At 67.3% G+C, this 46,713-nt stretch carries 46 protein-coding genes (1 of these 46 cut by a window edge); 28 read left to right on the forward strand and 18 right to left on the reverse strand.

All coding sequences use genetic code 11. The annotated features are described in order from the left end of the window. Positions 1-1,100, reverse strand: partial view of a bifunctional (p)ppGpp synthetase/guanosine-3',5'-bis(diphosphate) 3'-pyrophosphohydrolase gene (locus OXQ95_RS13690; protein ID WP_242097863.1) — the 5' portion only. It extends 1,030 nt beyond the left edge of the window; 1,100 of the gene's 2,130 nt are visible here — the first part of the coding sequence; it begins with the start codon at positions 1,098-1,100; its stop codon lies off the left edge, out of view. Between the two features lie 98 nt (positions 1,101-1,198). Here OXQ95_RS13690 and OXQ95_RS13695 point away from each other — a divergent pair, with 98 nt between their 5' ends. The 11 genes from OXQ95_RS13695 (at position 1,199) to OXQ95_RS13745 (ending at position 12,189) form a co-directional block, all read left to right on the forward strand. Continuing rightward, complete coding sequence (locus OXQ95_RS13695; protein WP_242097862.1) at positions 1,199-1,678, forward strand: helix-turn-helix domain-containing protein; 480 nt, start codon at positions 1,199-1,201, stop codon at positions 1,676-1,678. Between the two features lie 279 nt (positions 1,679-1,957). Next, complete coding sequence (locus OXQ95_RS13700; protein WP_242097861.1) at positions 1,958-2,809, forward strand: oxygenase MpaB family protein; 852 nt, start codon at positions 1,958-1,960, stop codon at positions 2,807-2,809. A gap of 64 nt (positions 2,810-2,873) precedes the next feature. Then, positions 2,874-4,400, forward strand: coding sequence for an acyl-CoA carboxylase subunit beta (locus tag OXQ95_RS13705; protein WP_267382000.1), 1,527 nt, complete (start codon positions 2,874-2,876; stop codon positions 4,398-4,400). 44 nt (positions 4,401-4,444) lie between these two features. Further along, entirely contained in the window at positions 4,445-4,747 is a 303-nt protein-coding gene (locus tag OXQ95_RS13710) for a hypothetical protein (protein ID WP_267382001.1), read from the forward strand. After that, complete coding sequence (locus OXQ95_RS13715; protein ID WP_242097858.1) at positions 4,747-4,971, forward strand: hypothetical protein; 225 nt, start codon at positions 4,747-4,749, stop codon at positions 4,969-4,971. Before OXQ95_RS13710 ends, OXQ95_RS13715 begins: the two co-directional genes overlap by 1 nt. Next, the gene (gene mce / locus OXQ95_RS13720; protein WP_267382002.1) at positions 4,968-5,387 is read left to right on the forward strand and encodes a methylmalonyl-CoA epimerase; all 420 of its coding nucleotides are present in this window, start codon (positions 4,968-4,970) and stop codon (positions 5,385-5,387) included. The genes OXQ95_RS13715 and mce overlap by 4 nt, the downstream gene beginning before the upstream one ends. 11 nt (positions 5,388-5,398) lie before the next feature. Beyond that, positions 5,399-6,181: an enoyl-CoA hydratase-related protein gene (locus OXQ95_RS13725; RefSeq protein WP_267382003.1), complete on the forward strand. Its 783-nt coding sequence runs from the start codon at positions 5,399-5,401 to the stop codon at positions 6,179-6,181. 108 nt (positions 6,182-6,289) lie between these two features. Beyond that, a complete protein-coding gene (gene scpA / locus OXQ95_RS13730; protein WP_267382004.1) occupies positions 6,290-8,578 on the forward strand; it encodes a methylmalonyl-CoA mutase in 2,289 nt (762 codons plus the stop codon). Between the two features lie 9 nt (positions 8,579-8,587). After that, positions 8,588-8,974: a lysozyme inhibitor LprI family protein gene (locus OXQ95_RS13735; RefSeq protein WP_267382005.1), complete on the forward strand. Its 387-nt coding sequence runs from the start codon at positions 8,588-8,590 to the stop codon at positions 8,972-8,974. Further along, positions 8,971-10,023, forward strand: a complete 1,053-nt coding sequence (gene bioB / locus OXQ95_RS13740; RefSeq protein ID WP_267382006.1) for a biotin synthase BioB — start codon at positions 8,971-8,973, stop codon at positions 10,021-10,023. Before OXQ95_RS13735 ends, bioB begins: the two co-directional genes overlap by 4 nt. Before the next feature lie 147 nt (positions 10,024-10,170). Further along, on the forward strand, positions 10,171-12,189 hold the full coding sequence (locus OXQ95_RS13745) for an acetyl/propionyl/methylcrotonyl-CoA carboxylase subunit alpha (RefSeq protein ID WP_267382007.1): 2,019 nt from the start codon (positions 10,171-10,173) through the stop codon (positions 12,187-12,189). Positions 12,190-12,320: 131 nt separating this feature from the next. Here OXQ95_RS13745 and OXQ95_RS13750 read toward each other — a convergent pair whose 3' ends face one another. From OXQ95_RS13750 to OXQ95_RS13770, 5 genes are read right to left on the reverse strand one after another with little or no spacing between them, the layout of a single operon-like run. Further along, positions 12,321-12,953 carry a nucleotidyltransferase family protein gene (locus OXQ95_RS13750; RefSeq protein WP_267382008.1) on the reverse strand — a complete coding sequence of 211 codons (633 nt, stop codon included), beginning with the start codon at positions 12,951-12,953 and terminating at the stop codon, positions 12,321-12,323. Then, positions 12,940-13,863: an XdhC family protein gene (locus OXQ95_RS13755; protein WP_242097851.1), complete on the reverse strand. Its 924-nt coding sequence runs from the start codon at positions 13,861-13,863 to the stop codon at positions 12,940-12,942. Before OXQ95_RS13755 ends, OXQ95_RS13750 begins: the two co-directional genes overlap by 14 nt. 57 nt (positions 13,864-13,920) lie before the next feature. Beyond that, the gene (locus tag OXQ95_RS13760) at positions 13,921-16,146 is read right to left on the reverse strand and encodes a xanthine dehydrogenase family protein molybdopterin-binding subunit (protein WP_267382009.1); all 2,226 of its coding nucleotides are present in this window, start codon (positions 16,144-16,146) and stop codon (positions 13,921-13,923) included. Next, positions 16,143-17,129 (reverse strand): xanthine dehydrogenase family protein subunit M, encoded by a 987-nt coding sequence (locus OXQ95_RS13765; protein ID WP_267382010.1) that lies wholly within the window; start codon positions 17,127-17,129, stop codon positions 16,143-16,145. The genes OXQ95_RS13760 and OXQ95_RS13765 overlap by 4 nt, the downstream gene beginning before the upstream one ends. Beyond that, complete coding sequence (locus OXQ95_RS13770) at positions 17,126-17,653, reverse strand: 2Fe-2S iron-sulfur cluster-binding protein (protein WP_267382011.1); 528 nt, start codon at positions 17,651-17,653, stop codon at positions 17,126-17,128. Before OXQ95_RS13770 ends, OXQ95_RS13765 begins: the two co-directional genes overlap by 4 nt. A 108-nt stretch (positions 17,654-17,761) precedes the next feature. Between OXQ95_RS13770 and OXQ95_RS13775 the strand changes: the two genes are divergently transcribed. Then, positions 17,762-18,046: a hypothetical protein gene (locus OXQ95_RS13775; RefSeq protein WP_242097847.1), complete on the forward strand. Its 285-nt coding sequence runs from the start codon at positions 17,762-17,764 to the stop codon at positions 18,044-18,046. Here the strand turns inward: OXQ95_RS13775 and OXQ95_RS13780 are convergent. Continuing rightward, positions 18,037-18,747 carry a TIGR02117 family protein gene (locus OXQ95_RS13780; RefSeq protein WP_346731934.1) on the reverse strand — a complete coding sequence of 237 codons (711 nt, stop codon included), beginning with the start codon at positions 18,745-18,747 and terminating at the stop codon, positions 18,037-18,039. The genes OXQ95_RS13775 and OXQ95_RS13780 overlap by 10 nt on opposite strands. A 42-nt stretch (positions 18,748-18,789) precedes the next feature. Here OXQ95_RS13780 and phhA point away from each other — a divergent pair, with 42 nt between their 5' ends. Continuing rightward, on the forward strand, positions 18,790-19,662 hold the full coding sequence (phhA, locus tag OXQ95_RS13785; protein WP_267382012.1) for a phenylalanine 4-monooxygenase: 873 nt from the start codon (positions 18,790-18,792) through the stop codon (positions 19,660-19,662). Positions 19,663-19,868: 206 nt separating this feature from the next. On the opposite strand, the gene OXQ95_RS13790 is transcribed toward phhA, so the two are convergent. From OXQ95_RS13790 to OXQ95_RS13810, 5 genes are read right to left on the reverse strand one after another with little or no spacing between them, the layout of a single operon-like run. Beyond that, positions 19,869-20,798 carry a 50S ribosomal protein L11 methyltransferase gene (locus OXQ95_RS13790; protein WP_267382013.1) on the reverse strand — a complete coding sequence of 310 codons (930 nt, stop codon included), beginning with the start codon at positions 20,796-20,798 and terminating at the stop codon, positions 19,869-19,871. Beyond that, positions 20,788-21,477, reverse strand: a complete 690-nt coding sequence (locus tag OXQ95_RS13795; RefSeq protein ID WP_267382014.1) for an SDR family oxidoreductase — start codon at positions 21,475-21,477, stop codon at positions 20,788-20,790. The genes OXQ95_RS13790 and OXQ95_RS13795 overlap by 11 nt, the downstream gene beginning before the upstream one ends. A gap of 28 nt (positions 21,478-21,505) precedes the next feature. Then, positions 21,506-22,873, reverse strand: a complete 1,368-nt coding sequence (locus tag OXQ95_RS13800; RefSeq protein ID WP_267382015.1) for a methyl-accepting chemotaxis protein — start codon at positions 22,871-22,873, stop codon at positions 21,506-21,508. Then, positions 22,873-24,231 carry a methyl-accepting chemotaxis protein gene (locus OXQ95_RS13805; protein ID WP_242097902.1) on the reverse strand — a complete coding sequence of 453 codons (1,359 nt, stop codon included), beginning with the start codon at positions 24,229-24,231 and terminating at the stop codon, positions 22,873-22,875. The genes OXQ95_RS13800 and OXQ95_RS13805 overlap by 1 nt, the downstream gene beginning before the upstream one ends. Positions 24,232-24,287: 56 nt before the next feature. After that, positions 24,288-24,482, reverse strand: coding sequence for a hypothetical protein (locus OXQ95_RS13810; RefSeq protein ID WP_267382016.1), 195 nt, complete (start codon positions 24,480-24,482; stop codon positions 24,288-24,290). Between OXQ95_RS13810 and sdhC the strand changes: the two genes are divergently transcribed. Genes sdhC through sdhA form a run of 3 tightly spaced genes read left to right on the forward strand, consistent with a single transcriptional unit; the run spans position 24,481 to position 27,007 of the window. Then, positions 24,481-24,825: a succinate dehydrogenase, cytochrome b556 subunit gene (gene sdhC, locus OXQ95_RS13815; protein ID WP_242097901.1), complete on the forward strand. Its 345-nt coding sequence runs from the start codon at positions 24,481-24,483 to the stop codon at positions 24,823-24,825. The genes OXQ95_RS13810 and sdhC overlap by 2 nt on opposite strands. After that, positions 24,825-25,208: a succinate dehydrogenase, hydrophobic membrane anchor protein gene (gene sdhD, locus OXQ95_RS13820; protein WP_267382017.1), complete on the forward strand. Its 384-nt coding sequence runs from the start codon at positions 24,825-24,827 to the stop codon at positions 25,206-25,208. Before sdhC ends, sdhD begins: the two co-directional genes overlap by 1 nt. Beyond that, positions 25,205-27,007: a succinate dehydrogenase flavoprotein subunit gene (sdhA, locus tag OXQ95_RS13825; protein ID WP_242097900.1), complete on the forward strand. Its 1,803-nt coding sequence runs from the start codon at positions 25,205-25,207 to the stop codon at positions 27,005-27,007. Before sdhD ends, sdhA begins: the two co-directional genes overlap by 4 nt. 155 nt (positions 27,008-27,162) lie before the next feature. On the opposite strand, the gene OXQ95_RS13830 is transcribed toward sdhA, so the two are convergent. From OXQ95_RS13830 to OXQ95_RS13840, 3 genes are read right to left on the reverse strand one after another with little or no spacing between them, the layout of a single operon-like run. After that, on the reverse strand, positions 27,163-27,483 hold the full coding sequence (locus tag OXQ95_RS13830; protein ID WP_267382018.1) for a type II toxin-antitoxin system PemK/MazF family toxin: 321 nt from the start codon (positions 27,481-27,483) through the stop codon (positions 27,163-27,165). After that, positions 27,477-27,731 (reverse strand): hypothetical protein, encoded by a 255-nt coding sequence (locus tag OXQ95_RS13835; protein WP_267382019.1) that lies wholly within the window; start codon positions 27,729-27,731, stop codon positions 27,477-27,479. Before OXQ95_RS13835 ends, OXQ95_RS13830 begins: the two co-directional genes overlap by 7 nt. A gap of 56 nt (positions 27,732-27,787) precedes the next feature. Continuing rightward, positions 27,788-28,792, reverse strand: a complete 1,005-nt coding sequence (locus OXQ95_RS13840) for an SDR family oxidoreductase (protein ID WP_267382020.1) — start codon at positions 28,790-28,792, stop codon at positions 27,788-27,790. A gap of 96 nt (positions 28,793-28,888) precedes the next feature. On the opposite strand from OXQ95_RS13840, the gene OXQ95_RS13845 reads away from it, so the two are divergent. The 11 genes from OXQ95_RS13845 to OXQ95_RS13895 all read left to right on the forward strand — a co-directional run bounded on the left by OXQ95_RS13845 (position 28,889) and on the right by OXQ95_RS13895 (position 40,819). Then, positions 28,889-29,455, forward strand: coding sequence for an ATP-dependent Clp protease proteolytic subunit (locus tag OXQ95_RS13845; RefSeq protein ID WP_267382021.1), 567 nt, complete (start codon positions 28,889-28,891; stop codon positions 29,453-29,455). 85 nt (positions 29,456-29,540) lie between these two features. Then, the gene (locus OXQ95_RS13850) at positions 29,541-30,329 is read left to right on the forward strand and encodes a succinate dehydrogenase iron-sulfur subunit (RefSeq protein ID WP_267382022.1); all 789 of its coding nucleotides are present in this window, start codon (positions 29,541-29,543) and stop codon (positions 30,327-30,329) included. A 21-nt stretch (positions 30,330-30,350) separates the two neighbouring features. Beyond that, positions 30,351-30,797, forward strand: coding sequence for a PaaI family thioesterase (locus OXQ95_RS13855; protein ID WP_267382023.1), 447 nt, complete (start codon positions 30,351-30,353; stop codon positions 30,795-30,797). A 46-nt stretch (positions 30,798-30,843) separates the two neighbouring features. After that, complete coding sequence (gene zapE, locus OXQ95_RS13860; protein WP_267382024.1) at positions 30,844-31,977, forward strand: cell division protein ZapE; 1,134 nt, start codon at positions 30,844-30,846, stop codon at positions 31,975-31,977. A 97-nt stretch (positions 31,978-32,074) separates the two neighbouring features. Next, positions 32,075-33,037: a malate dehydrogenase gene (gene mdh, locus OXQ95_RS13865; RefSeq protein WP_267382025.1), complete on the forward strand. Its 963-nt coding sequence runs from the start codon at positions 32,075-32,077 to the stop codon at positions 33,035-33,037. Between the two features lie 71 nt (positions 33,038-33,108). After that, positions 33,109-33,405 (forward strand): GIY-YIG nuclease family protein, encoded by a 297-nt coding sequence (locus tag OXQ95_RS13870; protein ID WP_267382026.1) that lies wholly within the window; start codon positions 33,109-33,111, stop codon positions 33,403-33,405. Positions 33,406-33,462: 57 nt separating this feature from the next. Further along, complete coding sequence (sucD, locus tag OXQ95_RS13875) at positions 33,463-34,347, forward strand: succinate--CoA ligase subunit alpha (RefSeq protein ID WP_242097832.1); 885 nt, start codon at positions 33,463-33,465, stop codon at positions 34,345-34,347. Between the two features lie 157 nt (positions 34,348-34,504). Further along, positions 34,505-37,435, forward strand: coding sequence for a 2-oxoglutarate dehydrogenase E1 component (locus OXQ95_RS13880; RefSeq protein ID WP_267382027.1), 2,931 nt, complete (start codon positions 34,505-34,507; stop codon positions 37,433-37,435). A gap of 129 nt (positions 37,436-37,564) precedes the next feature. Beyond that, positions 37,565-38,827, forward strand: coding sequence for a 2-oxoglutarate dehydrogenase complex dihydrolipoyllysine-residue succinyltransferase (gene odhB, locus OXQ95_RS13885; protein ID WP_267382028.1), 1,263 nt, complete (start codon positions 37,565-37,567; stop codon positions 38,825-38,827). 130 nt (positions 38,828-38,957) lie between these two features. After that, positions 38,958-40,358: a dihydrolipoyl dehydrogenase gene (lpdA, locus tag OXQ95_RS13890; RefSeq protein WP_267382029.1), complete on the forward strand. Its 1,401-nt coding sequence runs from the start codon at positions 38,958-38,960 to the stop codon at positions 40,356-40,358. Between the two features lie 128 nt (positions 40,359-40,486). Next, a complete protein-coding gene (locus tag OXQ95_RS13895) occupies positions 40,487-40,819 on the forward strand; it encodes a GCN5-related N-acetyltransferase (RefSeq protein ID WP_267382030.1) in 333 nt (110 codons plus the stop codon). Between the two features lie 66 nt (positions 40,820-40,885). Here the strand turns inward: OXQ95_RS13895 and OXQ95_RS13900 are convergent, their stop codons facing one another. Both OXQ95_RS13900 and OXQ95_RS13905 read right to left on the reverse strand, forming a co-directional pair. Further along, entirely contained in the window at positions 40,886-41,695 is an 810-nt protein-coding gene (locus OXQ95_RS13900) for an energy transducer TonB (RefSeq protein ID WP_267382031.1), read from the reverse strand. A gap of 119 nt (positions 41,696-41,814) precedes the next feature. Continuing rightward, entirely contained in the window at positions 41,815-42,144 is a 330-nt protein-coding gene (locus OXQ95_RS13905) for a hypothetical protein (protein WP_267382032.1), read from the reverse strand. 173 nt (positions 42,145-42,317) lie between these two features. Here OXQ95_RS13905 and uvrA point away from each other — a divergent pair, with 173 nt between their 5' ends. Then, on the forward strand, positions 42,318-45,197 hold the full coding sequence (uvrA, locus tag OXQ95_RS13910; protein ID WP_267382033.1) for an excinuclease ABC subunit UvrA: 2,880 nt from the start codon (positions 42,318-42,320) through the stop codon (positions 45,195-45,197). Between the two features lie 25 nt (positions 45,198-45,222). On the opposite strand, the gene OXQ95_RS18825 is transcribed toward uvrA, so the two are convergent. After that, a complete protein-coding gene (locus OXQ95_RS18825) occupies positions 45,223-46,491 on the reverse strand; it encodes an ATP-binding protein (RefSeq protein ID WP_267382037.1) in 1,269 nt (422 codons plus the stop codon). Positions 46,492-46,713 lie beyond the last annotated feature (222 nt).

Genomic DNA, 46,713 nt, shown 5'->3' on the forward strand with positions numbered 1-46,713 from the left:
TCGACCAGATCGGCGATCCAGCTATGCTGCGTCTCGGGCCGCACGCCCAGGCCGCCCGCGCCGCCCTGCTTGTACGCCCAGTGCGCGGCGAGCCCGAATTCGGCCTCGGCATGCATTTCGGGGGTGCGGATCTGGATCTCCACGCGCGCATTCTCGGCATGGATCACCGTGGTGTGGAGCGAGCGATAGCCGTTGCGCTTGGGCGTCGAGATATAATCCTTGAACCGCCCCGGCACCATCGGCCAGCGCCGGTGGATGACCCCCAGCGCGGCATAGCAATCCTCCACGCGCGGCACGATCGCGCGAAACGCCATCACGTCCGAGAGCTGCTCGAAGCTGATGTGGCGCTCCTGCATCTTGCGCCAGATCGAATAGGGATGTTTCTCGCGCCCCGATATCTCGGTTTCCAGGCCCGACCGGCCGAGCAGCAGCTTCAGCCCCGATCCGATCTTTGCGATCCGGTCGCCGCCGTCGCCCTGTTTGAGCTGGTCCAGCCGGCGGGTGATCGATTCATACGCGTCGGGTTCGAGCTGGGCGAAGGCGAGCGTCTGCATCTCCTTCATGAACTCGTACATCCCGATCCGCTCGGCGAGCGGGGCGTAGATGTCCATCGTCTCCTTCGCGATCCGCCGCCGCTTCTCGGGCTTCGCGATGTGGTGGAGCGTGCGCATGTTGTGCAGCCGATCGGCCAGCTTCACCAGCAGGACGCGGATATCGTCCGACATCGCGAGCAGGAACTTGCGCAGATTCTCGGCGGCGCGCTCGTTCTCGGTCTGCGCCTCGATCTTGCTGAGCTTGGTGACGCCGTCCACCAGCCGCGCCACGCTGGCGCCGAACAGCCGCGTGATCTCCTCGGGCGTGGCGACCGTATCCTCGATCGTGTCGTGCAGGATCGCCGTCGCGATCGTCTCGTCGTCGAGGTGCAGATCGGTCAGGATGCCCGCCACCTCGATCGGATGGCTGAAATAGGGATCGCCGCTTGCCCGCTTCTGGCTGCCATGCGCCTGCATCGAGAAGACATAGGCGCGGTTCAGCAGCGCCTCGTCGGCTTGCGGATCATAGTCGAGGACGCGATCGACGAGTTCATATTGGCGTAGCACGCGAACTAGATGGGGCCGGTGCCCGTCGCTTGGCAACACATTACCGCCGTGCCTCGCCACGGTTTTTCCGTTAGGGTGTCATGCGAGAGGATGCGGCCATGACGAAGTTGCGCGAACCGTTGCTCGCCTGCAGCCTGCCCGCCGCGCTGGAGGCGGTGGGCGAACGCTGGTCGTTCCTGATCCTGCGCGCGGCGTTCAACAAGCTCCAGCATTTCGAGGAGTTCCAGTCCGAACTGGGGATCGCGCGCAACATCCTGGCGAACCGGCTGGCGCGGCTGGTGGAGCATGGCATCCTGGCGCGGACGCCGTTTCCGGAGGATCGGCGCAAGATCGTCTATGGCCTGACCGACAAGGGCTTTGCGCTGCTGCCGACGATGATCGCGCTCCGGCAATGGGGCGAGCGGTGGGAGACGTGCGTGCCAGCCTATCCGATCCTGGTCGACGCGCGCGACCGGCGGCCGATCGAGCCGGTCGCAGTGCGCGCGCAGGACGGCCGCGTGCTGGGCCGCGGCGACCTGATCTGGGCGCTGCCGGACGACGTGGCGTGCGACCCCGATGCGGCGATCGCGGCGGAATAGGGCGGCCGAAGGGAGGGCACGCGGAGGCGCGGAGGCGGATCGAACGCGACAGCGTTCTGATGCTCACAGGCCGCGATGAAAGCCCGCCGGTGCGGCGGGGTCCAACTCCTCCGCGTCTCCGCGTGCCCTCCCTCCTTGGAGCCAGTTTGATCCAGTCCCCGAAGTCGGTTCGTGCCGAGCTTGCCGAAACACCCGTTCGCAATCGCGCCTTGCCGTGCGGCATAGGCCGTTCGCCACACGCCGCCGGACCCGCGCGGATCGCCGCACGTTGAGCGTCGCATGGCCTCTCCGTTTCCAAGCCCGCTCGTCCGCTCGCTCAAGTCGCGGATCGCGCGCGAGGTGGTGGGGTTGTTCAACGATCCGGCCAAGGGCGAGGCTCCGGTGACGCGGCGGCAGGACGGGCTGTTCGGCGCCGGATCGGTCGCATGGCGGGTGCATGGCGACGTGACGTCGATGCTGGTGGGCGGCGTGTCGGGGCTGCTGCTCCAGATGCTTCATCCCGCCGTGCTGGCGGGGGTGTGGGACCATTCCAATTTCCGCGCCGACATGCATGGCCGGTTGAAGCGCACCGCCAGGTTCATCGCGCTCACCACCTATGGCGGGCGCGACGAGGCGGAGGCGGCGATCGCGCGGGTGCGGCGAATCCACGTCCAGGTGACGGGCACGCTGCCCGACGGAACGCCCTATGCCGCGAACGATCCGGCCCTGCTCGCCTGGGTGCATGTGACCGAGGCGACGAGCTTTCTCGCCGGCTGGCGGCGCTATGGCGAGCCGCGCATGACGCGCGCCGATCAGGATCGCTATTTCGCCGAGATGGCCGATATGGCAACGGCCCTTGGCGCCGATCCCGCGCCGCGCAGCCGGGCGGCGGCGGCGGTGCTGATCCGCACGATGCGCGGCGACCTGCGCGTCGACGACCGCACGCGCGAGGTGGCCCGGCTCGTGCTCGACCAGAAGCCCGCCAGCCCCGCGATCGCGCCGATGCAGGCGCTGACGATGCAGGCGGGGATCGACCTTCTGCCCGAATGGGCGCGCACGATGCACGGTTTTTCCGGACCGGGGATCGCTGCGCCGCTGGTGCGCGCGGGCACGTTCGGCATCGCGCAGACGCTGCGCTGGGCGTTCGCCTGACGGATCGACCGGCCGCGCTTGCTTTTCCAGTGCGCCTCCGGAATGGAGCGCGCGAGGAGAGGCCATGTCGTCCACGATGCAGGAACTCGATCGCCGTCGCGAGGCCGCCCGGATGGGCGGCGGCGAAAAGCGGATCGCCGCGCAGCACGCCAAGGGCAAGCTGACCGCGCGCGAACGGCTCGACGTGCTGCTCGACGAGGACAGTTTCGAGGAGCTCGACATGTTCGTCGAGCACAATGCCGTGGATTTCGGCATGGCGGAGCAGAAGATCCCCGGCGACGGCGTGGTCACCGGATCGGGCACGATCAACGGCCGGCTGGTGTTCGTGTTCAGCCAGGATTTCACCGTCTTCGGCGGCTCGCTGTCGGAACGCCACGCGCAGAAGATCTGCAAGGTGATGGACATGGCGCTGAAGGTCGGCGCGCCCGTCATCGGCCTGAACGATTCGGGCGGCGCCCGCATCCAGGAGGGCGTGGCCAGCCTCGGCGGCTATGCCGAGGTGTTCCAGCGCAACGCGCTGGCGTCGGGCGTGGTGCCGCAGCTTTCGCTCATCATGGGCCCGTGCGCGGGGGGCGCGGTCTATTCGCCGGCGATGACCGACTTCATCTTTATGGTGAAGGATTCGAGCTATATGTTCGTCACCGGGCCCGATGTGGTGAAGACGGTGACGAACGAGGTCGTCACGCAGGAGGCGCTGGGCGGCGCGGTCACGCACACCACCAAGACGAGCGTGGCCGACAACGCGTTCGACAACGACGTCGAGGCGCTGCTGGCGGCGCGCGACTTCATCGATTTCCTGCCCGCATCCAACCGCGTGGGCGTGCCCGAACGCCCGACCGCGGACGACTGGGACCGGATCGAGGAAAGCCTCGACACGCTGATCCCGGCGAGCGCCAACCAGCCTTACGACATGCACGAGCTGATCCGGAAGGTGGTGGACGAGGGCGATTTCTTCGAGACGCAGCCGGGCCACGCCGCCAACATCGTCACCGGCTTCGGGCGGATCGAGGGACGCACGGTCGGCTTCGTGGCGAACCAGCCGATGGTGCTGGCGGGCGTGCTCGACATCAATTCGAGCAAGAAGGCGGCGCGGTTCGTGCGCTTCTGCGACGCGTTCGACATCCCGATCGTGACGTTCGTCGACGTGCCCGGCTTCCTGCCCGGCACCGCGCAGGAGCATAACGGCATCATCAAGCACGGCGCCAAATTGCTGTTCGCCTATGCCGAGGCGACCGTGCCCAAGATCACCGTCATCACGCGCAAGGCCTATGGCGGCGCGTATGACGTGATGGCGTCGAAGCATCTGCGCGGCGACCTGAACTATGCCTGGCCCACCGCCGAGATCGCGGTGATGGGCGCGAAAGGCGCGGTCGAGATCATCTTCCGCGGCCGCACGGCGGACGAGATCGCCGAGCGCACGGCGGAATACGAGGCGCGCTTCGCCAACCCGTTCGTGGCGGCGAGCAAGGGCTTCATCGACGAGGTGATCCAGCCGCATTCCACCCGCCGCCGCATTGCGCTCGGCCTGCGCAAGCTGAAGGGCAAGGCGCTGGAGAACCCGTGGAAGAAGCACGACAACATCCCGTTGTGACCGACCATTCGACACATTATAAGGTCATGTGAAGGAGCGCTCCGATGCAGACCGAACGAGTCACGTTTCTGACCACGCCCGACCACAAGGCGGCACTCGATGCCTTTGCCGCCAGCAACGGCCGATCGGTCGGCCATGTCGTGCGCGAGGCCACCACCAGCTATATCGCCCAGGAAAGCATGGAGGAGGACGAGGCGCGAGCGCTCGTCATCGCCGAGATCGAGCGGGCGCTGCCGCGCATGCACGAGGATCTGAACGCCATGCGTGCCAGCATCGCGGAGGCCCGCGCCGCCATCGCGGAGGCGCTTGGACCATCGGTGCCGGGTCAGCAGGATATCGCCGCCTGATGTCTGTATCGGAAAAGACATGGAGCGTTTTCAAGTCGATCGTCCTCTATCAGGAGGCGATCAAGGCGATGCGGGACGATATGGCGGCGTTGAGCAAGGACGTGGTCGCGTTGAGCCGCGCTCACGCCTCGCTGTCGGAGCGGGTGTCGCGGCTCGAGGGGTTCGTACAAGGCGCGACGCGGACGCCGTTTCGGCCCGATGAGCCGGCACGGTTGCCCGAATGACCCTCGGCCGCCTCAACCATGTCGGCGTCGCGACACCATCGATCGCGCGCGCGGTCGAGACGTATCGCAACCTGCTCGGCGCCACCGCGATCGGCGAACCGTTCGACCTGCCCGCGCAAGGGGTGAGGGTTTGCTTCATCGACGCGCCCAACACGCAGATCGAGCTGATCGAGCCCTATGACGACGCCTCGCCGATCGCCGGCTTCCTGCGCAGGAATCCCGCGGGCGGGCAGCATCATGTCTGTTTCGAGGTGCCCGATATCCACGCCGCCGTCGCCGATCTGACAGCAAAGGGCGCGACGATCCTGGGCAGCCCGCGGATCGGCGCGCACGGCACGCCCATCGTGTTCGTGCATCCGCGCGACATGGGCGGTATGCTGGTCGAATTGATGGAGACGCCGAAAGGCGTCCACTAGGAGAGATGCCGATGACCGACGACCTGATCCGGCGCGAGCGGCGCGGCGACGTGCTGGTGCTGACGCTCGATCGGCCGGACCGGCTGAACGCCGCGCCGCCGGCGATGTTCGAGGCGATCGCCGCGGCGCTGGAGTCGCTCGACGGAGCGCGTGCGGTGCTGGTGACGGGCGCGGGCCGCGCCTTTTGTTCGGGCGCGGACGTCGGCGGCGGTGCGCTCGGCAGCGACAATCCCGGCGAGACGACGTTCAAAGCGCTGACCGGGAGCTACAACCCGGCGATGCAGGCGATCGCCGATCTCGCGGTGCCGGTCGTCAGCGCGGTGCGCGGACCGGCGGCGGGGATCGGCTGCAGCCTGGCGCTGGCGGCGGATTTCTGCGTGGCGAGCGAGACGGCCTATTTTCTCCAGGCCTTCGTCAACATCGGCCTCGTCCCCGATGGCGGCGCGTCGTGGATGCTGCCGCGCCTGATCGGCCGCGCGCGGGCGACCGAGATGATGCTGCTGGGCGAAAAGGTGCCGGCGGCCAGGGCGCTCGAATGGGGGATGATCCACAAGGTCGTCGCCGACGATGCGCTGGATGCGGCGGCGTTCGCGCTGGCCGAGCGGCTGGCGGCCGGGCCGACGATGGCGCTGGGGCTGATGCGCCGCGGCCTCGCCGCCGCGCTCCAGAGCGACTATGCCGCGGCGATGAACGCCGAGGCGGAGAACCAGCGCGCGGCGCGCGGCACCGCCGACAGCCGGGAAGGCGGCATGGCGTTCCTCGAAAAGCGCAAGCCCGCGTTCCGGGGCGCGTGAGGATGGCCCGTTTCTCCCCCCCGTTCGTGCTGAGCCTGTCGAAGCACGCGTCTCGGGCGCTTCACTGGCGACATGTCCTTCGACGAGCTCAGGACGAACGGGTGTTTCATGGCTGAGATCGAGACCAACACCGGCGAGGACAGCGGCGCCGCGCCGCCGGCACCGCCGCAGCCCGAGCCTGCCGCGCATCCCAGCCTCGCGACATGGGAGGCCGCCGCCGCGAAGGAGGTGAAGGGCCGCGACCTCAATTGGCACACGCCGGAGGGGATCGCGGTCAAGCCGCTCTACACCGCGGAAGACGTGAGCGACGATCCCGGCCTGCCGGGGTTTGCGCCCTTCACCCGCGGCGTGCGCGCGTCGATGTATGCCGGCCGGCCCTGGACGATCCGGCAATATGCCGGCTTCTCGACCGCGGAGGAATCGAACGCCTTCTACCGCCGCAACCTCGCCGCCGGGCAGAAGGGGCTGAGCGTCGCGTTCGATCTCGCCACGCACCGCGGTTACGACAGCGACCATCCGCGCGTGACGGGCGATGTTGGCAAGGCGGGCGTCGCAATCGACAGCGTCGAGGACATGAAGATCCTGTTCGACGGCATCCCGCTCGACCAGATGAGCGTCAGCATGACGATGAACGGCGCGGTGATCCCGATCCTCGCCTTCTTCATCGTCGCCGGGGAAGAACAGGGCGTCGACCGCAAGCTGCTCGACGGGACCATCCAGAACGACATCCTCAAGGAGTTCATGGTCCGCAACACCTATATCTACCCGCCCGAACCGAGCATGCGGATCATCTCGGACATCTTCGGCTACACGTCGCGCGAGATGCCCAAGTTCAACAGCATCTCGATCAGCGGCTATCACATGCAGGAAGCGGGGGCGACGCAGCTCCACGAGCTCGCCTTCACCATCGCCGACGGCATGGAGTATGTGAAATACGGCGTCGCGAGCGGGCTCGACATCGACAGGTTTGCCGGACGCCTGTCCTTCTTCTTCGCGATCGGCATGAACTTCTTCATGGAGATCGCCAAGCTGCGCGCCGCGCGCGTGCTGTGGCATCGCGCGATGACGCAATTGGGCGCTAAGGACGAACGCTCCAAGATGCTGCGCACCCATTGCCAGACGTCAGGCGTGTCGCTGACCGAGCAGGATCCGTACAACAACGTCATGCGCACGACGATCGAGGCGATGGCGGCGATGCTGGGCGGCACCCAGTCGCTCCACACCAACGCGCTCGACGAGGCGATCGCGCTGCCCACCGATTTCTCCGCCCGGATCGCGCGCAACACGCAGATCGTGATCCAGGAAGAGACGGGAATGACCAAGGTCGTCGATCCCTTGGGCGGCAGCTATTATGTCGAGAGCCTGACGCAGAGCCTCGTCGACGGCGCGTGGGAGATCATCGAGCGCGTGCAAGCCGAGGGCGGCATGGCGAAGGCGGTCGCCGCCGGCTGGCCCAAGGCGATGATCGAGGAAGCCTCCGCCGCCCGTGCCGCGCGCGTCGACCGGGCTGAGGACGTGATCGTCGGCGTCAACAAATACCGCAAGGCGGACGAAGACCCGATCGACATCCTCGACGTGGATAACGTCGCGGTGCGCGAGGCGCAGGTGCGGCGGATCGCGCACGTGAAGGCGACACGTGACGAGGCGGCGTGCCGCGCCGCGCTCGATGCGTTGCGGGAGGCCGCCCGCCATACCCCCGTTCGTGCTGAGCCTGTCGAAGCACAGGCCCCGGAACACGCCCTTCGACAAGCTCAGGGCGAACGGGATCCGGACCAGTTCAACCTATTGGCGCGCGCGGTCGACGCCGCCCGCGCGCGCGCGACGCTCGGCGAGATCTCGGCCGCGATGGAGGATGTGTTCGGCCGCTACGGCACGCAGCCGACCCCGGTCAGCGGCATCTATGGCGGCGCCTATGACGGCGACGCGCGCTGGGCGCGGCTGGAGGAGGGCGTCGCCGCCACCGAGCGCCGGCTCGGCCGCAAGCCCCGGATGCTGGTGGCGAAGATGGGGCAGGACGGGCATGACCGCGGCGCCAATCTGGTCAGCAGCATGTTCGGCGACCTGGGGTTCGAGGTGGTGCCGGGCCCCTTGTTCCAGACGCCCGCGGAGGCGGCCGCGCTGGCGATCGACCGCGACGTGGACGTGGTCGGGGCCTCCAGCCTGGCCGCGGGGCACAAGACGCTGATCCCCGAGCTGATCGGCCATTTGCGCGACGCCGGCCATGCCGATATCAAGGTGATCGCGGGCGGCGTGATCCCGGCGCAGGATTATCAGGCGCTCCGCGATGCCGGCGTGCAGGCGATCTTCGGACCGGGTACGAACCTCATTCAAGCCGCCGAGGACGTGCTGCGTCTGCTCGGCCACAACATGCCGCCGCAAAGCGAAGCGGCGGAATAGGAGAAGGCAATGTTGCTGTTTGCCCTGACGCTCGCCGCCGCGACGCCGCCCGGCGATCCGCGGTGCGCGTCGCCGCGCACCGCGGATCTCAACGCCTGTGCGGGCGCCGACTGGATGCGGGCGGACGCCGCCATGAACGCGCAATACCGCGCGACTATGGCGCAGATGAAGGCGAGCGACGCGCACCCCCAACCCGACGCGACCACCGGCCCGACCTATGCGGCGGCCTTGCTCGCCAGCCAGCGGGCCTGGCTCGCCTTTCGCGACGCCGAATGCGTGAGCGAAGGCTATCGGAACCGCGGCGGCAGCATGGAAGAGATGGTGATCCTCGGCTGCAAGGCCGACCTGACCCGCGCGCGCACCCGCCAGCTTCACGCCCTGACGGTGACGCCATGACCGACACGCTTCTTCGTTCCGATCGCCCGGCTTCGTCGCTTCGCGATCGTGATGCGCTGGCCGTCCGCACCGACTGGACCCGCGCGGAGATCGCCGCGCTGTTCGACCTGCCGTTCGACGAACTGATGTGGCGCGCGCAGGGCGTGCACCGCGCGCATCATGCCGCGAGCGAGGTGCAATTGTGCACCTTGCTGTCGATCAAGACCGGCGGCTGCCCCGAGGATTGCGGCTATTGCTCGCAGTCGGCCAGCGCGGACACGCAGCTGAAGGCCGAAAAGCTGATGGAGGTGGAAGCCGTGCTCGCCAGCGCGGCGGAGGCCAAGGCGGCCGGATCGCAGCGTTTCTGCATGGGCGCCGCCTGGCGCAACCCCAAGGATCGCGACATGGCCAAGGTGGTCGCGATGGTCGAGGGGGTGAAGGCGATGGGGCTGGAAACCTGCATGACGCTCGGCATGCTGGCGCCGCACCAGGCGCGTCAGCTCGCCGAGGCGGGGCTCGATTACTACAACCACAATATCGACACCTCGCCCGAAAATTACGGCAACGTCATCACCACGCGCAGCTTCGGCGACCGGCTGGAGACGCTCGCCAATGTGCGTGAGGCCGGGATCAGCGTGTGCTGCGGCGGGATCGTCGGCATGGGCGAGACGCGTGCCGACCGCGTCGGCTTCGTCCACGCGCTCGCCACGCTGCCGCGCCACCCCGAAAGCGTGCCGGTCAACGCGCTGGTGCCGGTGCGCGGCACGCCGCTCGGCGACATGCTGGCCGACACGCCGATGGCGCGACTCGACGATATCGAATTCGTCCGCACGGTGGCGGTGGCGCGGATCGCGATGCCGCAGAGCATGGTGCGGCTGTCCGCGGGGCGCGAGAGCATGTCGGACGCGACTCAGGCGCTGTGCTTCATGGCGGGCGCGAACTCGATCTTCACCGGCGACAAGCTGCTGACGACGGGCAATGCCGGCGACGGCGCGGACGCGGCGCTGCTGGCGAAGCTGGGGATGGTGCCGATGCTGGGCGAGGAGCCGATGCGGGTGGCGGCGGTGTGACGGTCGTCTCGTCCCTTACACGGTGACGACCAGAATGTGCTTGTTCCCCGGCGGAGGCCGGGGTCCAGTTGCGGCGCGGGGTGTCGATTATGCCGCCGCGTCTATCATGGTGCCGGGCTGGACCCCGGCCTTCGCCGGGGAACGCTAGTGTTCAAGAAAATCCTGGTCGCCAATCGCGGCGAGATCGCGTGTCGGGTGATGCGCACCGCCAGGCGGATGGGGATCGCGACGGTCGCGGTCTATTCCGATGCCGATGCGCGCAGCCCGCACGTCCTGATGGCGGACGAGAGCGTGCGGCTCGGGCCGGCGCCGGCCGCCGAAAGCTACCTGAAGGCCGAGTTGATCCTGCTCGCCGCCAAGGAGACCGGCGCCGACTGCATCCATCCGGGCTATGGCTTCCTCTCCGAGCGCGAGAGCTTCGCGCGGGCGTGCGCGGAGGCGGGGATCGCGTTCGTCGGTCCGCCGCCGAACGCCATTGCGGCGATGGGCGACAAGATCGAATCGAAGAAACTGGCCAAGGCGGCGGGCGTCAACGTCGTGCCGGGCTTCCTGGGCGAGATCGCCGACACCGACGAAGCCTGCCGGATCGCGGGCGAGATCGGCTATCCGGTGATGATGAAGGCCTCGGCCGGCGGCGGCGGGAAGGGCATGCGGCTGGCCTATTCCGAGCAGGACGTGCGCGAAGGCTTCGAGGCGACGAAGCGCGAGGGGCTGGCAGCCTTCGGCGACGACCGCGTCTTCATCGAGAAGTTCATCGAATCGCCCCGCCACATCGAGATCCAGGTGATGGGCGACCAGCACGGCACCATCGTCTATCTGGGCGAGCGCGAATGCTCGATCCAGCGCCGCCACCAGAAGGTGGTGGAGGAGGCGCCGTCGCCCTTCGTCACGCCCGCGATGCGCAAGGCGATGGGCGAGCAGGCGGTCGCGCTCGCTCGCGCGGTGGGCTATCATTCGGCGGGCACGGTCGAGCTGATCGTCTCGGGCGCGGACAGCTCGGGCGAAGGCTTCTACTTCCTCGAAATGAACACCCGGCTGCAGGTGGAGCATCCCGTCACCGAGGCGATCACCGGGCTCGATCTGGTCGAGCTGATGATCCGCGTCGCGGCGGGCGAGCCGCTGGGCTTCGCGCAGGCCGATGTGCGGCTCGACGGCTGGGCCATCGAGAACCGCGTCTATGCCGAGGATCCCTATCGCGGCTTCCTGCCGAGCATCGGCCGGCTGGTGCGCTACGCCCCGCCGGAGGCCGAGACGCACCAGCAGCCGCTGCCGGGTTCCCCGACCGAAGGCTATGTCCGGATCGACGACGGCGTGCGCGAGGGCGGCGAGGTGTCGATGTTCTACGATCCGATGATCGCCAAGCTCGTTACCTGGGCGCCGACGCGCGAGGCGGCGACCGCGCTCCAGATCGAGGCGCTCGACGCGTTCGAGATCGACGGTGTCGGCAACAATATCGACTTCCTCTCCGCGCTGATGCAGCATCCGCGCTTCCAGGCGGGCGCGCTGACGACGGGCTTCATCGCGGAGGAATATCCGGACGGCTTCCACGGCGCGCCGGCCGCGCCCGACCTGCTGCGTACGCTGGCCGCGATCGCCGCCTTCGCCGCCACCGCCGATGCGGATCGCGCGCGCCGGACGGACGGCCAACTCGGCCGCCGGCTGCGCCCGCCCGCGGACTGGGTGGTGCGGATCGGCGGCGCCGACCATGCGGTGTCGGTCTCGACCGACGGCATCACCGTGGACGGCGAAGCGATCGACCTCGATCTGGAATATACGCCGGGGGACCGGATGGTGGCGGCGCAGGTGGGCGACGCGGCGCTGAGCGTGCGGATCCAGCGCACCCGGGGCGGCTTCGCGCTCACCACGCGCGGCGCCACGCAAGCGGCGCGCGTGCTGCCCGCGCATGTCGCGCCCTACGCGCAGCACCTGATCGAGAAGGTGCCGCCCGATCTCTCGCGCTTCCTGCTGGCGCCGATGCCGGGGCTGCTCGTGCGGCTCGACGTGAGCGTGGGCGACAAGGTGGAGGCGGGGCAGGCGCTCGCGGTCGTCGAGGCGATGAAGATGGAGAATATCCTGCGCAGCCAGAAGACCGCCACCGTCAAATCCGTGTCGGCAAGCGCGGGCGAAAGCCTGGCGGTGGATCAGGTGATCCTGGAGCTGGAATAGCTCTATACGAACCGTTCGCCCTGAGCTTGTGGAAGGGCGCGTTCCGCATGCGAGGGATTCGCCTGTGGAACGTGCTTCGACAAGCTCGGCACGAACGGATTTGGTGATCCGGTCACGCTGACGTTACCCGCCTAGACCCCGGCATCGCCGATCGTGGGCGATGGCCGGGCGACGCTGTGCGGCGGCGAATGGACCAGGGTGCGCAGGCGCTCCAGATCCTCGGGCGTGTCGATATCGACCAGCTCGGCGGGCGCGGTGACGACGTGGCGGCCGGCGCGCACCATCCGGCGTGCGCCCTCGTCGCCCTCGAGCGCCATGAGGAAATCGAAGCGTTCGCGCGCGAACAGCGCGGGCGGGCGCGGGTGCGCGCCGTCGCTCGACGCGACCACCGCGTCCGCCGAATCCGCGGCGTCGAGCATGCGGTAGATATGCGCGGCGGTCACGCGCGGCATGTCGGCCAGCGCGATCAGCACCGCCTCCGCACCCAGCCGCTTCGCCTCGGCGACGCCGAGCCCGACCGAGTGCGACATCCCGGCCGCCTGATCGTCGTTGTGGATCACGCGAAAGCCGTGTGCGCCGTAATCGAGCGTGCTGCCGTCCACCACCGCGATCCGGTCGAGGAACGGCATGTCCTCCAGCGCGACCGCGACGTGCAGGCCAACCGGGCGGCCGAGAAATTCCTGTTCCAGCTTGTTGCCGTTCGGAAAGCGCGACGAGCGCCCCGCGGCGAGCAGGAGGAGGACGGTCTTCTCAAGATCGATCATGAAAGGCTCCCACCATCGCGGCGGCGATCGACAGCGCGATCTCGGACGGCCCGATCGCGCCGATGTCGATCCCCACGGGCGCGTCGATCCGGTCGAGCTGCGCCTCGCTGATCCCCTCGGCGGCGAGGCGTTCGCGGCGCGCGGCGTGGCTGCGGCGCGAACCCAGCGCGCCGACATAGGCGGCGCCCGAACCGAGCGCGGCGATCAGCGCGGGATCGTCGATCTTGGTATCGTGGCTGAGCGTCACCACCGCGGTGGAGGGGCCGGGCCGATAAGCCGCGATCGCTTCGTCGGGCCAGCGATCGTCGAGCGTGGTGCCGGGGAAGCGTTCCTCGGTGAGGAAGCGTGCGCGGGGATCGATCACGACGGTGGCGATGCCCAGTTCGCGTGCGAGCCCGGCGAGCGCCTGCGCGATCTGCACCGCGCCGACGATCAGCAGCCGACGCGGCGGATCGTAGCGGTTGACGAACGCGGCGCCCGTCTCGACCGGCCGCGCATCCGAATGGCCCGTCTCCAGATCGGTCGAGACCGTGATCGCCTGCCCCTCGTCGCGCGCGGCCGCGATCCGGTCGAACAGCTCGGGGTCGAAGCCGGCGGCGGAGACGGGCTGTACCATCACCGAAATCTCGCCACCGCAGGGCAGGCCCACCTCCCACGCGGCGGCATCGGCCACGCCGTAGCGCTTCACCTGGAAGGGGGCGCCCGCGATCACGTCGGCCGCGGTCTGGAGGATGTCGCTCTCGACGCAGCCGCCCGACACCGATCCCTCGAACCGGCCATCGGCATGGACGAGCATGTGGCTGCCCCTGGGTCGCGGCGCCGATCCCCACGTGGAGACGACGGTGGCGATCGCCATCGGCTCGCCCTTCCAGCCGCGCGCGGCGGCCAGGACGGTGTCGTTTTCGGCCATGATTTTCCTTCGATCCGCCCGGCAAGGCAGGGCCGCCGGGATAGCGATGGCGAGGCGTTACACCGCCGGCAGTTGGTCGAGCAACTTGTCCAGCGTCAGCGGATAGTCGCGCACCCAGATGCCGGTGGCGTCGTGCACCGCCGCGGCGATCGCCGCGCCCGCCCCTGAGATGCCGAGTTCGCCGATGCCCTTGGCGTGGATCGGATTGGCGTGGATGTCGCGCTCCTCGAGGAACCGCACCTCGATCTGCGGCACGTCGGCGTTCACCGGCACGTGATATTCGGCCAGATCGTGGTTCACCACCTTGCCCGTGCGCGGATCGTGGATCAGCTCCTCGGTCAGCGCGGTGCCGATGCCGAACGTCATGCCGCCCAGGCATTGCGAGCGCGCCGTCTTGGCGTTCAGGATGCGCCCCGCGGCGAACACCCCCAGCATGCGGCGCACGCGCACCTCGCCCGTGACCGCATTGACGCCCACCTCGGCGAAATGCGCGCCATAGGAGGCTTGGGTGAAGGTCTTTTCCTGCTGCCCCGGCTTGATCGTGCCGGTCGCCTCCAGCCCTTCGCCGACGAGGCTGCCGATCGGCACCGAGCGGTTGTCGCCGATCGCGAGCCCGTCCTTCAGCGTCAGCGCCTCGGGATCGACGCCCATCGCGTCGGCGAGCTTCTCGCGCAGCATCTCGCAGGCGAGATACACCGCCGATCCCGACGACGCCGCGCCCCAGGATCCGCCCGATCCGGCGGCGGGCGGATAGGCGGTATCGCCCAGCTTGGTGGTGACGCGGTCGATCGGCAGGCCCAGCATCTCGCCTGCGATCTGGGTGAGGATCGTGTAGCTGCCGGTGCCGATATCGGTCATCGCGCTTTCCACGACCGCGGTGCCGGCGGGCGTGATCGTCACGCAGGCGGACGATTCCATCAGCACGTTCGACCGCGTCGCCGAGGCCATGCCCATGCCCACCAGCCATTCGCCGTCGCGCGTCGAGCCGGGCTTGGCCTGGCGCTTGTCCCAGCCGAAGGCCTTGGCGCCCTCGTCGAGGCAGCGCGTCAGCTGGCGGCTGGAATAGGGGATGTCCTTTTCGGGATCGGTCGCCGGATCGTTGCGGCGCCGCAGTTCGATGGGATCGATCCCCATCTTGTCGGCCAGCTCGTTCATCGCGCCTTCCACGGCGAGCATGCCCACCGCCTCGCCCGGCGCGCGCATCGATCCCGCAAGGCCCCAGTTCAGCCGCACCAGATCATGCGTGATCGTCCGGTTCTCGCCGGCATACATGAAGTGGGTCGACACGCCGGCCGGCTCGAAGAAATCCTGGCCCTCCAGATTGGACGCGAGCGTCTCGTGGCCGATGCCGGTCAGCCGTCCTTCGGCGTCTGCGGCGAGCCGGATGCGCTGTTCGGTGTTCGACCGGCGCGGGGTGGCCTCGAACACCTGCTGGCGCGCCATCACCGCCTTGACGGGGCGGCCGAGCCGCTTGGCCGCGACCGCCGCCGCCACGCTCTCGGGCGCGATGCCGAGCTTCGAGCCGAAGCCGCCGCCGACATAGGGGGTGATGATCCGCACCTTCGAACTGCTCACGCCCAGCGCCTTGGCGAGCTGCTGCGAATCCGACGTCGGCATCTGGTATGCGCCGAACAGCGTCAGCGAGCCGTCCTTCCACACCGCGGTGGAGGCGTGCGGCTCCATCGCCGCGCTGTTCTGGCTGGGCGTCGTGTAGGTGACGTCGAGCGTTACCGCGGCATCGGCCATCGCCGCGTCCAGATCGCCCTGGCTGCTGTGCGCGGGCACGTTGTTGGGGGGCAGCTTGCTGTCCACCTTGCGATCGGACGCGTCGAAATCATACGCGCCCTCGTCCTCGTCATAGACGATCTCGAGCCGCTGCGCCGCGTCGCGCGCCACCTCGAAGCTCTCGGCGAGCACGATCGCGACGATCTCGCCGCGATAGGTGACGGTCTTCACGCCCTGGGCGGGCGCCTTGGTCTCGCCGCCTTGGGCCGATACCTGGATGAAGGTGTCGTAATCGGTGACCACGTCGATCACGCCGGGGATCGCCTTCACCGCATCCGCATCGACCGAGACGATCTTGCCGCTGCCGATCTTCGCACCGACCAGCACGCCATAGGCCAGATCCTCGACGCGGTATTCCGCGGCGTAGAGCGCGGTGCCGGTCACCTTCAGCGGGCCCTCGACGCGGTCGAGCGGCCTGCCGATCAGATCCTGCGCGCCGATGTCGAGCAGGCTGGCCGGCACGGGCTGGTTCATCGTCAGACTGTTGGTGGTGCTCATGCGGCATCCTCGGTCAGCTCGCGGAGCGACGCGATCAGCGTCCGCCGGGCGAGCGGGATCTTGAAATCATTGTCGCCATAGCCGCGCGCGTCGCGCAGCAACGCGTCGGCGGCGGCGGCGAACACCGCGTCGGACGGTGTCTTGCCGACCAGCGCGGCCTCGACCGCCGGGTCGCGCCATGGCATCGGCCCCAGCCCGCCAAAGGCGAGCGCGGCCGACGCGATCGTGCCGCCCTCCATCTTCACCACGCCCGCCACCGAGACGAGCGCGAAGGCATAGGACGCCCGGTCGCGCACCTTGCGATAGAGCTGCTTGCCCTCGGGCGGGGTCGGCAGTTCGACATGGGTGATGAGCTCGCCCGGCTCCAGCACGGTCTCGATCTGCGGCGTCTCGCCGGGCAGGCGGTAGAAATCGTGGATCGCGATCCGGCGCCGGTCGCCATCGGGCTTCAGCGTGACGATCGTCGCGTCCAGCGCGCGCATCGCGACGGGCATGTCGCCTGGATGCGTGGCGATGCACTGGTCGCTGGTGCCGAGGATCGCGAGGATCCGGTTGGTGCCGCCGATCGCCGAACAGCCGCTGCCGGGCGAACGCTTGTTGCAGGCGGTGCTGGTGTCGTAGAAATAATAGCAGCGGGTGCGCTGGAGCAGATTGCCTCCGGTGGACGCCTTGTTCCGCAACTGTCCGCTCGCGCCGGCCAGCAGCGCGCGGCTGAGCACCGGAAATTTGGCGATCACGCGGGGGTCGGCGGCCAGATCGCTGTTGGGCACCAGCGCGCCGATCGTGAGCCCGCCATCGGCCCGCTCCTCGATCTCGGCCAGATCGAGCCGGCTGATGTCGACGATCCGCTCGGGCGTCTCGACCTGCAGCTTCATGAGGTCGAGCAGGTTCGTGCCGCCGGCGATGAACTTGGTCGCCGGCGCCTGGCCGTCCATCACCGCCGCCTCGGGGCTGGCGGCCTGTTCGTAGGTGAACGGCTTCATGCCTTCTCTCCCACAGTCTGGCGGGCGGCGGGGTTCAGCCCGGCGACTTCGGAAATGGCGTCGACGATGTTCGGATAGGCCGAACAGCGGCACAGATTGCCGCTCATCCGCTCCGAGATCTCCTCGTCGTCCAGCGACGACGTCTCCAGCGAGTCCGAGACGTAGCTCGGCCAGCCCTTCTTCACCTCGTCGAGCATGCCCACCGCCGAGCAGATCTGCCCCGGCGTGCAATAGCCGCATTGATAGCCGTCGTGCCGCACGAACGCGGCCTGCATCGGATGCAGCGCCTCGGGCTGGCCCAGCCCCTCGATCGTGACGATCTCGTCCTGCTGGTGCATCACCGCGAGCGTCAGGCAGGAATTGATCCGGCGGCCGTTCACCAGCACGGTGCACGCGCCGCACTGGCCGTGATCGCAGCCCTTTTTCGTACCGGTGAGGTGGAGATGCTCGCGCAGCACGTCGAGCAGCGACGCGCGGATGTCGGCCTCGGTCTCGCGCGTTTCGCCGTTGATGGTGAATTTCATGGATCGCCCCGCTGGATGAACCGGAAGAACGAGGAGATGAAGCGTTGGTTTCGCGCGAAATCTGCTAACGTCTCGCAACAAGCTCCCTTACCTCGAAGAGGCGAACCCATGCGTCGAACGATCCTTCTGCTCCTGCTGCCGCTCGCGACCGCCGGCTGCGTCGCGCAGACCGCGTGGAACGTCGCGACGCTCCCGGTGAAGGCGGGCAGCAAGGCGGTCGACTGGGCCACCACCAGCCAGTCCGAGGCGGACCGCAACTACGGCCGCAAGATGCGCAAGCAGGAGCAGCGCGCCGGCCGCGAGCACCGCGAATTGCAGAAACGGTGCGGCAAGCATCCCGACGATCCGGCCTGCGCCGATCTGCAGCAGCGGCCGGCGGCGAACTACCGGTAAGAGCGTCCGGCCGTCGGGGCGGGAACGGGCGGCTCGGGCGGGAACCAGCCCAGCAGCGTAACCGGAAAGGGCGTCCACGCGCCGACGCGCACCCCGGCCGCGCGCAGCGCCTCGCCGACCCAGGCGTTGCAGGTGTGCACCGCATCATAATGGCCGCGCGCCTGCACGAACACGTCGTAGTCGCCATAGCCCGGATCATGGCGCCCACCGGCCACGATGCTGGCGCGGACGAACGCGGCGAGGCGGCGATATTCCTCGGGGCGCAGCAGGATCCGGCGCACGTCGCCGCCCGGCACCGGCGTGGGCACATGTTCGAGATGGACGAGCGTCGCGTCGCTGCCGATCGCGGCGGTGGCAATGGTCGCCGGGCGGATGTCGGACCAGGTCGGCGTGCCCAGATAGAAGCCGCGCTCGCCCCATCCGATCGCGAGATGGTCGTAAGCGGCATAGCGCGGGTCGCGCAGACCGCCTGGGCGAGCGATCGGTCGCCAGTCCACCCCCGCCGCCCGCTTGGGGACGACGATGCCGACATGGATGCCGTTGCTTTCGAGGTAGACGGGCACGCCCGCGACCGGCGGCCGCCATCCGGCATGCGTGGGGATCGCGCCGCTGATCAGCCCCGCCGCCGCATAGCCGAGCAGCGCCGCCATCGCCGCACCGAGGAGCGCGTTGCCCCATTTTCGTGCAACCGCGATCGTCACAGGGGCGTTCCGGTCGTCACGACGGCATGATAGGGCAGGATCATGGCACAGGATACGCACGTTCTCGACGCTCCCCCCGCCGGCGCCGCCGCCGATTGGACGATCGCGCAGGATTGGGATCGCTACACGCCCGAGGAGCACGCCACCTGGGATACGCTCTTCGCGCGCCAGGCGGCGCTGCTGCCCGGCCGGGCGTCCAACGCGTATCTGCGCGGGCTCGACGTGCTGAAGCTGTCGAAGCCCGGCATCCCCGATTTCGCCGAACTGTCGGAGCGGCTGATGGGGCTCACCGGCTGGCAGGTGATCGCGGTCCCGGGGCTCGTGCCCGACGACGTGTTCTTCGATCACATGGCGAATCGCCGCTTCGTCGCGGGCAATTTCATCCGCCGGCCCGACCAGCTCGATTACATCCAGGAACCCGACGTCTTCCACGACGTATTCGGCCATGTGCCGATGCTCGCCGATCCGGTGTTCGCCGATTATCTCGAGGCGTATGGCAAGGGCGGCCAGCGGGCGCTGTCGATGGATGCGCTCAAATATCTCGGCCGGCTCTATTGGTATACGGTGGAATTCGGGCTGATCGCCGAACCCGAGGGCTTGCGCATCTATGGCTCGGGGATCGTGTCGAGCTTCGCCGAGACCCGCTTCGCGCTGGATGACCCGAGCCCCAATCGCATCGCCTTCGATCTGGCGCGCGTGATGCGCACCGAATACCGGATCGACGATTTCCAGCAGAATTACTTCGTGATCCCGAGCTTCGACGATCTGCTCCGCGCGACCGTCGAGACCGACTTCGCGCCGCTCTATGCCGAATTGAAGACGCAGCCCGACATTCCCGTGGCCGCGATCGAGCCCGCCGACGTGCTGCTCACGCGCGGGACGCAGGCCTATGCGGCGGGGCGGACGCGGGCCTAGAGCGGGACGATCTCAGCCCTGCCGGGCTTTTAGCGCGGGATGGTGTCAGGTTGATCCGATCCCTCTTCCGTTCGTGCTGAGCCTGTCGAAGCACGCTCTCCACGGCCGAGCCTTCGCCTGCGTCACAGGCCCTTCGACAGGCTCAGGGCGAACGGAGCAGGGTAACGTCATCAAAATTCCCTCCCTGCAGGGGAGGAGGAAGCACCTCAGATATCGAGCGCCCAGCCGTCGCGGCCCTTGGGGTCGAACGGGCCGTCCGCCACGAAGCGCACCGCGCCCGCCGCCAGCCGCAGGACGCTCCAGTCGCCGCGGCGGTCGACCGCCTCCACCGTGCAGCCGCACGCCGCATAGGCCGCCGCCACCGGTTCGCGCTGCGTCTCCAGCAGGCCCGCCAGCACGATCGCCGCGCCCGGTGCCGCGATCGCCGCGATCTCGGGCGCCATCGAGACGAGCGGGCCGGCCAGGATGTTGGCGATGACGAGGTCGTAGGGCGCGCGCGCCACGATCTCAGGATCGAGCGTGCCGTCCGCCACGATCAGGTCGAGGCCCGCCACCCCGTTCAGCGCCGCGTTCTCGCGCGTGACCGCGATCGCGACCGGATCGATGTCGGTCGCGGTGGCGTCCGCGCCGGGCCATAATTCCACCGCGGCGAAGGCGAGCAGCCCCGTGCCCGTGCCGATGTCGATGACGTTGCCGAAATCCCGATCGGCCAGCGCGTCGAGCATCGCGAGGCAGCCGCTCGTCGTCTCGTGATGCCCGGTGCCGAACGCGCGGCCCGCCGGGATGTGGAAGGCGCGCACGCCCGGCGGCGGCGCCGCCTCGCCCGTATGGACGAAGAAGCGGCCGACATGCAGCGGCGCGAGCCCCGCCTGGCTCATCGTCACCCAATCGGCATCCGCCAGCCGTTCGATCCGCGGCGCCGCGCCGCCCGCGCTCGGCACCAGCGCGCGGATCGCGGCGAGCGTCGCGGCATCGGGTTCGGCCTCCAGATAGGCGTCGAGCCGCCAGCGTTCGGCGTCGTCGTTCACTTCCTCGGTCGTCATCAGCACGAGGCCCGCGTCATGCTCGCCCGCGTCGATCGCCTCGGCCTCGGCGCGGGTGCAGGGCAGCGACAGCTTCCATGCCTCAGCGGACATAGCTGGCGCCGTTCACGTCGAGCACCGCGCCCGTCATCGACGGCGGCGCGTCGAGCGCCAGGAAGCGCGCGGCCTCCGCCACCTCGTCGGGCATCGCCACGCGGCCGAGCGGGATGTCGGCCAGCAACGCGTCGCCGCCGCGGCTCGCGACATAATCCTCGGCCATGCCGGTCATGGTGAAGCCGGGGCAGACCGCGAAGGCCAGGATGTTCTCGCGCGCATAGCCGCGCGCGATCGTCTTGGTCATCGCTACCATCCCCGCCTTGGCGGCGGCATAATGCCAGTGCGCCGGGCTGTCGCCGCGATAGGCGGCGCGGCTGGCGATGTTGACGATCCGGCCGCCCGATCCGCGCGCCTGCCAGTGGAGCACGGCCAGGCGGCAGAGTTCGGCGGCGGCGGTGAGGTTGATGCGCATGGTACGCTCCCACGCGGCGGTCCATTCGTCGGCGGCGAGCGGATTGGCCTCGAACACGCCGGCATTGTTCACCAGCACGTCGATCGCGCCACCCGCCCGGTCGAGCGCCTCCGCCCAGAGCGCGCGGGGGGCTTCGGGGTCGGCGAAGTCGGCGGGGATGCCGCTGGCGGTGCCATGGCCGATGACGGTGGCGCCGCGCGCGCCGAGCGCGGTGGCGATCGCCGCGCCGATGCCGCGGCTGGATCCGGTGAGAAGGATGGTCATGCCCGCACCCTTAGCGCGGGTTCGCGCGCTAGCCCACGCTGGCCGAGAAGGAATCCGCCGCGCCGCGCAACACGCCCAGTTGATCGTCCACCTCGCCGAAGCCGCGGCCCAGCGTGTCGATCTCGGATGCCACCGCTTCGGTGCCGGAGCGGATCGTGGCGATGCTGGTCGACATCGAATCGGCGGCGAGCGCGGTTTCGTCCACCGCGGCGGTGATCGCGGTGACGGTCTGCGCCTGCGCCTCCATGGCGAAGCGGATGCGCTCCGCCGATTCCTGCACCTCGGCGACGGTCGCCTTGATGCTGGCATTGGTGTCGACGGTGCCCTTGGTGGCGGACTGGATCGCGGCGATCTTGGCGGCGATGTCGTCGGTGGCGCGTGCGGTCTGGTTGGCGAGGCTCTTCACCTCCTGCGCGACGACCGCGAAGCCGCGGCCGGCATCGCCCGCGCGTGCCGCCTCGATCGTGGCGTTGAGCGCGAGGAGATTGGTCTGGCCGGCGATGTCGCGGATCAGGCCGAGGATCGATTCGATTGACTGCGCATGATCGCTCAGCGCCTCGGACATGCCGACCGCGTGGCCCGCCTGCACCGAGGCGCGGTTGGCGATCTCGGCGGCGGCTTCCACCTCGGTGCGCGCATCCTCGATCGCGCGGATCAGGCCGGCGGCGGTGTGTGCCGCCTCGCGCATGGCGACCGCGGACTGTTCGGCGGCGGCGGCCACTTCGTTCGCCTTGCCCAGCATGCCGCGAGTCGAGGCCGATGCGCTCCCCGCCTGGACGCGGATTCGGTTCCCGAGCGCGGCGGCGCCCTCGATCGATTCGGCGATCGTCTGGCGGAACGCGACCGACCGCATCTGCCGCTCCGCGTGCAGGTCCTTCCGGTTCTGCTCGGCCAGATGCATCGCCATCACGTCCGATTCGATCAGCGCCAGCCGCTGCACCACGTCGCCCAATTGGCGCATGCTCCGGCGATCCTCGCCCAGTCGCTCTTCGATCAGCGCGAGCGTGACGCTGTGCGCGAAGGTCAGCGACGCGAGCAGCGTGGGAAGCGGCACTCTCGACACCCGGCATCGCTCGGCGTTGGTTTCGGCCATGCGCTGCCAGGTCTCGTCGTACGGCGCGGTATACCGGACCCGTACATAGCGCGCGCTTTCCTCGATCCGCCCGGCGAGAACGTCACCGACGACCGCGTCGCGCAGGTGGCGCGCCGCATCGAGCGAAAGATAATGCGTCCAGAAGCTGCGCGAGATCGCATGGTGATCCGCCATCGTCAGCAGCGCGGCGATCCGGGTGCAGGCCGGCTGGATCGCGCCGTCCCAGTCGTAATCGCGCAGCCGGTCGCTGAGCGAGCGCGACTGGCCGATCGATGCCGGCTGCGTGGCGAAGGCGGTCGACATCAGGCGGCCACCTTCGTGACGAAGTCGCCGGCGCGGGCCTTGAGGCTGCCGAGCCGGCTGTCGAGCACGTCGAAGCCGCGCCCGACCTCGTCGATCTCGGATGCCACCGCCTCGGTATCGGAGCGGATCGTGGCGATCGTGGTGGACATCGAATCGGCGGCGAGCGCGGTCTCGTCCACCGCGGCGGTGATCGCGGTCACCGTCTGCGCCTGCGCCTCCATGGCGAAGCGGATGCGCTGCGCCGATTCCTGCACCTCGGCGACGGTCGCCTTGATGCTGGCGTTGGTGTCGACGGTGCCCTTGGTGGCGGACTGGATCGCGGCGATCTTGGCGGCGATGTCGTCGGTGGCGCGTGCGGTCTGGTTGGCGAGGCTCTTCACCTCCTGCGCGACGACCGCGAAGCCGCGGCCGGCATCGCCCGCGCGTGCCGCCTCGATCGTGGCGTTGAGCGCGAGGAGGTTGGTCTGGCCGGCGATGTCGCGGATCAGGCCGAGGATCGATTCGATCGACTGCGCATGATCGCTCAGCGCCTCGGACATGCCGACCGCGCGGCCCGCCTGCACCGAGGCGCGGTTGGCGATCTCGGCGGCGGCTTCCACCTCGGTGCGCGCATCCTCGATCGCGCGGATCAGGCCGGCGGCGGTATGCGCCGCCTCGCGCATGGCGACCGCGGACTGTTCGGCGGCGGCGGCCACTTCGCTCGCCTTGCCCAGCATGCCGCGCACCGACGAGGACGAGCGCACCGCCTGCCCGCGCAGCACATGGCCTTCCTCGCTCGCCGCCTCGACCACCGCAGCGATCCCGTCGCGGAAATCGCCCGCCAGCCGGTCCCGGTTGCGGCCGTCGCGGTGCGCGGTGAAGCCGGCGAACAGCTCGACCGTCAATTCGGTTTCCATGCCGAACAGGCGGAGCAGCGTGTCGAGCATCCGCTCGTGGCGGGGATCGGTGGTGGGCAGCCGCGCCATCAGCGACTTCATCGCCATCCGGTCGCTCGCGCAGCTCATGGCGAGCACCGCCATGGTCGACACGCCATTGGCATGCGCCGAAGCAATGGAGCGTTCGAGCGACTCGACCCACGCGCGGCCATCGAGCCGGCAGAAGCGGTTGCGCAGATACGCGGTGCCCGCCTCGGCGCGGCGGTGCGCCTCGAGCGGCGTCCAATGCGCCTTGCCAGGGTTGGCCGCGCTCCAATGCGCCCAATAGGCGTCGACGATCAGCGCGGCATCGGGTTCGATGATCGTCCACAATTCCGCCGCGGACGAGACGAGCGTGCCGTCGCCGCCGTCGAAGGCCCGCAAACGGGCGGGCAGATCGATGGCGGCGGCGATCGTCGTGGGCTGGGGCAGGTCGGTCGCGATCACATCAGGTCTCCGGCGGCGCGGGGTTTCGTGATCCGACGACTAGGCGCGATTGGTTAAGGCGCGGTTAGAACCGGATCGGCGGCAACGATGCCTGTGTTGCTTTGCGCGCAGGCGGCGGCTTGCATCGCGGGGCGCTGCGTCTCATAGACCGGCGCACATCCGCATTCGAGGACCACGCCCTTGGCATCCCGCTCCCCCTCGCGCCCCGTCAGCCCGCATCTGGGCATCTGGAAATGGCGCGTGAACATGACCGTTTCGATCCTGCACCGCGCGACGGGCAGCGGCATGGCGACGGTCGGCACGCTGCTGCTGGTGTGGTGGCTCGCCGCGATCGCTGGCGGCGCCGACAGCTATGCCGGCTTCCAGCGCTGGTTCCTCACCGATGCGGGGCATCTGAACGCGATCGGTTATGTGATCGGCATCGGTCTCACCTATTCGCTGTTCCAGCACATGGCGAACGGCATCCGCCATCTCGTGCTCGACACGGGCGCGGGGTATGAACTGAAGATCAACCGGATCGGCGCCTGGGCGACGATCGTCGCCGCCGTGCTGCTGACGGTGGCGTTCTGGCTCTATCTGGGGACGAAGTGATGGGTGGCGGCACCGAACTCGGCCGGGTCCGCGGCCTGGGCTCCGCGCATGCGGGCGCGCATCACTGGTGGCACCAGCGGCTGACCGCGGGCGGCAACCTGTTCCTGATGATCTGGCTGATCGTGTCGATCGCACGGATGCCCGGCTATGATTATACCAGCGTCCATGGCTGGCTCCATTCCACCTGGGCGGCGGTGCCGATGCTGCTGCTGATCCTGTCCGTCTTCTACCATTTCCGGCTGGGGCTGCAGGTGGTGATCGAGGATTACCAGCATGACGAGGCGCGCGTCGCCGCGATGGTCGTGCTGAACCTCTTCACGCTCGCCACCGCCGCGACCGCCATCTTCGCGATCCTGAAGGTCGCCTTCGGAGCTGCCGCCTGATGTCCGCCTACAAGATCATCGACCATACCTATGACGCGGTCGTCGTCGGCGCCGGCGGCTCCGGCTTGCGCGCCACGATGGGCATCGCCGAAAGCGGTCTGAAGACCGCCTGCATCACCAAGGTGTTCCCGACGCGCAGCCACACCGTCGCCGCGCAGGGCGGCATCGCCGCGAGTCTGGGCAACAATTCGCCCGATCACTGGTCGTGGCACATGTACGATACGGTCAAGGGCTCCGACTGGCTCGGCGACCAGGACGCGATCGAATATATGGTGCGCGAGGCGCCCGCCGCGGTGATCGAGCTGGAACATGCCGGCGTGCCGTTCAGCCGCAACCAGGACGGCACGATCTACCAGCGCCCGTTCGGCGGTCATATGCAGAACATGGGCGAGGGCCCCCCGGTGCAGCGCACCTGCGCCGCGGCGGACCGCACCGGCCACGCGATGCTCCATGCGCTCTACCAGCAGAGCCTGAAGTATGACGCGGACTTCTACGTCGAATATTTCGCGCTCGATCTCATCATGGAAAACGGCGCGTGCCGGGGCGTGATCGCGCTGTGCATGGAGGATGGCAGCATCCACCGGTTCCGCGCGCACCAGGTGGTGCTGGCGACGGGCGGCTATGGCCGCTGCTATTTCTCCGCGACCTCGGCGCACACCTGCACCGGCGACGGCAACGCGATGGTGCTGCGCGCCGGGCTGCCGCTGCAGGACATGGAGTTCGTCCAGTTCCACCCGACCGGCATCTACGGCGCGGGCGTGCTCATCACCGAAGGCGCGCGCGGCGAGGGCGGTTATCTGACAAACAGCGAGGGCGAGCGCTTCATGGAGCGCTATGCCCCCTCCGCCAAGGATCTCGCTAGCCGCGACGTGGTGTCGCGCTCGATGGCGATGGAGATGCGCGAGGGCCGCGGCGTCGGCAAGGACGGCGACCATATCTGGCTGCACCTCGATCATATCGATCCCAAGGTGCTCCACGAACGGCTGCCGGGCATTACCGAGACGGGCAAGATCTTCGCCGGCGTCGATCTCACGCGTCAGCCGCTGCCGGTCACGCCGACGGTCCATTACAACATGGGCGGCATCCCGACGAACTTCCACGGCGAGGTCGTGAACCTGAAGGACGGCAATCCCGACAGTGTCGTGCCCGGCCTGTTCGCGGTGGGCGAGGCGGCGTGCGTCTCGGTCCACGGCGCCAACCGCCTGGGCTCCAACAGCCTGATCGATCTGGTCGTGTTCGGCCGCGCGACGGGGCTGCGCATCCGCGAGACGCTGAAGCCCGGCACGACTCACGCGCCGCTGCCCAAGGGTTCGGAAGAGATGGCGCTCGGTCGGCTCGACCATTTTCGCTCGGCCAAGGGCGGCTCGCCCACCGCGCAGATCCGGCTCGAGATGCAGAAGACGATGCAGAAGCATTGCGCCGTGTTCCGTTCGGACGAGCTGCTGACCGAGGGCCAGTCGAAGATCAAGGCGACCTATGCGCGGATGGCCGATGTCGGCATCACCGACCGGAGCCTCATCTGGAACACCGATCTGGTCGAGACGCTGGAGCTCGACAATCTGATCGCGCAGGCGGTGGTGACGATGGATTCGGCGGCCAACCGCAAGGAATCGCGCGGCGCGCATGTGAACGAGGATTTCCCCGATCGCGACGACGCGAACTGGATGAAGCACACCATCACCAGCTTCACCGGCTGGGGCGGCACGGGCGGGGCGACGCACATCGATTATCGCCCGGTGCACGATTACACGCTCACCGACGACGCCGAATATATCAAGCCGAAGAAGCGGGTGTATTAAGCGGCTGCCAGCGCGGGATGACCTTACTTCGCCCCGTTCGCCCTGAGCTTGTCGAATGGCCTGTTCGGAACGCGACGGTGCGAGCGTGGAGAGCGTGCTTCGACAAGCTCGGCACGAACGGTAGAGAGATTGGATCAATCTAACGTCATCGGGCTCTAGAAGCGGAACATCTCCACCAGGATTTCGAGCGTGGCGACCAATGTGCCACGCTCGATATTGCCGATCCTTTTGACGAGACGCGTCTTGTCCAGCGTTCGCATCCGATCGGGCAGCAGCAACCCGTCCTTGCCTTTGAAGCGAAGCGCTATGCGGAATGGAGCGGGGTGGCTTCCCGTCGTCATCGGCACGACGATCGCGGCCCTGAGATGAGCGTTCAGTTCGTCGGGCGAGACGATCAGGCAGGGGCGGATCTTCTGGATCTCGCTGCCGATGATGGGGTCCAGCGCCGCGAGCCAGACCTCGCCGCGCATCACCATGTGAGCGCGCTATCGTCTTCGTTCGGAAAGGCCCGCCACGCGGCCGCCTCCTGCGTGTCTTCGGCGACCGCCTCGGCCGCGTTCGCCCATCCTGCGCGTGCCGGCGATACGACCGGCGAGGCGACGAGCTTGCCGTCCTTCACCTGCAGATCCATCACGGCGCCGACGCTCAGGCCGATCTCGCCGAGCAGGGCGCGCGGTACGATCAGCCCGGTCGAATTCCCCATCTTCCGCAACGATGTCTGCACCTGAGCCTCCGCGGCACGATTGAGACGAGCTTGCCCGTAAGCACAAGGTTACAACGTCAACCCCGCGCCCGCCGTCGCGCCAGCAGCAGCGCCGCCACCCCCGCCGCCAGGCCGCCGCCGACGGCGAGGGCGGCGCCGGGGCGCAGCATCACGGCGGTATAGGCGCTGGATTTGAGCGGCGCCTGCTCGCCCGAGCGTTCGTGGCCGGCATGGACGCCCTCGAACAGGTTGCTCGGCCGCGGCTGCGTCTTGTCGCGGTCGACGAAGCTCTTCGCCGCGCGCGGTGCGAGGCGTTCGAACAATGCGGGGAAATGCACCGCGAACATCGCCTGCGCGCGTCCGGCGCCGCCCACGGTGATCTCGCGGCGCGGGTGGACCGCGCAATCGAGGATCGCGTCGGCGACGAGCTGCGGATCATAGGCCGGCGGCGGGATCTGCGCTTCGCCCCCCTCGTGGTTGGCGGCATGCTGGCCGATCGGCGTGTCGATCCCGGCGGGCTTCACCAGCGACACCGAGATCGGCGAGCCCGCCGCGCGCAGCTCCATGCGCAGCGCCTGCACATAGGCCTGCACCGCGTGCTTGGACGCGGAATACGCGCCCATTACCGGGCTGCTCATGTCCGACGCGATCGATCCCACCGTGATGAGCGCGCCGCCCGCCGCCAGCAGCGGCACCGCGGCCTCGCAGCCATGGACCATGCCGAAATAATTGGTGCGGAACAATTGCCGGTGCTCGTCAGCCGGCGTCTCCATCAGCTTGGCGTAGATCGCCACGCCGGCATTGTTCACCCAGGTGTCGATCCGGCCGAAGCGCGCGACCGCCTGCGCGGCGGCGGCCTTCACCGCATCCGCATCGCCCATATCGGCGACGTGATAGTCCGCCGTGCCGCCGCCCGCGCGGATCGCATCGACCGCGTCCGACAGCGCGCCCTCGCTGCGCGCCACCAGCATCACCCTGGCGCCGCGCGCCGCGGCGGTGCGGGCGGTGACGAGGCCGATCCCCGAACTCGCGCCGGTGATGACGATCACCTGATCCTTCAAGGGTTTCAATGGGATGGCCATGAATACGCGCCTTATGCCGGAGTTGCGCACTCAACCGAGGGGAATGGCCAGGGGTTCCGCCGGGAACCCGAGGCCCGATCGGCGGTTTCGCGCGCCATGACCGACGATCCCAAACGCTATCCGTTGCTCGCCCAGCCCCATATCCGCCTGCTCGGCACGGTGGACGATGCGATGTACCAGAATTTCCGCCAGCAGCTCGCCGCCTGTCCGGCGGACGGCACGCTGGTGGTGGCGATCACCACATTGGGCGGCGATCCCGAGGTGGCGCGCGCGATGGGCACCGACATCCGGCTGCTGCGCGATTATACCGGCCGCGAGATCCTGTTCCTCGGCAAGGTGGCGGTCTATTCGGCCGGCGCCACCTTCATGTCGGCCTTTCCGGTCGAACACCGGTTCCTCACCCGCCGGACGCGGCTGATGATCCATGAGCGCAAGCTGCAGAAGACGATGACGATCGAGGGGCCGCTGCGCAGCTGCGTGCCGACGCTGAAGGCCACGCTCCACGAGATCGAGCATTCGATCGCGATCGAGGAGGAGGGGTTTCGCGATCTCGTCGCCGGCTCCAACGTGTCGTTCGACGATCTGCGCGCGAAGGCGCCGAATAACTGGTATATCGAGGCGGAGGAGGCGCGCGACCTGGGGCTGGTGCTCGACGTGATCTGATGGCCGGGCGGGTTGCGCGCGGGGGTTGCGCACGCCACCTGAAAGGCATAGCCCGTCCGGCATCATCCGAGGAGCGCCCACGGCCATGGCCGAATTCACCCTGCCCAAGAACAGCGTCGTCAAGAAGGGCAAGGCGCACACATCCGAAAGCCGGGGCCCCAAGGGGCGGATGAAATCGTTCAAGGTCTATCGCTACGATCCCGACAGCGGCGAGAATCCGCGTTACGACACGTTCGAGCTGAACCTCGACGAGACCGGGCCGATGGTGCTCGACGCGCTCATCAAGATGAAGGCGGAGCAGGATTCCTCGCTCACCTTCCGCCGTTCGTGCCGTGAGGGCATTTGCGGGTCGTGCTCGATGAACATCGACGGCACCAACACGCTCGCCTGCACCAAGGCGATCGAGGACGTGAAGGGCGAGGTAAGGATCACGCCCTTGCCGCACATGGAGGTCATCAAGGACCTCGTGCCCGACTTCACGCATTTCTACGCGCAATACAGCTCGATCAAGCCCTGGCTGCAGACGGTCACGCCGCCGCCCTCGGGCAAGGAGCGGCTCCAGAGCCCCGAGGATCGCGAGAAGCTCGACGGGCTGTACGAATGCATTCTGTGCGCCTGCTGCTCCACCTCGTGCCCGAGCTATTGGTGGAACAGCGACAAGTTCCTGGGGCCGGCGATCCTGCTCCAGGCCTATCGCTGGCTCGCCGACAGCCGCGACGAAATGACGGGCGAGCGGCTCGATGCGCTGGAGGATCCGTTCCGCCTCTATCGCTGCCACACGATCATGAACTGCGCGACGGTGTGCCCCAAGGGGCTGAACCCCGCCAAGGCGATCGCCGAAGTGAAGAAGATGGAAGCCGAACGGGTGGTGTGATCCTGTCCCGGAAAACGGGCGATGGCTGACCCGCACTTCACCGATGCCGAGTCGCCCGATCATCCCGGCTGGCGAAGCTGGTCGCTGAGCGATCCCACGCGCTTCAACACGCTGCTCGGGCCGTTGCTCTTCCGCATGGACGGTGCGCTCGCGCGCGTGCGGATGACGCCCGAGCATCGCCATTCCAACCTTAGCAACCACGTCCATGGCGGCGCGTTGCTCGGCTTCATCGACGTCTCGCTGTTCGCAGCGGCGCGGGGGCACGGGCTGATCGTGGCGGGCACCGCGGTGACGCTCGATCTCAACACCCAGTTCATCGGCGGCGGCAGGATCGGTGAGCCGATCGAGGCGCAGGTCGAGCTGTTGAAGGAAACGGGGCGGCTGCTGTTCCTGCGCGGGCTGGTGGTGCAGGGCGAGGCGCGGATCGCGGCCTTCTCGGCGACGATCCGCAAGCCGAGCAAGGCATGAACCTCATGTTCCGCGGCGAAGACCGGGACCCGATCGGGAAACGGACATGACCACCGTCCTCCAGGCCTATGACGCGCTGATCGCGGCGGGCGAGCTTCGCCCCGATCCCGAACAGGCCGCCGCCGCCGCGCGCCTCGCGACGCTCCAGGCCGAGCTGGAGGCCGCGCCGCGCCGCGGCTCGGTGCTGTGGCGGCTGGCACGGGCGAAGCCGGCGGCGCCGCGCGGCGTCTATCTGTGGGGCGATGTCGGGCGCGGCAAATCGATGCTGATGGACCTGTTCTTCGCGAACCTGGCCATCCAGCGCAAACGCCGCGTCCATTTCGGCGAATTCATGCTGGAGGTGCACCAGCGCATCGCCGCCGAACGCCGCAAGGAACAGGGCGACCCGATCGCGCCCGTCGCCGCGGCGCTGACGCAGGAGGTGCGCTGCCTCGCCTTCGACGAGATGATGGTCACCAATTCGCCTGACGCGATGATCCTCTCGCGGCTGTTCACCGCGCTGATCCTGGCCGGCGTGACGATCGTGGCCACCTCGAATCGGGCGCCGGCCGATCTCTACAAGAACGGCCTCAACCGCGAGCATTTCCTGCCCTTCATCGCGCTCATCGGCGAACGGCTCGACGTCGTGGCGCTCAACGGTCCGGTCGATTACCGGCGCGACCGGCTGGGGCAGCAGGACACCTGGCTCGTCCCCAACGGCGCCGAGGCGACGGCGCAACTGTCCGCGGCCTTCTTCCGCCTGACCGATTACCCGCCCGAGGATGCCGCGCATGTGCCCGCCGAGGAATTGCCGGTGGGCGGCGGGCGGACGCTGCGCGTGCCCAAGAGCCTGAAGGGCGTCGCGGTCTTCGCCTTCAAGAAACTGTGCGGCGAGGCGCGGGGCAGCGCGGATTATCTCGCGATCGCAAGGCGCTACCATACCGTCATCCTGGTGGGCGTGCCGCGGCTCGGCCCCGACAGCCGCAACGAGGCGGCGCGCTTCGTCGCGCTGATCGACGCGCTCTACGAACACAAGGTCAAGCTGCTGGCGGCGGCGGACGCGCAGCCCGGCCAGCTCTACGAGCGGGGCGACGGTGCCTTCGAATTCGAACGCACCGTCAGCCGGCTCGAAGAGATGCGCTCCGACGCCTATCTCGCTGAAGGCCATGGCGCTGTCGATATTGCGAACCAAGTGCAATAAGAGCCGTGATCCGGCCGCTTTAGCGGTTGCCGGGGCCGCGCAAAAGGCGTAGGCGGCGTGGCCAACCGCATCTGTGACGAAAACGGAGAAGGACTGGATGGCTCGCAAGAAGATCGCGCTGATCGGCGCCGGCAATATCGGCGGCACGCTCGCGCACCTGGCGGCACTGAAGGGACTGGGCGATATCGTCCTGTTCGACGTGGTCGAGGGCGTCCCGCAGGGCAAGGCGCTCGATCTGTCGCAATGCGGCCCGGTCGAGGGGTTCGATTCGACCATCACCGGCTCGAACGACTATGCCGACATCGCCGGCGCCGACGTCATCATCGTCACCGCGGGCGTGGCGCGCAAGCCCGGCATGAGCCGCGACGACCTGCTCGGCATCAACCTGAAGGTGATGAAGGCGGTCGGCGAGGGCATCAAGGCGAATGCTCCGAACGCCTTCGTGATCTGCATCACCAACCCGCTCGACGCGATGGTGTGGGCGCTGCGCGAATTCTCAGGCCTGCCGCACCATATGGTGGTCGGCATGGCGGGCGTGCTCGATTCGGCGCGCTTCAGCCACTTCCTCGCCGACGAGTTCCAGGTGTCGGTGAAGGACGTGACGAGCTTCGTGCTCGGCGGCCACGGCGACACGATGGTGCCGGTCATCAGCTATTCGACCGTCTCGGGCATCCCCGTGCCCGATCTGATCGCTATGGGCATGTCCAGCCAGGAGAAGATCGACGCGATCGTCAAGCGCACGCGCGGCGGCGGCGGCGAGATCGTCGCGCTGCTGAAGACGGGCAGCGCCTATTACGCGCCCGCCACCAGCGGCATCGCGATGGCGGAGGCCTATCTCCACGACCAGAAGCGCGTGCTGCCCGCAGCCGCCTATGTCGAGGGCCAATATGGGCTCGACGGCCTCTATGTCGGCGTGCCGGTGATGATCGGCGCGGGCGGCGTGGAGAAGATCGTCGAGATCAAGCTGGACGACGAGGCGAAGGCCAATCTGGACGTGTCGGTGGAGGCCGTGAAGGAGCTACTGGTGGCGTGCAAGGCGATCGACGGCTCGCTGAACTGAGGGCAATATGAGGTGATGGCACCACCATCCTGTTCCCCGGCGAAGGCCGGGGTCCAGTTGGGAGAGGTCAGTTGGAACGTGCCGGCTATGTCTACATCATGGCCAGTGGCCGGAACGGCACCATCTATATCGGCGTGACGAGCGATCTTCCCAAGAGGGTTTGGGAACACCGCGAAGGGATCGTCGAAGGGTTCACGAAGACATATCGCTGCAAATCTCTCGTCTGGTACGAGGCATATGACAGCATCGAAGCCGCCAGGCAGCGCGAGCTGCGGATGAAGGAATGGAAACGGGCCTGGAAGGTGAAGGAGATCGAAGGGATGAACCCGTCATGGGATGATCTGTTCGAGACGCTGACGCCAGATTGATCCGCTTTCCCAACTGGGCCCCGGCCTTCGCCGGGGAACAAGAGGAAGAGAACCTAGATGAGCATCCTCGTCGACAAGAACACCAAGGTCATCACCCAGGGGATGACCGGCGAAACCGGCAGCTTCCATACCAAGGCGGCGCTGGAATATGGCACGCAGATGGTCGGCGGCGTCACGCCCGGCAAGGGCGGCACCGAGCATCTCGGCCTGCCCGTGTACGACACGGTCGCCGAGGCCAAGGCGAAGACCGGCGCGACGGCCAGCGTGATCTACGTGCCGCCGCCCTTCGCCGCCGATTCGATCCTCGAGGCGATCGACGCCGAGATCCCGCTGATCGTCACCATCACCGAGGGCATTCCGGTGCTCGACATGGTGAAGGTGAAGCGCGCGCTGTCGGGCAGCAAGTCGCGGCTGATCGGGCCGAACTGCCCCGGCGTGCTGACGCCTGGCGAGTGCAAGATCGGCATCATGCCGGGTTCGATCTTCAAGAAGGGTTCGGTCGGCGTCGTCTCGCGCTCGGGCACGCTCACCTATGAGGCGGTGTTCCAGACGTCGAACGCCGGGCTCGGCCAGACGACCGCGGTCGGCATCGGCGGCGATCCCGTCAACGGCACGAACTTCATCGACGTGCTCGAGCTGTTTCTGGCCGACGAAGCCACCCAGTCGATCATCATGATCGGCGAGATCGGTGGCTCCGCCGAAGAGGAAGCCGCGCAGTTCCTCCGCGACGAGGCCAAGCGCGGCCGCAAGAAGCCGATGGCGGGCTTCATCGCCGGCCGCACCGCACCGCCGGGGCGCCGCATGGGCCATGCCGGCGCGATCGTGTCGGGCGGCCAGGGCGGCGCCGAGGACAAGATCGCGGCGATGGAAGCCGCCGGGATCAAGGTTTCGGCCTCGCCGTCGGAACTGGGCACCACGCTGCTGTCGGTGCTGAACGGCTAAAAACCCTTCTCCCCGCGTGGGAGAAGGTGGCGCGTAGCGCCGGATGAAGGGGAGTGAGGCTCGAGACCTCGCGAGCGTGCTCCCCCTCAGCCTCCCAGGCTTTCAGCTTGGGCCCCTCCCTCTCCCACAAGGGGAGAGGGAAAAGAGGAAGACGATCATGGGCTACGAAGGCCAGGATTTCAGCGACATCGCCGCCGGCGTCAGCCCGGCCTTCGTGGAGACGCTCTATGCGCGTTTCCGGACCATGCCCGACAGCGTCGAGCCCGGCTGGCGCAGCTTCTTCGAGGGGCTGGAAGGGTCGGCCGGCGGCCCGAGCTGGGCGAATGCCGCCTGGCCGCTCAGCACCACCGACGATCTGACCGCCGCGCTCGACCCGACGCAGATGGAGCCCGCGCCCAAGCCGCAGAAGGGCAAGCCCGCCGCACCCGCCGCCGCCGCCGCCGCGCCCGCGGTCGACGTGACCAAGGCCGCGTCCGACGCGATCCGCGTGCAGCTGCTGATCCGCACCTACCGCGTGCGCGGGCATCTGGCCGCCGATCTCGATCCGCTCGGCCTCGCGCGCCAGCATCTGCCCGCCGATCTCAGCCCCGAATATCACGGCTTTTCCGACGGCGATCTCGATCGTCCGGTCTATCTCGGCGGCACGCTGGGCCTCGAATGGTCGACGGTGCGCGAGGTCGTCGCGATCCTGCGCGCGAATTACTGCGGCAAGGTCGGCCTCGAATATATGCACATCGCCGATGTCGAGGAACGCCGTTTCCTCCAGGACCGGATGGAGGGCAAGGACAAGGCGATCCAGTTCACCCCCGAGGGCAAGCGCGCGATCCTCACCAAGGTGATCGCCGCCGAGCAATGGGAGAAGTTCCTCGGCCGCAAATATGTCGGCACGAAGCGTTTCGGGCTGGACGGCGGCGAGAGCATGATCCCCGCGCTCGAAAGCGTCATCAAATATGGCGGCCAGTTCGGCGTCAACGAGATCGTGTTCGGCATGGCGCATCGCGGTCGGCTGAACGTGCTGGCGAACGTCATGGCCAAGCCGCTGCGGATCATCTTCCACGAATTCGGCGGCGGCTCGGCCAATCCCGAGGAAGTCGGCGGATCGGGCGACGTGAAATATCACCTGGGCACCAGCACCGATCGCGAGTTCGACGGCCACAAGGTGCATATGAGCCTGGTCGCCAACCCCAGCCATCTGGAGGCGGCCGATCCGGTGGTGCTCGGCAAGACGCGCGCGATCCAGACGATCGCGGGCGATCTGAAGGAGCATCTCCATGCGCTGCCCGTGCTGATCCATGGCGACGCGGCATTCGCGGGGCAGGGGATCGTGTGGGAATGCCTCGGCTTCTCGGGCATCCGCGGCTACAACACCGGCGGCTGCGTCCACTTCATCATCAACAACCAGATCGGCTTCACGACCAGCCCGCAATTCGCGCGCTCGTCCGATTATCCGTCGGACGTGGCCAAGGGCGTCCAGGCGCCGATCTTCCACGTCAACGGCGACGATCCCGAGGCGGTGACCTTCGCGACGAAGATGGCGATGGAATTCCGCCAGACCTTCCACCGCGATATCGTGATCGACATGTGGTGCTATCGCCGCTTCGGCCATAACGAGGGCGACGAGCCGAGCTTCACCCAGCCGCTGATGTACGACAAGATCCGCCAGCACCCCGGCGTCGGCACGGTCTATGGCCAGCGGCTGATCGAGGAGAAGATCGTCGACCAGGCCTGGGTCGACCGCGAGGTCCACCAGTTCACGACGTTGCTCGAGGGCGAGTTCGAGGCGGGTGCCGCCTATCAGCCGAACAAGGCGGACTGGTTCGCCGGCCGCTGGTCGGGCCTGCACGCGCCGGCCGATGCCGAAAGCGCGCGGCGCAACCTGGAGACGGGGATCGCGCCCAAGCTGTTCGACGCGCTCGGCCGCACGCTGACGACGATCCCCGAGGATCTGAAGATCCACAAGACGCTCGGCCGCGTGCTCGATGCCAAGCGCGAGATGTTTCGTGCGGGTGCCGGCTTCGACTGGGCGACGGGCGAGGCGCTCGCCTTCGGGTCGCTGCTGTCCGAGGGGTATGGCGTGCGCCTGTCGGGCCAGGATTCGGGCCGCGGGACGTTCAGCCAGCGCCACGCGGTGTGGGTCGACCAGACCGACGAGCACAAATATGTGCCGCTGCGTTCGATCGAGCATGGCAATTTCGAGGTGCTCGACAGCCCGCTGTCCGAATATGGCGTGCTCGGCTTCGAATATGGCTATGCGCTGGCCGACCCGAAGACCTTGGTGCTGTGGGAGGCGCAGTTCGGCGACTTCGTCAACGGCGCGCAGATCATGATCGACCAGTTCATCGCCAGCGGCGAGGCCAAGTGGCTGCGCGCCAACGGCCTCGTGATGCTGCTGCCGCATGGTTACGAGGGGCAGGGGCCCGAGCATAGCTCGGCACGGCCCGAGCGCTTCCTGCAACTGTGCGCGGGCGACAATATGCAGGTCGCGAACTGCACGACGCCGGCGAACTACTATCACCTGCTGCGCCGGCAGATGCACCGTTCGTTCCGCAAGCCGCTGATCGTGATGACGCCGAAATCGCTGCTGCGCCACAAGATGGCGGTGTCGAAGGCGGAGGAATTCGTCGGCGACACGCATTTCCGGCGCATCCTGTCCGATCCCGCCGCCCCCGCCGATGCCGCGACGAAGCGCGTCGTGCTGTGCACCGGCAAGGTGGCGTACGACCTGATGGAGGCGCGCGATGCGGCGGGCGACACGACGACGCAGATCGTCCGCATCGAGCAGCTCTATCCCTTCCCCGGCGAGCCTCTGGCCAAGCGCCTGGCGCGCATGCCCGCGCTCGAGGACGTGGTTTGGGCGCAGGAAGAGCCGAAGAACCAGGGCTATTGGTTCTTCGTCGAGCCGATGATCGAGGAGGCGCTGGCCAGCGCCGGCGGCCGGATCGCGCGGGCGCGCTATGCCGGCCGGATGGCGTCGGCCTCGCCCGCCACGGGCCTGATGAAGCGCCATCAGACGGAGCAGGCCGCGCTCGTCGCGGACGCGCTGGGACAGAATGTGCGCGACGAGATCCGGCGCACGCGGAAGTCGTAAGGGAACGGCCAACCACCCGGGCGAACGCCGGGGTGGTTGGCAAGGTGGATGTAACGTAGCGCAACGATCGATCCGCGTCGTTGCGTACCTGGACCCCGGCTTCCGCCGGGGTGGTAAGGAAAAAAGAACATGGCAACCGAAGTCACCGTACCCGTTCTGGGCGAATCGATCACCGAAGCGACGCTCGGCGAATGGCTGAAGCAGCCGGGCGACCCGGTAAAGGCCGACGAGCCGATCGCCAGCCTGGAGACCGACAAGGTCTCGGTTGAGGTGCCCTCGCCGGTCGCGGGCGTGATGGGCGAACATGCCGTCAAGGTGGGCGACACGGTGCAGGTCGGCGCGATGATCGCCACGGTCGACGCCGGCGGCGCGGCGCCGGCCGCAGCCCCGCAGGCAGGGGCGACCACCGGCAACGCCGACATGGCGGACAAGGCGAAGGACGGCACCGGCCCCGGTCCCGGCGAGCAGCCCCGCGAGCGCAGTGGCGAGGCGCCGGCGAGCGATTCGCCGGCGGCGCTGTCGCCCTCGGTGCGGCGCGCAGTGCTGGAACACGGCGTCGATCCGTCGACCGTGAAGGGCTCGGGCCGCGACGGGCGGATCACCAAGGACGATGTCGTCGCCGCCGCATCGAAGCCCGCGCCTGCGGCGGCTGCCGCGCCCGCGCCCTCGGCTGCGGCCCCCGCGCCGTCGGGCCGCAAGGAAGAGCGCGTCCGCATGACGCGGCTGCGCCAGACGATCGCCAAGCGCCTGAAGGAGGCACAGAACACCGCCGCGATGCTCACGACGTTCAACGACGTCGACATGACCGCGGTGATCGCCGCGCGCGCGAAGTACAAGGATCTGTTCGAGAAGAAGCACGGCGTACGGCTCGGCTTCATGGGCTTCTTCGTGAAGGCCGCGACGATGGCGCTGAAGGACATCCCGAGCGTCAACGCCTCGATCGACGGCGACGACATCGTCTATCACGACTATGCCGACATTTCGGTGGCGGTCTCGTCGCCCGGCGGTCTCGTCGTTCCCGTCATCCGCGATGCCGACCGGATGAGCGTCGCGCAGGTCGAGAAGACGATCGGCGATTTCGGCCGCCGCGCCAAGGACGGCACGCTGAAGATGGACGAGATGAAGGGCGGCACCTTCACCATCTCGAACGGCGGCGTCTTCGGTTCGCTGATGTCCACCCCGATCATCAACCCGCCGCAGTCCGCGGTGCTCGGCCTCCACCGCATCGACGAACGCCCGGTCGCGGTGAACGGCCAGGTGGTGATCCGCCCGATGATGTATCTGGCGCTCAGCTACGATCACCGCCTGATCGACGGCCGCGAGGCGGTTACCTTCCTCGTCGCGCTGAAGAACGCGATCGAGGACCCGACGCGGATCCTGATCGACCTGTAAGCAACCGAGATGGCCTGTTCCCCGGCGGAGGCCGGGGCCCAGTGGGGAAGGCCGATGTAAACGGGCGCGGCGATCATTACATGCCGTCCCGCAACTGGGCCCCGGCCTCCGCCGGGGAACGGAGATGAAAATGGCCGACGAAACCTACGATTATGACGTCCTCGTGATCGGCTCGGGCCCGGGCGGTTACGTCGCGGCGATCCGCGCGGCGCAGCTGGGCCTGCGCACCGCGTGCGCGGAAAGCCGCGAGACTCTGGGCGGCACGTGCCTCAACGTCGGCTGCATCCCGTCCAAGGCGCTGCTCCATGCGTCCGAGATCTTCGAGGAGGCCAGCAGCGGCCATCTCGCCAAGTTCGGCATCGAGATCCAGGGCGCGACGCTCAACCTCGACCAGATGCACGCCGAAAAGGCGAAGGCCGTCAAGGAGCTGACCGGCGGCATCGAATTCCTGTTCAAGAAGAACAAGGTGACGTGGCTGAAGGGCCGCGCCGCCTTCAAGGACGCGCACAGCGTCGAGGTGGCGGGCCAGACCGTGACCGCGAAGAACATCGTCATCGCGACCGGCTCCAGCGTCACGCCGCTGCCGGGGGTGGAGATCGACCAGCAGGTCGTGGTGGACAGCACCGGCGCGCTGGCGCTGCCCAAGGTGCCCGAGCATCTGGTGGTGATCGGCGGCGGCGTGATCGGGCTGGAGCTGGGTTCGGTCTGGCGGCGTCTGGGCGCCAGGGTGACCGTGGTCGAATATCTCGACCAGATCCTGCCGGGCTTCGACGGCGAGGTCCGCAAGGAAAGCGCCAAGCTGTTCAAGAAGCAGGGCATGGAATTGAAGACCGGCACCAAGGTGACCGGCGTCACCGTCCAGGGCGAACGCGCCTCGGTTCAGGTCGAGCCCGCGGCCGGCGGCACGGGCGAGACGCTTCAGGCCGATGCGGTGCTGGTGGCGATCGGCCGCAAGCCCAATCTCGACGGGCTGAACCTCGCCGCGATCGGGTTGGAGCCCAACGCCCGCGGCCAGATTGCGACCGATCACAGCTTCCGCACCGCCGTCGACGGCGTGTGGGCGATCGGCGACTGCATCCCCGGCCTGATGCTCGCGCACAAGGCGGAGGACGAGGGCGTCGCGGTGGCCGAGAACATCGCCGGCCAGACCGGCATCGTGAACGAGGACGTGATCCCGAGCGTCGTCTACACCATGCCCGAGATCGCGGGCGTCGGCATGACCGAGGAGGCCGCGCGCGAAAAGGGCGACGTGAAGGTCGGCAAGTTCCCGATGGTCGCCAACAGCCGTGCGAAGACCAACCGCGACACCGACGGCTTCGTGAAGGTGATCGCGGACGCCAAGTCGGACCGCGTGCTGGGCGTGTGGATCGTCGCCAGCCTCGCCGGCACGATGATCGCGGAAGCCGCGATCGCGATGGAGTTCGGCGCGACCAGCGAGGACATCGCTTACACCTGCCACGCGCATCCGACGCATGCCGAGGCGATGAAGGAAGCCGCGATGGCGGTGACGGGCAAGCCGATCCACGTCTGACCGGGCGAGGTCGTAGCGAAGCTACGGTCGAGCCAAGCAGCGGTCAGACCGGCCTGCGCGGCCCAAAGCCGCGTCCGAGGTCATGGGACTTGCTCCCATGACGGCTTCCCATCCGTGGAGCACCGCGCATGCCGTCCCCTGATCCCGCCCGCGCCGCACTCGAGACGGCGTGGCTTCATCTCACGCGCGTCACGCTCCCCGCGCTCGCGGCCCCGCGCGGCTGGCCGGTGCGCGCGGATCATTGCTTCCAGCGCATCCTGCTCGACCATGCGTTCGGCGGCTGCTGGTACGATCATGTCGCGCGCCGCCCGGCCTATGCGCATGCCGACGCGGCCGCCTTGGCCCGCGCCATCGCGCTCGGTGAGGCGGCGGTGGCGGGCGAGGCGGACATGGCGGCGCTGAACCGCGCGTCGCTCGCGTGGCGGGGCAAGGCGAACCCGACGTGCCAGCGCGGCAGGTGACCGCCGCCAAAGCAACTTTTGACCAACCAGACTCACGCCGTTCGTGCTGGTCGAAAACGCTCTAGATTAAGGCAATTGCCAGACGACCGGCAGGATCGACCAGCTTGCGATGGCCTTGCCGCCCGTATCGTGTGACGGAGTGTAGCGGATCCGCTTCGCGATCTCGCAGGTGGCGGCGTCCAGCGATCGGGATCGCGATGACGTGACCACGCGGCAATTGGTAACCTGCCCGGTCACGTCGATGGCCAGCAGCGCGATGACGCGACCCTGCTCACGGGCGTGCATTGCCTCGACCGGATAGCTGTCCGGCCCGAACCATCGTCCAGGATTGCCCTCGACCGGCGTCGGCGGGTCGGCGTCGAAGAACAGCGCCGGATCAACGCCCCAGTTGGTGAGCAGTTGAACCTCGCACCTATGGAGCGTCGCCATCAGGAATCCGGTCGACGTCAGCATCGCCGTTCGGGTCTTGTTGCCGATCGTGATCGTGATCGTGGAAGCCTTCGCCAAGGCAGTCAGCCACGCACGCTCGCCGTGGATATGCGTGATGAGCCGATGATCGCCGACGCCGAAGCTTTCATAGAACGCGGTCGCATTCACATTGCCGGGATCGATGGCGATCTGGGCCCGCCCCCTACGGCTGTCCTCGGTGCCGCGACCGGGTTCCAGGACGACCACCTCCATGTTTTGCTGGGTGGGGAAGGGACGGAATACGATGGTGATCTCGTCACGCCCTTCGCCGAACTGGCGGGCCGCAGTGCACATGTCATCGTCGAAGGCGACTACCCACTTGCCGGAAGGGGAAAGCCGTTGCGCAGATGGCGGCGCCGCCCGGCTTCCCGACGAGGCCACGGACAGGAGGATCATGGCCAGCGTCATGACCGCCCATCGCGTCAACCCGTTCCGCACTGCTCCGCCTGCCGTCATGTCCCGTCCCCCCCCTTCCGGAGCCATGTAGCCGATCGACGGGCCGGGGTAACGGACAGATGGATCGGGTTCTACACCCGCTTCCCGAAAAACTGCCCCAGCGCGCGTTCGGCGGCGCCCATGAAGGCGTCGGCCATCGCCTGCGGATCCGGTGCGCTCTGCGTGCCCTGGGGCGGGGCGTCGGGGGCTTCGGGGGCGGGGCGCGCGGACTCGGGCGGGGTCTGCGCGCGCTTGGCGAGCGCGGCGGTGGCGGCGGTCGCGGCCATAGCGAGGCCGGCGGTCAGCACCTGCCGTCCTTCGGGGCTCTGCGCGCGCTCGATCAGCGCGTTGCCGGCCTTGCGCAGGTCCTTGGGCAGCTTCACCCCGGCGATGCGCTTGGGGATCTTCGTCGTCTTGGCCATGGTCGCGTCCTTTCGTGTATCAGACAGATAATACACGATCGCCCACCTTCAACCAGCGGGGCTTCGACCCCGGCGCGCAACCATGGTGGCGGGGCGACGTTCGTGTTCCTATCTCGTCCCCCGGCCCGATCCGCCCTCTGGCGCTCCCTGCAGAACAGAAGTAGAACTCGTCCATGTCCCTGACCAAGATCTCCGTCCGCGGCGCGCGCGAGCACAACCTCAAGGACGTCGATATCGACATCCCCCGCGACACGCTGACGGTCATCACCGGCCTGTCGGGGTCGGGCAAGTCGAGCCTCGCCTTCGACACCATCTATGCCGAGGGCCAGCGGCGCTATGTCGAGAGCCTGTCGGCCTATGCGCGCCAGTTCCTCGAACTGATGCAGAAGCCCGATGTCGATCATATCGAGGGGCTCTCCCCCGCCATCTCGATCGAGCAGAAGACCACGAGCCGCAACCCGCGCTCCACGGTGGCGACCGTCACCGAGATCTACGACTATATGCGCCTGCTCTGGGCGCGCGTCGGCGTGCCCTACAGCCCCGCCACCGGCGAGCCGATCGCCGCGCAGACCGTCAGCCAGATGGTCGACCGCGTGCTGGCGCTGCCCGAGGGCACGCGGCTGTACCTGCTCGCGCCCGTCGTGCGCGGCCGCAAGGGCGAATACCGCAAGGAGCTGCAGGAATGGCAGAAGGCGGGCTTCACCCGCGTGCGGATCGACGGGCAGATCCACGAGATCGACGAGGCGCCCGCGCTCGACAAGAAATACAAGCACGACATCGAGGTGGTGGTCGACCGCCTCGTGACGGGCGGCGACATCGCGACCCGGCTGGCGGAAAGCTTCGAGACCGCGCTGAAGCTGGCCGAGGGGCTGGCCTATGTCGATCCCGCCGATCCGGTCGAGGCGCATACCCCCAAATCCGAAGTGCTGGGCGATCATGCGCCGCCCGGCCGCATCGTGTTCAGCGAGAAATTCGCCTGCCCGGTCAGCGGCTTCACGATCAGCGAGATCGAGCCCCGGCTGTTCAGCTTCAACGCGCCGCAGGGGGCGTGCCCGGCCTGTGACGGCCTCGGCGAGAAGCTGCTGTTCGACGAGGACCTCGTCGTGCCCAATCACGGCCTGTCGATCAAGAAGGGCGCGGTGGTGCCCTGGGCGAAATCCAATCCGCCCAGCCCCTATTACATGCAGGTGCTGGGCAGCCTGGCGCGCGAATTCGCCTTTTCGCTCGAGACGCCGTGGGCCGAGCTGCCCGAGGAGGTGCGCCGCACCATCCTCCACGGCTCCAAGGGCAAGCCCGTCACGCTGACCTTCATCGACGGCAAGAAGAAGTACGACGTTTCCAAGCCCTTCGAGGGCGTGATCGGCAATCTCAACCGCCGCATGCTCCAGACCGAGAGCGCGTGGATGCGCGAGGAGCTGGCGAAGTACCAGTCCGCAGCACCCTGCGAGGTGTGCCACGGCGCGCGCCTCAAGCCCGAGGCGCTGGCGGTGAAGATCGCGATGAAGGACATCGCCTATGCCACGCATCTGTCGGTGGTCGACGCGCTCGCCTTCTTCACCGATCTGCCGCAGCATCTGGGCGACCAGCAGAACGCGATCGCCGAGCGCATCCTGAAGGAGATCGTCGAGCGGCTCGGCTTCCTCAACAATGTCGGGCTCGATTATCTCAACCTCGATCGCACCTCGGGCACGCTGAGCGGCGGCGAATCGCAGCGCATCCGCCTCGCCAGCCAGATCGGCTCCGGCCTGTCGGGCGTGCTCTACGTGCTCGACGAGCCGAGCATCGGGCTTCACCAGCGCGACAACGACATGCTGCTCGCCACGCTCCGGCGCTTGCGCGATCTCGGCAACACCGTGCTGGTGGTCGAGCATGACGAGGATGCGATCCGCACCGCGGATTACATCATCGACATGGGGCCGGGCGCCGGCGTGCACGGCGGCGCGGTCGTCGCGCAGGGCACGCTGAAGCAGCTGCTCAAATCCAAGACCAGCATCACCGCCGATTATCTGAACGGCGTGCGCAAGGTGCCGGTGCCGGCCAAGCGCCGCAAGGGCAATGGCAAGAAGCTCACCGTCCACAATGCGGTGGCCAACAATCTGCGCGGCGTCACCGCCAGCATTCCCTTGGGCACCTTCACCTGCATCACCGGCGTGTCGGGCAGCGGCAAGTCGAGCTTCACGATCGACACGCTCTATGCCGCCGCCGCGCGCGAGCTGAACGGCGCGCGCATCCAGCAGGGCAAGCACGACAGGATCACCGGCCTGCAATATCTCGACAAGGTGATCGACATCGATCAGTCGCCGATCGGCCGCACCCCGCGCAGCAACCCGGCGACCTATACCGGCAGCTTCACGCTGATCCGCGACTGGTTCGCCGGGCTGCCGGAATCGAACGCGCGCGGCTACAAGCCCGGCCGCTTCAGCTTCAACGTGAAGGGCGGCCGGTGCGAGGCGTGCCAGGGCGACGGCGTGCTGAAGATCGAGATGCACTTCCTGCCCGACGTCTATGTGACGTGCGACGTGTGCCACGGCGCGCGCTACAACCGCGAGACGCTGGAGGTGAAGTTCAAGGGCCACAGCATCGCCGACGTGCTCGACATGACCGTCGAGGACGCCGCCGCCTTCTTCGCCGCGGTGCCGCCCATCCGCGACCGGATGGCGATGCTGGTCGAGGTGGGGTTGGGCTATGTGAAGGTCGGCCAGCAGGCGACGACCTTGAGCGGCGGCGAGGCGCAGCGCGTGAAGCTCGCCAAGGAACTGTCGCGGCGGGCGACCGGCAACACGCTCTACATCCTCGATGAACCGACCACCGGCCTGCATTTCGAAGACGTGCGCAAATTGCTCGAAGTGCTCCACGCGCTGGTCGAGCAGGGCAATACGGTGGTGGTGATCGAACACAATCTCGACGTCATCAAGACCGCGGACTGGGTGATCGACCTGGGACCCGAGGGCGGCGTGAAGGGCGGCGAGATCGTGGCCGAAGGCGTGCCGGAAACGGTGGCGAAGGCGGCGGGGAGCTTTACGGGGCGGTATCTGGCGCCGTTGTTGGGGTAGAAGGTTGATAGATAACGATTAAAGGCTATCGCTTCATCCATGTTGCTTTGTTGCCCTTCAAAAGTGGATCTAAATATATAATTTGCTGATCTCGCAAGCGGTAAAGTACTTCTTTCATCTGATTCTCGCTTTTGATGCCCGTTAACTCTCTGGCCTGCCGGTTTGTAATTCTATCACTATTTTTTAGAAACGCGATTACGGCTTCTTCTGGAGACGCTAACGGGGTGTGCTCTATGGTCACTTTCACGTAGTTATTCAGGATTTCAATTGTAGGTGCCTTGAGGCGGCGATCCTGCATTTTTTGGAATGCAGTATTTAGTCCTTCGCCTAGGTCTTGATTTGGGGCATCGGGATAGCGGCGCAAAGTTCGAACAATTTTGGGATTTCTACTGTAGCGAACATCCAAGATATTTTGTATGTTCACAAATGCAGGCAACGTTCCGGGACTTATTATTTCGATCCTATTTTGATATATTACAACCTGCACGTCATCAGCAATAGAGTAGTCGCGGTGAATAATGGCATTAGTAACTATCTCCCAGATAGCTTCTGGTGGGTAGTCTACCTTTTTCAAGCCGTCTGTCGTAATGATACTAATATCCGATAATATTTCGGTTACGCGTTTCACGACATTATGTATTTGGTGGAAAAGTGGACCCCCAATGGTTTCATTTAGCTTTAAGTGCTCTCTTTCCGGTTTGTCTTCACGCATGTCGTAAAAAACTATGCGGCATTCACATCGTGTAGGTATTAACCCTTGCGGGTTCTCTGCCAAGAGTAATGCGCCTGCTACAACCGGTGACCAGTCTGTGCGGTCAATCAGGCCTTCATTTACAGCAAAAGCTAAGGCGTCCGGGCGCTCGGGAATCGACTGAGTTAAATACTGGGTTTCGTTCGAGTCTACTATCTCTTCCGGAGAATGACCTTCTAATTTAACGTTTTCAAAGCTGATTGCACCTTTTGAAAAAGACATTTGGGTAATATCGCCAGGGTGCTTTACCGGAAGACTCGAGGCTCCAACGCGCCGATAGACCGTTCCATCAGCCGTTGCGTGGACGTGCTGCCCCTTATCTACGAAAACCCGTAAAATGCAGCCGTTATGATTTGCCACATTAACAAATGAATATCGAAATATAAGTGGCGGGTTTATTTCATAAAGCGCTTGCAGAATGCCATTAGCCTCTTCCGGGTCGGAAAAGGTGTAAAGTCGTTTGGCAGGATCCGACTCTTCAGAGTCGTCTTTGATACCGAAAGATATTTCTCCACCATCGGAGTTTCCAAATGCAACAGCAATCTTTTATGCCGTCTTTCCTTTAGTATGCCTAGACTTGCGATCAAAAAATTGATCTTCAGACCGTGCACATAAAGCTAACGCCTGATCAGCGTTGATGGTCGCAATCTGCTCGGACATCATCATCCTCGGTAGCTGCCGTAATTCGGCTAATCATATTGCTTAAGTGCCCGACTCATAATTCGAGTTTGGCGATGCGTCGGGTCATTCGCCTGATGGATGAGA

Source organism: Sphingomonas sp. GC_Shp_6, assembly GCF_026540835.1.
In the GTDB taxonomy this organism is placed as follows: domain Bacteria; phylum Pseudomonadota; class Alphaproteobacteria; order Sphingomonadales; family Sphingomonadaceae; genus Sphingomonas.

Bases quoted from the DNA above. Each gene is read 5' to 3' on its own strand.
- OXQ95_RS13735 (WP_267382005.1), top strand. From the start codon at position 8,588: ATGTTGCTGTTTGCCCTGACGCTCGCCGCCGCGACGCCGCCCGGCGAT.
- OXQ95_RS13700 (WP_242097861.1), top strand. From the start codon at position 1,958: ATGGCCTCTCCGTTTCCAAGCCCGCTCGTCCGCTCGCTCAAGTCGCGG.
- OXQ95_RS13750 (WP_267382008.1), bottom strand. From the start codon at position 12,953: ATGATCGATCTTGAGAAGACCGTCCTCCTCCTGCTCGCCGCGGGGCGC.
- OXQ95_RS13840 (WP_267382020.1), bottom strand. From the start codon at position 28,792: ATGGCCATCCCATTGAAACCCTTGAAGGATCAGGTGATCGTCATCACC.
- OXQ95_RS13760 (WP_267382009.1), bottom strand. From the start codon at position 16,146: ATGAGCACCACCAACAGTCTGACGATGAACCAGCCCGTGCCGGCCAGC.
- OXQ95_RS13790 (WP_267382013.1), bottom strand. From the start codon at position 20,798: ATGTCCGCTGAGGCATGGAAGCTGTCGCTGCCCTGCACCCGCGCCGAG.
- sucD (WP_242097832.1), top strand. From the start codon at position 33,463: ATGAGCATCCTCGTCGACAAGAACACCAAGGTCATCACCCAGGGGATG.
- OXQ95_RS13775 (WP_242097847.1), top strand. From the start codon at position 17,762: ATGCGTCGAACGATCCTTCTGCTCCTGCTGCCGCTCGCGACCGCCGGC.
- OXQ95_RS13850 (WP_267382022.1), top strand. From the start codon at position 29,541: ATGGCCGAATTCACCCTGCCCAAGAACAGCGTCGTCAAGAAGGGCAAG.
- OXQ95_RS13905 (WP_267382032.1), bottom strand. From the start codon at position 42,144: ATGGCCAAGACGACGAAGATCCCCAAGCGCATCGCCGGGGTGAAGCTG.
- mdh (WP_267382025.1), top strand. From the start codon at position 32,075: ATGGCTCGCAAGAAGATCGCGCTGATCGGCGCCGGCAATATCGGCGGC.
- mce (WP_267382002.1), top strand. From the start codon at position 4,968: ATGACCCTCGGCCGCCTCAACCATGTCGGCGTCGCGACACCATCGATC.
- OXQ95_RS13800 (WP_267382015.1), bottom strand. From the start codon at position 22,873: ATGTCGACCGCCTTCGCCACGCAGCCGGCATCGATCGGCCAGTCGCGC.
- scpA (WP_267382004.1), top strand. From the start codon at position 6,290: ATGGCTGAGATCGAGACCAACACCGGCGAGGACAGCGGCGCCGCGCCG.
- OXQ95_RS13725 (WP_267382003.1), top strand. From the start codon at position 5,399: ATGACCGACGACCTGATCCGGCGCGAGCGGCGCGGCGACGTGCTGGTG.
- OXQ95_RS13705 (WP_267382000.1), top strand. From the start codon at position 2,874: ATGTCGTCCACGATGCAGGAACTCGATCGCCGTCGCGAGGCCGCCCGG.
- sdhC (WP_242097901.1), top strand. From the start codon at position 24,481: ATGACCGTTTCGATCCTGCACCGCGCGACGGGCAGCGGCATGGCGACG.
- OXQ95_RS13715 (WP_242097858.1), top strand. From the start codon at position 4,747: ATGTCTGTATCGGAAAAGACATGGAGCGTTTTCAAGTCGATCGTCCTC.
- OXQ95_RS13895 (WP_267382030.1), top strand. From the start codon at position 40,487: ATGCCGTCCCCTGATCCCGCCCGCGCCGCACTCGAGACGGCGTGGCTT.
- OXQ95_RS13830 (WP_267382018.1), bottom strand. From the start codon at position 27,483: ATGGTGATGCGCGGCGAGGTCTGGCTCGCGGCGCTGGACCCCATCATC.
- OXQ95_RS13765 (WP_267382010.1), bottom strand. From the start codon at position 17,129: ATGAAGCCGTTCACCTACGAACAGGCCGCCAGCCCCGAGGCGGCGGTG.
- lpdA (WP_267382029.1), top strand. From the start codon at position 38,958: ATGGCCGACGAAACCTACGATTATGACGTCCTCGTGATCGGCTCGGGC.
- OXQ95_RS13695 (WP_242097862.1), top strand. From the start codon at position 1,199: ATGACGAAGTTGCGCGAACCGTTGCTCGCCTGCAGCCTGCCCGCCGCG.
- sdhD (WP_267382017.1), top strand. From the start codon at position 24,825: ATGGGTGGCGGCACCGAACTCGGCCGGGTCCGCGGCCTGGGCTCCGCG.
- OXQ95_RS13845 (WP_267382021.1), top strand. From the start codon at position 28,889: ATGACCGACGATCCCAAACGCTATCCGTTGCTCGCCCAGCCCCATATC.
- phhA (WP_267382012.1), top strand. From the start codon at position 18,790: ATGGCACAGGATACGCACGTTCTCGACGCTCCCCCCGCCGGCGCCGCC.
- zapE (WP_267382024.1), top strand. From the start codon at position 30,844: ATGACCACCGTCCTCCAGGCCTATGACGCGCTGATCGCGGCGGGCGAG.
- OXQ95_RS13810 (WP_267382016.1), bottom strand. From the start codon at position 24,482: ATGTTCACGCGCCATTTCCAGATGCCCAGATGCGGGCTGACGGGGCGC.
- OXQ95_RS13755 (WP_242097851.1), bottom strand. From the start codon at position 13,863: ATGGCCGAAAACGACACCGTCCTGGCCGCCGCGCGCGGCTGGAAGGGC.
- OXQ95_RS13795 (WP_267382014.1), bottom strand. From the start codon at position 21,477: ATGACCATCCTTCTCACCGGATCCAGCCGCGGCATCGGCGCGGCGATC.
- OXQ95_RS13710 (WP_267382001.1), top strand. From the start codon at position 4,445: ATGCAGACCGAACGAGTCACGTTTCTGACCACGCCCGACCACAAGGCG.
- OXQ95_RS13770 (WP_267382011.1), bottom strand. From the start codon at position 17,653: ATGAAATTCACCATCAACGGCGAAACGCGCGAGACCGAGGCCGACATC.
- OXQ95_RS13855 (WP_267382023.1), top strand. From the start codon at position 30,351: ATGGCTGACCCGCACTTCACCGATGCCGAGTCGCCCGATCATCCCGGC.
- odhB (WP_267382028.1), top strand. From the start codon at position 37,565: ATGGCAACCGAAGTCACCGTACCCGTTCTGGGCGAATCGATCACCGAA.
- uvrA (WP_267382033.1), top strand. From the start codon at position 42,318: ATGTCCCTGACCAAGATCTCCGTCCGCGGCGCGCGCGAGCACAACCTC.
- bioB (WP_267382006.1), top strand. From the start codon at position 8,971: ATGACCGACACGCTTCTTCGTTCCGATCGCCCGGCTTCGTCGCTTCGC.
- OXQ95_RS13900 (WP_267382031.1), bottom strand. From the start codon at position 41,695: ATGACGCTGGCCATGATCCTCCTGTCCGTGGCCTCGTCGGGAAGCCGG.
- OXQ95_RS13880 (WP_267382027.1), top strand. From the start codon at position 34,505: ATGGGCTACGAAGGCCAGGATTTCAGCGACATCGCCGCCGGCGTCAGC.